Origin of the sequence: Uniformispora flossi (genome assembly GCF_049534875.1) — a bacterium.
Lineage (GTDB): Bacteria > Actinomycetota > Actinomycetes > Streptomycetales > Streptomycetaceae > Yinghuangia > Yinghuangia aomiensis.
Genome location: NZ_JBMULZ010000011.1, coordinates 222,126 through 264,258, shown reverse-complemented (window position 1 = coordinate 264,258; position 42,133 = coordinate 222,126). Strand labels below are relative to the sequence as shown.

The following is a 42,133-nucleotide window of genomic DNA, read 5'->3' as shown; positions in this document are numbered from 1 at the left end:
ACCAGGCCGCCGAGCACCACGAGCGATCCGCCCATGCCCAGCTTGCCGAAGCCCGGAGACGTCGGCTTACGCCAGTTCCCGTACGTACGAACGTCGGATTCGGACATGTGCGTCTCCTACGCCGTCGGAGGGGCCGGAGGACGTGCCCTGCCGGCACCACCCGGACCCGGCGGCATCGCGGCTCCGCCCCCGGTGTCGCCTGTACCGCCCGAACCACCGAGACCCATGCGGGCGTTCAGCAAGGACGGCAGCGTGCCGTTGCGCGACGCCCGCTCCGCCTCCGCGGGGGTGATCGGGTTGTCAATGCGGTTCAAGCCGCGCTCTTGGAGGTACTGGCCGACCTGCACGAGTTGGGCCTGACCCGCGCCGGAGGCCCTGGCGAGCACATCGTCCGAACGCTTCTGCGCGGCATTGTGCGCCGATTCGACAGCCTCGTAGTCGGCGCTGCTCATGCTCGTATCTCCTTGCGCGTGCAACCACTGGATCTTCTTCTCGCCCGCGTCGACGAGGACCGCGGCATCGCTGGTGCTGCCGTCCGGGCCCTGGTAGGCGTGGGTGCCGACCTCACCGCGGGGCAGCGGGTCCGGCAGGCCGACACGCGGATCGCTCTGCCCCAGGTTTCCGGCCGCGAGGTCCGCCGGGCTGCCGGCATCGCCGACCGCGCCGGCCGGGTGCGCGAGCACTCCCCCGCCGCCGGCCTGGTTGCCGGGACCGCCGCCCGCTCCGCCGCCTGCCCCGGCGCGCGCCCGGACCCCCGGGTTGGCGGGACCGGGCGGCTGCCCGGCTCGCGCGCGGACGCCGGGGTTGGCCGGGCCGGGCGGTTGGCCGGCCCGGGCCCGTCCCGCACCGGGACCTCCCGGGGCGCCGCCGGCTCCGCGCACCAAGGCCGCTCCTCCACCGCCTCCGCCGGCATCGCCTCCACCGGCCGCCGCTGCGGCCACGCCGCCGGTGCCGCCGGTGCCGCCCGCGGCACCTGCGGCATTTGCCGCCGCACCAGCGGCACCGCGCGCTCCCGTGGCCGCGAGGCCGCGCGCCACACCCCACGCGACGCCGCCGACCGCCAGGGCGCCGACCGCGAGACCGGCCCGGGCGGCGCCCGCGGTCTGCTGGGTCGACCCGGCGGCGTGCGACATGAACGGTGCCGCCGCCCGCATCGTCGCGGGCAGCACCATGGTGATCAGCGCCAGGACGATGAGCCCGCGCCACGTCGCCGCGGCCCCGGTCAGCGCCGTGTTGCTGGTGCCGATGAGGATCTCGCGATAGCCGATGACCAGCATCAGCCCCATCAGGTCCAGGATGAAGATCCACACCCCGAGGCGGATCATCTGGTCCTTGAGCGCCTGCTTGCCGCTCTCTCCCAGCGCGGCCGCGGCCGCCATGAGGGGCATGGTGCCGACGTAGTAGATGATGAGGAAGTACCGGATCACCATGTGCACGTAGAGCACCAGCGACACGCAGATGATGATGATCCCGCCGACGACGTCGAGGAGATGGAAGTCGTCGCCGCTGTTGATCCCGGCGAGCATCTCCCAGATCCCGGTGGTCAGCGCGGTGGTCGCAGTTTCACTGGGCCGGCCCATGCCGGTGCGGATGATGTAGTCGAAGAACGCCCGCGACGTCTTGATCATCATGTCCGCGAAGAGCAGAAGGAGTCCCGAGACGAGTGTGAACGTCACCAGGGACTTGAAGAGTTCCTTGGCCGGCTTGCCGTCGCGCGCGAACGCCAGCCGGATCACGGCGATCAGCACCGACAGGATCAGGAAGAAGTACACGACGATGTTGGTGTACTGCGTGATGTAGCCGACGGTGCCGTTCGCGCCGCCGTCGCTCTTCTGAAGCTGTGGATCGCCGAGCGTGGCCCACCAGGTGAAGACGCTGCGCGCCATGTCGAAGACCTGGTACTTCACCCAGCCGGGGAAGTCCTTGATCCAGCTCGGGCTCCCCATCTCCGCGGCCTTGCTCTGGCAGAAGCCGGTCGGCTCACCCCAGCCGTCGCAGCCGTTCTCCTTGTTGTCGCCGTACTCGTCGAACTTGTCGGCGTAGCACTGGTTGTCGTCCTCGGTCCGGAGGGCACCGGACGACTGCTGGCAGTTCTCGTCCGACGGCATGATGTCCTGCGGTGCCATCGGCACGGATCGCGCGCCCGCTGCCTGGGCCTGTCCGCCGACGGTCCCAGTAAGCGCCAGCAGTGCGACGGCCAGCGCCAGCACCACGAGGACACCCCGGGCGAGCCGGCCGTGCCGGACGGATCGGCCGGTCATCAGGAACCACCGGCCTGCCACGGCACGAAGCCGCTCAAACTCGACTCCTCCTGGACCATGGCGGCCGGCTTGCCACCGGTCTGGAGCTGCAACCGCCAGTCCCCCTCGACCCACTTGATCGTGTAGAGCGCGCTGGACATGTGCAGTCCGCCGTCGGTGGCGCGCATCATCTGGATGACAGCCGTGTCCTCCGTGTAGCTGACGAACTTGAAGCCGGCCAGTTGCATGACCGTGCCGCCGGTGCCGGTGTTGGCCCGCGGCGAAGCGGAGGCCGCGGCTTCGGCGGCGGTGCGGGCGGTGCGGGCCGCGTCGCGCTCGGGCCCGGGGGCCAGCGAACGGTCCATCACCAGCTGCCAGTCGTCCGAGAACGAATAGCGCGTCGTGACCTGCGCGGCGGCGAGCAAGGCGCCCACCGGTGTGTGGGCGAAGCAGCGCACGGCGTCGCCGTCGGCACGTGCCGGGCCCGCGGTCGCGGACATCGGCAGCAGCGACTGGTGGTACAGGGACCACGTCACCCCGTCCGGGGCCAGCGTCGGCACGGTCCGGTCCTTCGCGTCGAGCGCCGGGCACGGCGCCGCGGGAGCGGCCGACGGGAGCGGCGGCGCCGATGTCGGAGTCGCCGCGGGCAACGCGGCGGAGTCGGTGGCCTGATCGTCTCCGGCGGCGGCCGACGGCACGCCGTCGTCGGCGGTGCCGCCGTCGTCCGCGCCGGGGACTCCCCCGTTGACGACGGCGATCACACCGAACAGGACCATGGCGACGATGAACCCGACGGCGGCCACGAACCCGCGTGCCTGGAACGGACTTTCGTTCTGAGGGCGACGGTCTCGGGCCGTCCGCCGGAACACAGCCATGCGCTACTCCGCGGAGACCGGGGCTAATTGAAAGCGTCGATGATCGACGTCGCGCTGCCGATGATCACCGCGCCGCCGATGACCCAGCCGACCCGGCCGAGCGCCTGGAAGCCCTTGCCGCTGATCCAGGACCACGCCATCATCCCGCCGCAGCCGATGAGGCCCAGCATGACGACGGTCCAAGCTCCCAACTGAACCCAGCCGAGCATGTCTTGCAGCTTCTGCATGAAGCCGCCTTTGATGCTGACGTTGCCACTCGGATCCAGTGGTGTCGTCGTGTCGCTGCCGCCGCCCTTACCACCGGACGGCTTCGGCGTCGGCGCCATGGGCAGCGCGAGATAAATCCGGATGCCGAGATCCAGCATCGATGCGGCCATGACATCCTCCGAATATCTTCACTCATCGGCGGGTGGCCCGACGATGCCCCCGGGCCCGAATTCCGACGGGCCACTCTGTCGAAACTATTGCCTGGTGCAGGGTTTCCGGACAAGCCGGATCACGCGGAATGCAGCGCCCTCGGCGCGGACCCGCCGCGCCGTGTCAAGAACCGCCGCGACGACGGCGCTTCGCGGTGGCCGGCCGATTCGCCTGAGGCAGCGTCAACCGGTCCGGCGCCACTACTCCGAGTGGCAGCGCGGCCACGAAAGCGGATGCCTGGGAACCGTAGACACGGCGGAGCAAAACTCTCTCCCGGGGCCCGAGTTCGTGGACGACATAGCGGGTCGCGGGCAACGATTCGAGGCTGCCGACGGTCGCGGTGGCCAGGATTCCGTAGCGGGTGATCCGCGGTTCGTCGGACAGCCACGGGTTCGGGCCGGCGGCCGGACGCCGGGCGCGCCGCAGGCCGCGGCCGGCACCGTCGTCGTCCGGCTCGGGGGCCGGTTCGGGCGCGGGCGGGCCGTAAAGCAGCGTGGCGCGCTTTTCTATGATTTCCTCGTCGGGAATCAGCCAGCGGGCCAGGACCGACGGGAAGAAGTCGCCTCCGGAAACGCGGGACATCGCCCAGGTGACGGAATAGGCGCCGTCGTGCCGGTAATGGTCCCATTCGCTCGACGAGTCCACCGGGCCGGCCTGCTCCCAGCGTATTCCGGAGCCGCCTTCGCGGCGTGCCTGCGCAAGCAATCCGGCGATACTCGGGTCGTAGGCGACGCGGACCGCTTCGGCGAGTTCCTCGGCGTCGAGCGGCCGGGCCGGGCCGTTCTCGGTGAGCTGAAGGCCCGCGGACAGTCCGGGCAGCCGCCGACCGATCTCGGTGGCCATTTCCTCGGCGTTTCCGCGGCCTCGCCCGCGGCCGCCGGGCGCGGAGAACGTCAGGGCGATCCGGGCGCGCAGGCGCAGCGGGACCCTTCCGGATCCCTCGGGCTCCCGGTCGGCGAACAGCCAGTCGAACGCCCCGGTCTCCGCGGCCCAGCGCGGGATTGCTTCCACGGTCTCCCCGCCGTCGATCACGACGGCGTCCAATGTGACGGCCGCGGCGGCGAGTTCGACCTTGGCGGAGAGTGCCCCGATCGACTGGTCCCACATCTCCAGCCACGCGTCGAACTGCTCGGGACCCACGCCCCGGTGCTCGTCGGAGACGGATTCGAGGACGACGGTGTACTGGTTCGATGCCGCGAAGCCGAGCAGCGCGAACGGACGCAGGTAGGCGTCGTAGGACTCGTACAGCTTGGACGTGCCCGCCAGGCCGGGGAACTTGCAGGATCCGACGAGCGTCACTCCGGGCGGCCCGGCGGTGCCGGGGGCGACGCCGTTCACCCGGAGGTGGGCCGCGGCGGGGCGCTTCTTCTGGGTCACCGCCATGCCCGCACCTCCGGCCCGGGCGCGGCGGGCTGCTGGGAAGTCACCGGGTATCCCCTTCGACGTGTTCGGCAGCGGATTGCAGGTCGCGGGCGATCTTGGCGACGTGGCGCGGTGTCGTTTCCGGCGACGGCGGTTCGCCGAGGCGCCACGGCTCGTGCCACGGAACCGTCCACACGTGCGGCAGTCCGCCGGCCACGAGCTTCAGCCACTGCTGGAGTTGGCGGGGCAGCTTGCCGGGTGCGTCGGCCACCGCGACGAGTCCGAACAGCCGGACGTCGCCGACGGCTCCGGACGCCCATTGGCGTGCCGCACGTTGGGCCGACTGCAGCCCCGCGGCGTGCGTGCGGGCGACCAGGACGACGCCGGGCCGGATGCCTTCCGGGTAGCGTGGCCATCCACGGGGGCCCGCGTCGGCGCCGCCGAGCGCGGCGGCCAGCGTGGTCGCCCCCGAACCGCCGTGGCACGGCACCCACCACCACGGCGGTGCGCCGCGGGACACGTCGGGCTCCCACGTCGGCAGGCCGCCGGTCGGGATCGGAGCGACGAGCCCGCGCACCGGCACGGAGGCGGAACGCTGCACCGGACGGGCCTCCACAGGGATGTCCGCCGGAGCGGACGCTTCCTCCGCCGATACCACCCAGGGGTTCCCCGGAGTTGGCGGTTTCCTAGCCACGAGGCCCCACCCGCACACTCATGAGGACTCCCGGACGCTTTGACAGTCGTGCGATTGCGAGGTTACGGACGGCTTGTCCGGGGCGCCATCCGGAACGCGCGGCCCTGCACGCGTCACCGGGATATCCCGGTCAAACCTCGGAGTTGATCCTGATTTGGGAGGCCGGACCAGGCCGTCCCGACCGGCTTCCGACGCCGGTCCCGCGGACGCCGGCGGCGAGCGGGCGCCCCGCCCGATCCGGCCTCGCACCCCTTCGATGGGAAGAGCGCGCACATTGGTGGACGGGCCCATGACCACGACTTCGAAGCAGCCGGGCCGACGGCGGACCCGCGGGGTGCGGAACGGCGTCCGGCTGGCGTCCCTGCCCGTCGCCGCGCTGCTGTTGAGCGGCTGCCTGGGCGGTGGTTCCGGCGACGGCGGCGGGGCGGGCGCGGTGAACCCGACGGAAGCGCCGGAAGCCGCCGATGCCTCGAAACTGCACGTGCCCGTCGGCTTCGACACCGCCCGCGCCTGGCAGTCCGACCAGCGCGGCCGGGTCTACGCGGTGGCTCCGGTGGCCGGCGTCTTCGTCGACCTGTCGGCGCAGGAGAGTCCGCCCGAAGGAGCGTCTTCGGCCGCGGAATCGCCGTCCTCGGACGAGGCCGCCGATCCCTCGGCGGATGCTTCGGAGGACCCGGCCGCGCAGCTTCCGGCGGTCATCGCCCGCAAGGCGGGCGACGGCGCGGTGCTGTGGTCGTCCAAGCCGCTGAGTCCGCTGAGCCAGCAGCGCACGCCCGAACTCCACGTCGTCTCGACGGCGCGCGGCGAGTACGTGGTCGTCGTGCGCCGCGGCGTCGTCCCCGCGTCCGGTATCGCCCGGGCCCGCGACCTGGTGGTGGTCGACGCGTTCCCGGTGAACGCGGGCGGCCGGGATGTCCCGGCCACCGCCCACCTGGAGCGCGAGGTCGCCGGCGGGCTGGACAACGCACAGGCCGTGGTCGGCGACGGCGGGGTGCTGTTCCCGGGCTCCGAGGACGACAGCAAGCGGGTCCGCGAAGGGGCCCTGTGGAATCCGCTCACCGGCGCCGTGTCCCCCGTCCCGGTGTCCGCACCGGAAAACCGCCCCTGCGCCACCGACCGGAACGGCTGCGACGTGCAGGATGTCCCGGCGCTCCCGACTTCCGCGGGCATCCTGACGACCGAGCAACCCGCCAGCAACGACATGCGGTTCGGCCTCCAGGGGGGTTGGAAGTCGACCGCCGTGGCACCGGAGGGAGCGAGCCGCGGCCGAGTGGTCCAGGTCGTCGGCAGCACCGTCTTCATCGAGTGGTACCGCGACGACAACAGCGGCAGCATCTACGCGCTGCACGATCTGGCCACCGGCGCCCTCGTGGTGTCCGCCGCATGCGACCTCGGTGTGGAGTCGGAGAACAAGAACGAGGACCCGGAACTCACCGTGCTCATGTCCCCGCAGGGACGCTACGTCGCCGTCGGTTCGCTGCTCTTCGACCTGTCCGCCGGCACATCGCGCTGCTACAGCGGTGACAACGCCAACCGAGGCATCCTGTTCGACGCGCTCACCGACGGCGGTACGGCCTACGGCACCCTGCGCGACGACCAGGACGAGACGCCGGACCCGGTGGCCGTCAAGATCGCCACGAAGGCCATCGAACCGCTGCCCGAGGGCACGCAGTTGCCCGATCTCGTGACACACGACGGCGTGGCGCTGTTCACCGTGGTCGAGGACCAGGGCAAGGAGGAGGAGAAGGCCACCGCCTTCCTCGTCCCCCCCGCCGTCCCCGGCGCACCGCAGCAGTCCCCCGCCGCTCCGGCTTCCGCGGCTCGGTAGACCGCGGGGGCTCAGTAGTCGGCGGCCATTCCCAGGTCCTTGGTGTATCCGGTGGGCGCGGACGGCGGCTGATCCGATTCGACCCCCGCGTCGCCGCCGGCCACGTCGCTCGCATCGAGCCGGTAGGCCGGGTGGTCCCAGATCTCCGGGGGCGACGGGGCCATGGGCAGCGGCTCCAGCTCGCGTACGGCGTGGCCTTCCCGCGGGTCGCAGAGCGCGAACGGCCCGAACTCCGGGTCCATGAGGACGCGCATGTGCGGGTCGGCGTGGTGGAGCCAGAACGTGGACATGCCCAAAGCGGCGTCGACGCGCAGGTATTCGAACGCCCGCCACATCGCGCTGAGCCGCACCAGGGCCTCGGGGTGCCGCCACCACTCGGGGCACCAGATCGCGGTGGCGCGGTTGAGCCGGCGGCACAGGATCTGCCCGATGTAGTCGGTGACGAAGCTGTCCAGCGACGTGAAGACCAGCCCGCCGTCGTCCTCGTCCTGGCCGGGCTCGGGCTCGGGCTCGGACAGCTCGTCGGCCGGCAGCCCGGTCGGGGCCTCGGGTGGCACTTCGGGGAGTTCGGATACCTCCGGGCCGCCGTCCGGCCCGTTGTCGAAGATGCTCATGCCGTCTTCCGCAGTTCTTCCGGCATCTCCGACTGGGGGCTCAGCGGGCCCCCGGTTCCGCCGGGTTCGAAGTAGGCGAGGGAGGTGCGGATCTCGTCCGCGTACGGGCCTTCCCACCACGGCACGGGCTTCACGAGCGTCGGCCGGGTGCCGCTGTACTGCACCAGCGCCCGGCCGCGCGGCATCGACGCCAAGTCGGGGACGTCCAGGATCGGTTCGGAGCGCGAGCCGGTCGAGACGCTCTTGTCGAACAAGTCGTGCACCTTGCCGCTTGTCGACTTCGTCAACGGTTCGAAGATGCCGGCGGACGAGGACAGGTCGCCGAGGAACTTGGTGTCGGAGACGCCGCCGCCGTAGACGCGGACGTTCGCCGCGCCCCACAGCTTCGCCATGCCCGTGTCGCCCCACGCCGCCGCGCCCTGGGCCCACGACTGCAGGATCGTCATCATCACGATGCCACGCGAACCGAAGTGCGAGTACTTGTCCGGAAGGCCCTTCCAGGGGCAGACGTTCGCCGCCTCGTCCAGCACGAACAGGATCGGCATGTCCACACGCCCGCCGGGCGACGCGATCCCCTCGTTCTCCGCCGCCTCCGCCAACGCCGCCGTCAAGGCCAGCACCAGCGGCGCGGCCATCTTGTTCGTCTCCTCGGACAACAGGTAGATCGTGTCGGCGCCCTCCTTCACGAACGACAGGTAGTCGAAATGCGGACGGCTCGGATCCGAACCGCCCGTCACCCACTCGGCGATACCCGGCGCGATCAGGAACGACATGATCTGCGCCGCCGTCCCGTACACACCCGCCCGCTGCCGGTCCGGCGCGGTGATCACGTTCTCCACCGCATCCGCCGACATGTCGTGCCCGAACGCCCGCAGAATCCGCTCCGGAGTGTCGTCCGTCGGCCGCGTCAGCCACGTGTAGACCCGCGTGATCGGAAGACTGTCCAACGACGCCGCGAGCAGCATGTTGCTGATCAGGTCCTCCGCCGCCGGCTCGAAATACGCGTCGCTGCGCGCATGGTCCGGGCGGTTGATCGACGAGAACCGGCTCGTCATCTTCACCGCGCGCACGATGCTGTCGCCCACATACGACAGCGGGTTCCAGTACCAGCTCGGCGGCTCCCCGGCCTGCGCCTGCGGGTCGAACACCCACACCCGGCCGCGCCGCATCCGCGAGTACCGCGTCGCATCCACCACGTCGCGCTTGTTGGACGTCACCACCGTCGGCCCGGGGGCCGCCACGATGTTGGGGATGGCCCGGGTGGCGGTCTTGCCGGTACGCGGACCCCAGATGTCCACGTGCATGTCCTCCCACGTGCCCCACAGATCGGCACTGCCGCGCACCATCCGACCGATCTGCACACCCGGCGGATCCAGACCCGGCAGACCCAGCCGCCGCGCCGTGTTCGACGCACCCTTCGTCGTGATCGCCGCCAACTCCCGCTTCTGCGCCAGATACGGCGCAGCCCGGTCCACCAACACCTCACGACGGCGCTTGAGACCGACCGACACGCCGATGCCCACACCGGCCGCAGCCACCACCGCGCACATGACGAACACCGCGGCAGTCGCGGTCGCGCCGGGCCACTGGTACTTGTCCATAGCCAGGAGCACGACCAACACCGGGGGGAATCCCGGCGGGTTCTCCTGCCCCTCACCCGTCCCGATCCACGCCCCGGCCCACGCCACCACGCAACCGAGGAACAACACCCCGATCAACGCGCCCAGCGCCTGCATCTCCGCGTGCGGATTGGGCCCCCGCCGCTTGGTCGTCGCGCTCAACGGCGTCCTCCCCTCACTACCGCGCCCCACCCTGGGACAGCGTCCGCGCGGCCGTCAATGGAGCCGGCTCGGGTCGGCGCTCCGTGTCCTTTCCGGTTTCACTTCGCATCCCGGTCATCCCAAAGCCGCGCCCGGCGCGCGTGCGCGGGATAGCCCCGCGGCCGGGCGTCCCACCAAGCTGGAGGGCATCACCGGAACCAGGTGACCGGGCCTCTACGCCTCTGCCCGCCTGGCCCGCACTCCAAGGAGGACGCAGTCTGATGCCGCGTATTCTCCCCCGCCGCCTGCGCAGTTCGCTGCGGCTGGGCAGCGGCCGGACGACCACGGCCGTCGCGCTCGGCGCGGCCGGCGCGCTGGTGGCCGGCATGGTCGTGGCCGGCATGGGCGCGGCCGGCGCGGACCCGAACCTGTCCGACATCGGTGCCTGGCTGGCCAGCGACGGCAAGTCCAGCATTTCGCACGTCAACGGGCTGACCGGCCAGGTCGACGGGCGTGTGCAGCTCCCGAAGAACAGCAACTCGCAGCTCCAGGTGAGCGAGGACGGCAAGAGCGTCCTCGTCATGGACACCACGACCGGCAAGGTCAGCCGCATCGACCCGGCCCAGCTGACGGTGCCGCAGACCGCGGACTTCCAGGCCGGCTCCCAGGTGTTCAGCGGCGGCGGCAAGGCCTGGCTGGTGGACGCCGCCAAGGGCGAGGTCCAGGCGATCGACCCGGTGGCGCTTGCGCCGCTCGGCCCACCCGTCCCGGTCGGCGCCCGTCCGCTCGGCACCGCGCAGGCGGACCCGAGCGGGACGCTGTGGATCCCGGTACCCGCCACCGGCCAGCTCGTGCCGTTCACCACGCAGCCCGGCGCACCCATCAAGGTGGCCGAGCCGGGCGGGGCCCTGATGCTCACGCTCGCCTCGGGCCGCCCGGTGGTGACCGACGTGGTGGGCGGCCGGCTGCTCGTGGTGTCGGGCACCGGTATCGAGCGCACCGTCACGCTGCCGAGCGAACTCACCAAGGGCAAGGCGGACAAGCTCCAGGCGCCCGGCCGCAGTGAAGGCCCGCTGGTGCCGATCCTGGCGGCCGACACGGGTGTTCTGACGCTGATCGACATCGACTCCGGTTCGGTGTCCGCGGTGCCGCTCAAGCTCGGCGACCACGACTTCGGTCCGCCGCAGGTGCTCGGCGCCAAGGTCTACATCCCGGACCGGACCACGGGTTCGCTGGCGGTCTACAACACCGTCCGCAACGAGTTCGAGCCGCAGCTGAAGGTCACCGGCGTGCCGGGACCGCTGGAGGCGTACGTCCGCGACGGGCTCCTGTGGGTCAATGCCCCGAACAGCGCGACCGCCGCGGTGGTCAACGTGCAGGGCCAGATCCACCTCATCGGCAAGTTCGACACCAACGGCCCCAAGCCCGGTTCGACCGCTTCGGGTTCGGCCGCGCCGACGCCCGGCAAGAGCGTCCCGGAAGGCGGCGTCACCGCCACCGGGAGCCCGTCGGACGACGCGCCGACGGGCGGCGACCCGACCGCCGGGAAGGAATCGCCTTCGGGCGACGCGCCGTCGGGCAGCGCGAGCGGCTCTCCCGACGCCACGGCCCCGGGGGCGGACCCGCCGGTCGGCGGGGACCTCCCGGGCGACACCGGGAACACCGGCAACACGGGGAACACCGGCGGCACCGGAAACAACGGGAACGACAACACCCCGTCCGACCCCGGTCCGTCCCGGCCCTCCGACCGGCCCGTGCCGTCGCTGCCGGAGATCCCGCTGCCGACCCGGCAGCCGACCGATCCGGGACCCGGCACGCCGAACACGACGCCGCCCGCGGCGACGACGGCACCCACCCAGCCGAACCCCCCGACGACGCCGCCGGCGCAGACGACCCAGCCCACCCAGCAGCCGACTTCGGCCAAGCCGACCACGACGTCGCCGAAGCCCACGACCACGACGTCCAAGCCGAGCACGCCGCCGATGAAGGCTCCGGGCGCCCCGAAGGTGCAGTCGCAGGCCGGGAAGATCTTCGTCACTGTCAGGCCGGCCTCCGGCGCCACGCCGACCCGGTACCGGCTCGCCGGTCTGACTGCCGGCATGGGCGTCAGCCCGGCGTCGATCCCGGCGAAGGGTCCGTTCATCTTCACGGTGACCGGCGGATCGTGCGAGAAGGAGTACAAGTTCTTCATCATCGCCGACTACCCGGGCGGCACCATGAACTCGCCGAGTTCGACAGGCGTCCGGCCGTGTGTCGCGGCCGGCAAGCCGCTGAACCTGGCGGCGAGTGCGGTGTCCGGCGGCAAGGTCAAGGTGTCGTGGAAGCCGCCGGCGAACACCGCCGGCGAGAAGGTCACCTACACCGCGTCCTGGACGGCGAAGCGCTCGACGTCCGGCGCCGCGCTGGCCGGCGACGGCTCGGGTCTCCTGACCCCGGTCGACTTCGCCGGCGGGGAGGCTCCGCAGCTGGTCGCCGACCCGCCCGCGATGAACTTCCCGGAGGTCGCCGACGGCATGGACGTGCTGGCCGCGGCGGCGCCGACGAAGGGCAGTGCGACGACGACGTCGACGTCGATCACGTTCAGTGTGGGCGGCGGCGCCGGTTCGTACACCTTCAAGGTCGCGGCGAAGAACGCGGCCGGCACCACGAGTTCGTCGACCGCGACGCTCACCGTGTCGCTGTCCTGGGGCGGCAAGGTCACCGCTTCGCTGACCGTTCCGCCGGAGACGCCCGGGACCGCGCCCTATCCTCCGACCCCGTCCCCCGGCGAGCCCGGGGGCGGCGGCGGCCCGGTGGCGAACGCCGCCGCCATCGTGCCGCCACGCCGCAACGGCTCCGTCCCGACGATGTGACGGCCGGCGGCGCACCGCGGGGCGGTGGCTCCTGCCTGACACCGGCCCGCGGGGACGGCGCGGGCGGCGTGCGGCCGGGGGACCGGAGCACGCTGCCCGCGGCCTGACCCGCCGCGCGCTCCCGAGTGCGGCACGGCACGCCTCGCTCGCCGACCCTGCCGAATCCGCCGAATCTGCCGAATCCGCCGAGTCTTCTCCGCCGGCCTCGCCGGCCGGCCATCCCGGTGGGCTGCCGACGCGGCGGCCCGACGACCACCGTAGGAGCACCGTGAGCACGAACCCGCACCCCGCGCCCGTCGGCGGCCCGGTCCCCGGCCCCCCGGCCGACGCGGGCACCCCGGCCGGCCCGAGCGTCGCCTACCACGCGCCCGACGCGCTGCGGCTGTTCCGCGAGTGCTTCCACGCCCTCGCCGACAACGTCGAACGCGTCCTCACCGGCAAGCGCGAGGTCGTCGAGCTGGCGCTGACCGCGCTGTTCGCCGAAGGCCACCTGCTGGTGGAGGACGTCCCCGGCACCGGCAAGACGACCCTGGCCCGCGCGATCTCCGCGTCGCTCGACGCGACCTGCCAGCGCGTGCAGTTCACGCCCGACCTGCTGCCGTCGGACATCACCGGCGTGTCGATGTTCCGGCAGACCACCAACGCGTTCGAGTTCCTGCCCGGCCCGGTGTTCGCGAACATCGTGATCGGCGACGAAATCAACCGGGCGTCGCCCAAGACGCAGTCCGCGCTGCTGGAGGTCATGGAGGAGGGCCGGGTCACCGTCGACGGCGTCGCGCACCCGGTGCCGCGGCCGTTCATGGTGGTGGCGACGCAGAACCCGGTCGACATGTCCGGCACCTACCCGCTGCCGGAAGCCCAGCTCGACCGGTTCCTCATGCGCATCACCGTCGGCTACCCGGACACCCGCTCCGAAATCCGGGTGGCGGCCGGGGCGGTAGGAACACCGGTCGTCGAGACCCTCCCCGCGATCGCCGCGGCGCACCACATCGGCGAGTTCATCGAGGTCGCGCGCAACCGCGTGCAGGCCGCGGAACCGGTCGTCGACTACGCGGTCCGCATCGCGCAGGCCACCCGCACCTCCCCGCACGTCCGCCTCGGCGCGGGACCGCGCGGCAGCGTCTCCCTGATCCGCGCGGCGAAGGTCCGGGCGGCGTCCCAGGAACGCGGCCACGTGCTGCCCGAGGACATCAAGGCGCTCGCCGAGCCTGTGCTGACACACCGTCTGCTCCTGTCCCCGGACGCCGAGTTGTCCGGCTGGACCGCGGAAGCGGTGCTCGCCGACATCCTGTCCGTCGTGCCGACGCCCGTCGTCGGCGGCCTCGCGGGGGCCCGCAGGTGAAGCCCTTGCGGCGGCCGACCGATCCGGCGCGGCCCGCCCCGCCGCCGGCCGGGCCGCGGCTCACCCCGGCCGGGTACGCGGTGCTGGGCACCGGCGTGCTCGGCTGCGGATTCGGCTGGGGCCTGGGCTACACCGAGGCGGTCGTCCTCGGGCTCGCCGCGCTCGCCGCGGTGGCCGCCGCGCTGCTGTGGACGGTGAAGGTGCCGGATGTCGAGACCCGGCGCGAGGTGGTCCCGGGACGCGTCGCGCGGACCGATCCGGCCTACGGCGTCGTGGTGTTGGCCAACACCGGCTCGCGCACCCTGCGCGGCCTGCGTGCCGAGGACCGGGTCGCGGGACGGCCGATGCTCCCGGTGGACCTGCCGCCCGTGCCGCCCGGCTGCGAGGTCCGGGCCCGCTACCGGCTGCCCACCGACCGCCGCGGCACCGTCGACGTGGGCCCGATGCTGCTGGTCCGCGGAGACCCGCTGGGGCTGGCCCGCCGGGTGCGGGAATGCGGCGACGTGGAGAGTCTGCTGGTGCGCCCGCGCACGGTGACCCTGCCGGTGCTGCCCGCCGGACGCACGCACCACCTGGAGGGCCCGACCTCGGACACCGCCGAAGACGGCACCCTGACCTTCCACTCGCTGCGCGAGTACGTGCTCGGCGACGACCTGCGCCGGGTGCACTGGCGTTCGTCGGCGCGCACCGGAACGCTGATGGTGCGCCGGATGATCGACGTCAGCCTGCCCACCACGGTGGTCGTGCTGGACTCCGGCCGTGCCGGATACACCGACCGCGAGTCGTTCGAGACCGCGGTGGACGCGGTCGGCTCGGTCGTCGAGGCGGTGGCCCGCAGCCGCTTCCCCATGCGGGTGATCACCTCCGCCGGGCTGCTGCCGCTCGGCGACAACCACCAGGACGCCGACCACATCCTGGACCGCCTGGCCCTGGTGGACCCCGAGGAGAAGCGCGGCCTCGCCGACGCGCTCGACGCGCTGGAGCGGATCCGCGGCGGCGACACCCTCGTCGTCGTGACCGGCACCGTGCTGCCGCTGCCCGCCGACCGGCTCGCCCGGCTCCGCGGCCGGTTCGACCGGCTGATCGTCGTCCGCTCCGGCGACGGCCGCGACAGCGTGTCCGGGGTCCGCACGGTGCTGTTGGACCGGCTCGACGATCTGGTCCCGGCCTGGCGGCGGGAGGCCATGGCATGAGCGGAGGCAGTGCGGCGCGCGCACCGCGGCGCCGCTTCCGCAACGGACGCGGTGAGGTGCGCACATGAGTTTCGACGGAGCGGCGGACACCGTCGTCGTCCCGACCCAGGCGGGGGCAGCCAAGAGCCCGGTCGACTGGGACCGCGCCCCCAAGCCGCGGCAGCGCGGCGCGGCCGCGACGCTGTGGCGGCGGCGGCTGTGGTCGCTGCCCGCGGTGGCGGCGCTCGCCGCGGCGGGCGGGATCGCCTACCACCCGGTCTTCGGGCTGTCCGCGATCGTCCCGACCGTCGCCGTCTCGGCGATCGTCCCGGTGCTCGTGGCAGCCCTGTGGAACGCCGCGGGGCGCCCCGCCAACCGGCCGCGTCCGCTGCTCGGTTCGCTGGTGCTGACGCTGGCGGCCTGGGTGGTCGCGGTGTCCGCGTCGACGTACCGGAGCCGGGCGTACGCGCACATGCTGCCCACGCCCGGGCTGCTGCGCCGGATGAGCGCCGACCTGCTGGACGCGCCGCGCGGCGTGCTGACGACCGTCCTGCCCGCCCCGGACCATCCCGAACTGCTCGTCCTGGTGTCCGCGACGGTGTGGATGGCGGCCTTCGCGGGTGCCGAGACCGCGCTGCGCTCCGGCAGCACCGCGCTGCCCGCGCTGCCCGGTGTGCTGATGCTCGCCGTCCCGGTCGCGCTGTCGACGGATGCGCCGGGCCACGGCGTCACCGCGGCCGCCGCCGCCATCGGCGCGGCCGGCCTGCTGCTCGTCTGCCGTGCGCCGGGCCGCCGTTCGCCGTGGCGGACGCTGCTGGTCGGCGTCCCCTGGGTCGCCCTCCTCGCGGTCGCGGCGGGCTTTGCCGCCCCGCACGCGCCCGGCGTCGGCACGCCGCCGGATCTGCGGGACAACGTCGCGGCGCCGCCGCCGGTGCGTCTTTCCGGGGTCAACCCGCTCGACCGCATCTCGGCCTGGTTGCTTACCCCCGACCAGCCGCTGTTCACCGTTTCCGGCCCCGCCGACCCCGACCGCTACTGGCGGTTGACGGTGCTCGACCGGTACGACGGCACCACGTGGTACCCGGTCGGCGGGCTGCGGCCCACCGGCGGACGGGTGCCCGACGACGGGCAGAGCCCCGTCACCAAGCGCACCAAGCAGCGCGTCACGCTCGACCAGTTGGACGGCGTGTGGCTGCCGGCCGCCGACCGCCCGGCGAGCGTCACGGCGCAGGGCCTGGCGCTCGCGGTCGACCCGACCAGCGGTGCGGTCGCCACCGGGTCGGGGCTCCACCCGGGGCTGACCTACCAGGTGGAGTCGCAGGTCCCGACATTCGACCCGGACCGCCTGCAGTACCTGGCCACCGCGTCCGACCCGGCCTACGCCCAACTGCCGGACCTGGACCCCGCGTCCGAGCCGATCCCGATGGTCGAGGAGTTCCGCAAGATCGCGGAAAAGGCGACCCAGGGCAGTCAGTTCCCGTACCAGCAGGCGCTGAAGCTCGCGGACTGGCTGCGCGCCAACAACCGCTACGACATCACCGCCGTGCCCGGCCACTCATACCGCAACCTGCGCTTCTTCCTGGAGTCCAGCAAGGAGGGCACCTCGGAGCAGTTCGCCTCCGCGTTCGCCGTCCTGGGCCGGTCCCTGGGCCTGCCGACCCGCGTCGTGGTCGGCTTCTCCCGGGGCACCCAGCTGCCGGACGGATCGTGGCGCGTGGACAGCGGCAACGTGGTCGCCTGGCCGGAGGTGGAGTTCGAGCAGGTCGGCTGGGTGCCGTTCTACCCGACGCCCGGCGAGGCGGGCCGGTCCGGCAGCCCGAAGAACGACCAGAGCACGGTGGTCCCGCCGACCGCCGCACCGCCGTCCGCCCCGCCGCCGCCGTCGCGCTCCGACAAGGACCGCGACATCGCCCAGGAGCAGCGCCCCGAGGGCGTGGTGAGCCCGATTGCCGACGCGCCCGAGGACGGGTCCACTCCCCTGTGGTGGTGGGCCGCACCGATCGCCGCGCTGGCCGCGCTGGCGGTCTCCCATGTGGGCGTGGCCGCGGCGGCACCGGGCACGTTGCGCCGCCGGCGCCGCCGTGGTGCGCCCGGCGCCCGGGTGTTCGGCGCGTGGCGGCAGATCGGCGACCGGCTCGGCGACCTGGGCATGCCGCACGCGGAGGCCCGGACGGTACGCGAGGTCGCCGACTTCGGCGCCGAGCGTCTGCCCGCCGAGCTGGCCGAACGGGTCTTCGGCCTGAGCACGTTGGTCAACGAGGCGAGCTATGCCGACCGCGACGTGACGGGCAAGGAAGCCGACGACGCGTGGCGCATTTGCACCGACGTCGAGCACGCGGTGCGCCGCGCCGACGGCAGGGAGAAGCGCCGCACGCGGCTGGTGCGAGCGCTGTCCCCGCGCACGGTCGTGGCGACGCTGCGGCGGCGGTGAGCGGAACGGGCGGGCACGACGCCGGGAACGGCGCTGCGGTGGACGGCGGTACTGCGGGCGCGGTGCTGCGGGCGGAGAACGCGAGGGGACAGGCGATATGGAGACCCGCACGATGACCGAACCGTCCTACACCGGCCCGGCGTACCCCGAACCTCCCTCGGGCGCCCCGGGCTACGCGGAACCGGTGTTGAGTCCGCCGCTGTGGTTCGAGGCGTTGGACGAGGCGCGTGCGGAAGCTGCGGCCCTGGTCGGGTCGGCGCCCGCGGCCACGGCGGCCCCGAACCTGCTGAAGCCGCCGCCCGTGCCGCTCAACCGGATGCCCATGGCACCGCCGCCGGTCGGGCTTCCCGACCCGCCGGAGGCGCCCGCCCCTCGCCCGGTACCGGCGGCGCCCCGGAACCCGGCCGATCCGGATGCCGAGGAACTCTTCGGCTGGGACTTCGACCAGTCCGCCGCCGCCGAGCCGCTGTGGCCCGACGAGCAGCTGCCGCCGTGGCGCAAGCTGTGGTTCAAGGTCACGGTCGTGGTGACGGTGCTGCTCCTCGCCGGGGTCGCCGCGGTGTTCGTCCTGGCCGACGACCCGAAGGAGGCACCCCCGCCGCCCGCGCCGAGCCAGGCCGCGGCGGTGGCCGTCGACCCGCAGAACCTCGCGGCGCTCCAGCCGCGCGACGTCGCCGCCGCGGCGTACGAGGGACGGCTCCAGGTGACTTGGTCGGCTCCCGAGCGCACGGACGGCGTGGTCGGGTACTTCGCCGCGTCGCAGACCCCGGCGGGCGACCTCCTGGACCGTGTGCTGGTGGACAACGGCGAACTGGTGGCGGTCTTCTCGGGTCCGGCGGCGGCCGCCGACGCGTGCGTCGTGGTGACCACGGTGGTCCGCGGCGAGCCCGCGCTGATGCTGGCCAAGAGCGAACCGGTGTGCCCGGGGAAGCCGAAGAGCCCGGCGCCGTCGGGCGGGGCGAGCCCGGCTCCGGGTGCCTCGGCGCCTGCCGGTTCGGCTCCGGCGTCCGCTCCCCCGGCCTCGGACCCGGCCGGTGCGGCGCCGGGCGAGGGCTCCTCCGACGACCAGATGATGCCGGGCACCGTCCCGGGCGAGTAGGGCGCTCCGCGCTCCGCGGCCTGCCGGACGCGGGGAGCGCGGGGCGGGAGCCAGATCACGCGGCACCCCGGATGCCCGCCGCGGCCCGGCGTATAAACGAATGAGGAAGCCCGTTTCGGTTCCGGGCACTTCGCCGTCGGCGCGGGTGCCTCGCGGATGCCGCGGCACACCCCCCGTCCTCTCACTCGCGGAGCATGCGATGCCAGAGTCCCCTGTCGTTCCCGGCTGGCCGGTGTTGACCATCGAGGTCACCGGGGACGGCTTCACGGTCGCCGGGGAGCCCGTCGAGGTCGCGCCCGGCGAGTCGCCGCGCGAGGCCGCGATCGCCATGGTGGCGCGCACCGCGCAGTCCTTGGGGCGGCCGGTGCGTGCCGAGGCGATCGAGGCGGACGGCACGGTCTTCCCGCTCGTGGTCAGCCCGGACGGGGAGGTCGGCGAAGCGGCGCCGCCGATTCCGCCGGCCAAGTCGCGGCGCGTCCTGAAGCGGCGCAAGCCGGCCGAGCCGACGCACGATCCCCGACCGCTTGCCACCCCCGCACCCACACCGGCTCAGGCTCCGGTTCCGGCGGCCGCGCCGATGTCCGAGCCGTACACCGCGTCCGAGCCCTACCGCGCGCCCAAGGCCTACGACCCCGGACTCCCGGTCGCCGGAGTCGCGGCACACGATGTCGACAGCCTCGATGTCAGGGTCCCCGAAACCGGCATGCCCGAAGCCGAGACTCCTGAAGTCGAAATCCCGCCGGTCGCAGGCCCCGCGGTCGAAAGCCCGGCAGTCGAAAGCCCCACCGCGGCGGTGCCGTCCGTCCCGAGCCCGAGGGACGCGTCGACGCCGGCGCCGACCCGCGACCAGCAGGCGAGCCTGCGCACCATCCGCGCCGCGCTCGACGTCAACAATCCCGCCCTCGCCATGGAGTTGGCCGACGTGTTCGCTCGAGAAACCGCCACGCAAGGCGACCCGTCCGCGACCCTGGCCGCCCGCGAGGTGCACGCCTACGCCGCGCTCCGGGCCGGGTCCACCGAGCAGGCCGTGACCCTGTTCGCGCAGGCCGCCATGGCCCGCGTCGAGCAGGAGTCCGAGGTCGCCCGGGCCGACACTCCCGACCGGTGGGCGTGGCGGCTCGTGCAGAACGCGCACTACTGCTGGCTGCAGGTCCAGGACACCGAAGAGGCCTACGGGCTCAGCCCGTTCGTCCTCGGCGCCTACTCCGCCGTGGGTGCGCCGGACGCGGAGGCGGCGCTGGCGGCGCGCGCCCACCAGGAGCAGTTGCGCCGACGGCTGCTGGCGAGCTGACCCCGCGGCTCCGGCCGGACCGGTCAGGAGGCGGCGGAACCGTCCGCGAACGCCGCCCGCCACACCCGGCATTCGGCGACGAACGCGGGCAGGTGCCGTCCGGCGAACTCCTCGGCCGACCACGACTCGGCAGGGGTGTCCGCGCCGTCGGGAGCGACATACGTCCACGCATGGCCGCCGCCGTCCAGCGGCAGGCGGACCAGGTCGTACAGGTCTTCCTCGTAGGCGTCGAGGACGTCCCACTCGGCCGCGGTGACTCCGGTCAGCAGGATGCCCGCCACGTCGGCGGACGGGTCGCGGACCAGCACCGGGTACACCCGGTCCGGCAGCGCCGCCGCCCGCCAGCCGGGCACCCGCGCGGGGCCGCGGTCAGGTATCCGCCCCAGCAGCACGGTCAGCACCTCGGAGAACATCAGGCTCCCGTAGACGAACAGCCGGTCCGGGTCCGCCGATCGGCGGTCCGCCCGGGTGGAGCCGGCCGAGTCCCCCGGGTGTGAGGGGGTCCCGATAAGCGGCATGCAGCACCTCCGTGATCACCGCGGTGTCCGCGTCGGCGAGGCGGACGAACCAGTCGAAGCCGGCCGGATAGGCCCACAGGTAGGAGCGGAGCCGGGGATCGCTGCCCCGGTCGGCGAGGACGTCGGCGATGTGCCGGTCCGTCCAGAACGGCACCCGGGCCCGCGCGTGTGCCGCGCAGGCCCGCACCGAAGCGCCGGAGTTCACCGCGATGTGCAGCTCCGCACGGACCAGTTGGAGGTAGTGATCGAGCCTGACCCGGGTGCCGAGGACCGCGTCGTCGGGCACCACGAACAGCGGCAGCGCCTGCGCGAGCCCTTCCAGCAGGACCTGGGTGGGCCCGTGCACGGAGATCATCCGCACCCACGGCACGTCCTCGCGGCCGCAGCGGTCGGCGAAGGCGGCGCACTGCAGGCCGTGTCCGAGGACCTCGTGCAGCGCGAACTGGCGGGCGCCGACCTTGGTGAAGCGGGCGTTGCGCGGGTTGATGCGCAGGCGGACGTGCTGTCCGGCGCCGTCGAGCCAGTACGCCCAGTACTCGTCGACGTCGACGCACTCGACGGACAGCCGGTAGGGCGCTTCGGAGCCGACGGCTTTGCGCACCGCGGGCTCGTGGTCCGCGACGGCCGCGAGGATCGCCTTGACGGCTTCGTCGGCGGGGAGGGGCTCTTCGAGGCCGCGGAGGGCGTCTTCGGTGCCCGCGTCCCAGGCGATGCCGTGTGCGGCGAGGCGGGTGCGGACGGCGTCGCCGCGTTCCGCGACGTAGTCCTCGGGCCAGCCGGCCGCGCCGCAGCCTTGCGTGGCCCGGATGTAGGCGTCCAGGTCGGGGCGTTCGCCCAGGCGGGAGCCGAGGTAGGCGAGGTCGGCGCCCAGGCGGGCGGCGACGGCCGGGTGGGCGTCGGCGGCGATCGGGGCGGCGAGGGCGGTCAGCCGCTCGTACACCTCCATGCGGTCGGCGGCCGCGGGCACGGGCGGCGTGCCGGGTGCGGGCGGGACGCAGTCGAATTCGACGATGCCGGGGCCGCCACGTTCCACTTCCATGCGGTGCCACGCACGTATGACACCCTCCAGCGCGTCCCGCAGTTCGCGGGCACGCGCGGCACCGGATTCCCCCCTACCCGCCACCACGGGCAACCTCCCAATGCAGGGTGACGAACTGGTTGGGTTTCAGGTCCTCACGCCCCAACGTGATGTCCACCTCGTCACCGTCGACCGACCAGCGTACGTGTTCGTCGATCGACTGGGTGGCCCCGTCCGGATGCTCTTCCAGCGCGGCGACGTCCCGCAAGGCGGCGAGACCGCGTTGGTGGACGTCGATGGTGAGGCGGAGCGTGGCCCGGGTGATGGCCTGGCGCCAGTAGTGCGCGTCGACGAAACGGCCGCCGGTGCAGCGGTAGGCGATGGTCGCGCTGCCCATGGGGGGGACGGGCGGCGAGACGCGGCAGGCGAACTTGGCGAGGGTGCCGGCGTCGTGGATGCGTTCCACGGCTATCTGGTGGCGGGCGGTGGGCAGCGCGGCGATGTCCAGCGGGCCTTCGCCGTGCTCGAACCACAACTCCCGGGCGAACCTGGTGAGTGGACGGTCCGTCAGATTCAGGACGGTGTGCCGGTAGGTGAGGTTGACCCAGCCGTCCTTGTCGACGTCGATGGCGATGAACAGTTCGAGTTCGACGACGCTGTCGGCGAGTTTGGGGCGCAGTGCCGGGGGAACGGATTCGGGGTCGAAGGATTCGCCGTCCTCCCACGGGCGGGGGGCGAGGCCGAGGAGTTCGCCGGGGATGCGCAGGGCGTCGGCGACCCGTTCGACGACGTGCTGCTGGCGGACCCGGGCGCGGCCGCGGATGTAGTCGCCGACCCGGCTCGGGGTCATTTCGCACAGTCGCGCGAGTCGGCTCTGGGTGAGGCCGGCGTGGTCGCGGGCGAGCATGAAGATCGCCCCGATGTCGCGTTCGGCGCACGCCCGGCGCATGGCGGGCGTGTTGAGCAGGCTGTGCGGCAACGGGCTCTCGCGGTCGGCCGCGCTCATGTCCCCAACTCCCTGTGCGCCGTGCTCATCGGATTGGCCGACCACGAAGTTACCGGCAAGTTTACCGGGAACGGGTACCCGGCTCGGCCTTTTTTGGTCACCACCGGACTATCGATACTCGGTCCTCGTGCGGGATTCCGGCTGCTTCCGGGCCCCAACGGCCGGGGACCCTCGCACATTCCATCAGGAGGCCCTCGGCGCCCCCTCGGGATTTTGCGGATCTTCCCGGTAGGCACGGGCCCGGGACAGGAGCGACGGTGATACCCGGCAAGACCGGAAGCGACAACGGCGGATCCGGTGCGGCCCGGCCCGACCGGATCGCATCGCCGCCCCGGCCCGAGGGAGATGGCATGCGCGTGGCGCCTGAGCCGACTCGGACACCCGCCGCCGCCTCGTCCGAACTCCGGGCGGCCATAAGGCGCGACGTGCCCGGCGACGCCCGGGAATACGCCCGGTGGGCGTCTCGGAAGCTGGCCGAGGCGGTCCGCATCATCGACGACACCGAACGGCGCCAGCGCCGCGCGGTGTGGGACCTGCTGTGCGGCGGCCAAGCGGTCGCGGCACGCACGATGGCCGAGGCGATGGGCGCTCCGCTGCCCGCCGCGGCCCGGGTGGCGGTCGTCGCGTGCGGCGACGCCGACCCGGACGCGATCGCCGACCTGCTCGACCGCGGCGATCCGCCGGCGTGGGTGGTACGGAGTCCCGGTGACGCGGCGTCGCTCGTGGCCCTCCTGCCCGCCGTCGGCGCGTCCGTGTCCGGAATCCGCCCGGGTGCCCCCTCGCCCGGCGGAACCGACCCGGCGCTTCCGGGGGTGGTCCGGGAACTGACCCGGCGCCACCCGCGGACCCGGATCGGTGTCTCCCCGGTGGTGGACATGACGCGTGCCGCGGTGGGCTACGCCCAAGCACGGCACGCGCTTTCCGCCGCCGGACTGGCGCCGGAGGGCTACGCGCGGTTCTGTGCGTGGCTCGACCCCGAGTTGCTGATGGCCCGTCAGGCCGCGGCCTGGGCGGACGGGGTCCTCTCCCCGCTCGCCCGGCACGAGGCCCGGCGGCGCAGCGACCCGGACGGCGCCGACCTGCTCGACACCCTGGACGTCTGGCTTGCGACCCGGCGCGGCGCCGGGGAACGGCTGGGCATCCACCGCAACACCCTCAGCGGGCGGCTGCGGCTCGTCGAACGGCTGGCGGGCCGCGATCTGGCCCGCGTCGACGACCGCGCGGAACTGTCGCTCGCGCTGCGCGTCCACGCGCTGGTCCGGCACGGAGCCTCGGACGCCTTCGGCGCCGTGGACCCGGCCGGCCGGGATCGTCCGCTCGGCTCCGCGGGGGGACGCAACGACGCGTCCCGCACGGCGGTTCCGGGCGACGAGCCGCACCGGCTGCCGCTCGGTCTGCCCGCACTGCAGGAGTGGGCGCACGCCGGGCTGCGTCCGCTCGCGGGCGGCATCGGCGGGCCGGACGCGCGCACGCTGCGCGTCTGGCTGGACCACGACGCGCGCCTCGCGGCGGCCGCGTCGGCCCTGTCGTTGAGCGTGCCCGGCGCGCGCAAACGGCTCGTCCGCATCGGCGGCGTGCTCGGCCTGGACCTCCTCCACGCGGCGAACGCGGAGGCGGACCTGTGGCTGGCGTTCCGTGTCGCCGACCGGCGGCTCTCCACGGTCCTCGCCGACGAGGAGAACCGCCGGGCTTCCTGATTCCGCCGGCGGGCGCAATGCCACGGTCGAGGCTCGCCCGCCCGGCACGTTCCGGCACGGATGCGGCATGCCCGTGGCCGAGGGCTGCCGCCGTACCGGAACGCTCACGTCCTCATCCATGCGTGCCCCGCACGCAGTTGCTCCAGGCAGGAGTTCCCCCATGGCCGCCACGGCTTTCCCTCGCCCTGTCCTCGTTGCCCCGCAGTCCCCGTACATTCCTTCTCCCGCGGCCGCGGACCGTCCGCGGGGTGTGCCCGCGCCGCGCATGCAGCCCGGCCAAGCGCCACGGCCCCAGCCCGCCGCCGCGGTCCGCGGGCCCGGCGGGGTCCGTCCCGCGCCGGGCACGGCCCCGGTGCGCGCGGCGGCGGCACCGCGGGGGCGTGTGCTGTACCAGGGCACCGAGGCGCGGCTGATGCACCACGCGGTCGGCTCGCACGTCGTGCCGCACCGCCTGCGGGTGCCCGGCACCGGCGCGGTGCGGGCCCGGCTGCGGGTGCTGCACCGCGGCGAGATCGCGCTGTACCAGATCTCCTACGGCGCCCACGCCGAACTCCGGCTGGACGCGCAAGCCCCCGTCTACCTCGTGCACTTGCTGCACAACGGCGGCGGCCGGGTCACCGTCGACGGGCGGGACATGCCGCTGTCGCCGGTGGTGACCGGGCCCGGCCAGGACACCGTGCTGCGGTTCACGCCCGAGACCACCGCGCTGGTGCTGCGGATTCCGCGGCGCGTCGTGGACGCGGCGATCCGGCCGTACGCGGGCGCCCTCGACACCGACACCCCGCTGCGCTTCGAGCCGGTCCTCGACCCGGCGAACGACGAGGTGCGGCAGTGGCTTTCGCTCGCGCACAGCTTCGCGTCGATGGTCGACTCGGGCCTGCTGACCCGCTCCCCCGACACCGCCGCGCACTTCGAACAGATGCTGGTGCACGGCCTGTTGGCGTGCCAGTCGCACAGCCTGAGCGGCGGCGCGGCGCCGCGCGGCGGACCGGTCGGGGCGCCGGTGGCGCTGCGCCGGGCGCTGGCGTTCTGCGAGGAGCACGCGTCGGAGCCGATCTCGGTCGCGGACATCGCCGCCGCGTCGCACATGAGCGTGCGCACGCTCCAGGAGAAGTTCCGCACCCATCTGGGCGTCACGCCGCTCGCGCACCTGCGGCACGTGCGCCTGGCCGGGGCGCACGCCGACCTGCTCGCGGTGGCCGAGGGCCGCAGCGACGACACGGTGACCGGGATCGCGCTGCGCTGGGGCTTCAGCCACCTCGGCCGGTTCGGGTCGCTGTACCGCGCGGCCTACGGGCGGCTGCCGTCGCAGACCACCCGCATGGGCGACGTGGAGCTGTACGCCGCCGCCGGGCGCCGCCAGGCCGGCTGACCCCGGTCCGGCACCGCCGGAATCGCATCCGGACAACCGGGCCGGGAGGGCTTCGCGGCACTCCCGGCCCGGTGCTGTCCAGGTCACCATCGAAGACCCGTCTCTGTCGGCGCCGATCGGGCTTGCCCCGGCACGGCGTCCGCGCGGGGTGGGCCCCACGCTAGTGAGGCGCCCGGGGAGCGGGCTATCCGGCCGCGTGTTCTGACCAACACGTCCGCGCGGCACGGGAAAACGGTGCGGTCGGCGGACTCGCGCCCATTCGGGTGCCGTTCCCGGGCCATCGGCATGTCGGTCTTCCGCGGGCACCCGTGCGTCCGTCAGCGTGGAACCATGCGCACCGACCGACGGTTCCCGCGTTCCTTGTCCGCATTGGCCGCCACCGCCGCGCTGCTGCTCGCCCTCCCCGCCCCCGCCGGGGCCGCGCGGGACGGCGGGACGCCGGGAGCACCCGGCATCGGCGACCCGCTGTTCCCGAATGCGGGGAACGGCGGCTACACCCTGGAGCACATCTCCCTCGACCTGGCGTGGCAGGCCCCCAAGACCGCGTTCCCCGCGGTGGCGACCCTGCACGCGGTGGCCACGCAGCGGCTCTCCCGCTTCGACCTCGACTTCGCCGGGAACACCCTCGGCCGGGTCTTCGTCGACGGCAAGCCCGCCGCGGCCGTCCGGGACGGCGACGAACTCGTCGTCACACCGCGCAAGCCCATCGGCAAGCACGACGCGTTCGACATCCGCGTCGAATACACCGCCGACCCCACGCAGACGCGGCACCGCGACGACGCCATCGAGGACTACGGGTGGATCCCCACCCCGGACGGCACCGTGGTCTACCCGCAGCCGAACGGCACCCAGATGCTGTTCCCGACCGGCGACCATCCGAGCGTCCGCGTGCCGATGACGGTCTCGATCAGCGCGCCGCAGGACGTCCAGGCCGTCGCCAACGGCGATTTCCGGGGACGGCGGCCGGACGGGCCCGGGCGGCTGCGGTGGACGTACGACTCCGCCACCCCGGTCGCCGGACAGCTCGTGCAATTCGCGGTCGGCCACTACGAGTTCGTGACCAGCCAAGGACCCGGCGGGGTGAAGATCCGGGACGTGGTGCCGCCGGACCTGGTCGCCTCCACGGCCGCCTACCGGGCCCTCACGGCCGACCATCTGCGGTGGCTGAGCGCCAAGTTGGGCCCCTACCCGTTCGGTACCTACGGCCTGCTGGTCGCCCACACCGACCTCGGCGTCGCCCTGGAAACGCAAACGCTGTCGCTCATCCCGGAAGGCGACCTGGCCGGCGACCAGGTCACCGCCGAACGCAACATGGTGCACGAGCTGACCCACCAGTGGTTCGGCGACAGCGTCGCGCTGGCGTCCTGGTCGGACCTGTGGCTGAGCGAAGGCCACGCGCGGTTCTACGAGCGGCTGTACTCCGAAGAGCACGGCGGCGACGCGATGGAAGCCCGCATGTACGACGCCTACCGCGCCCACGACCTGTGGCGCCGCGACTACGGGCCGCCCGCCGCGCCCACCGAGCCGAACCTGTTCAAGCGGATGCGCTACGACGGCGCCGCGCTCGTCCTCTACGCCCTCCGCGCGGAGGTCGGCGACAGCACCTTCAACGCCATCGAACGCGCCTGGGTCAGCCGCTACCGCGGCCGCACGGCGAGCACCCGGGACTTCGTCGACCTCGCCTCGCAGGTCGCGCACCGCGACCTGCGCCCGTTCCTCGACGCCTGGCTCTACGCCCCGACGACCCCGCCGATGCCCGGGCACCCCGACTGGAAGGTCGACCCGCTACCGCCGGCGGGCAGCTGACCCCTTGGCCGCGCCCGCGGGCTTGAAGATCGACAGGAATGTCGCCACCGCGAGCGCGGCCAACTGCACGGCCGCACCGGCGAACTGGTACCACTGCACGGCCGCGAGCCCGGCCGCGTCGGCCCCCGGCGCGGTCATCTGCTCCAGATCGCGCAGCCAGCGCGACATCAGGCCCGCACCGATCGCGATGACCAGGAACAGCAGCACGATCTTCACTTTGATCCACAGGTAGCGCCAGAGCCCCCACGGCGTCCGCAGACAGAGCAGGACGCCCGACACCAGCGCGATCACCGCCAGCGGCATCCCGGTCGTGTACACGAGATACCGCATGACGGGGTACAGCGTGTGCCGCAGCTCCGCGTCCCCGGTGACGCGCGCCACGATCCCGAGCGCGATCAAACCCCACTCGACCCCGACGAGCCCGACGGACGCGACGACGTGCAGGGAGTTGACGCTCTTCCGCACCCGCCGCGAGAACCGGCGTGCGGGTGCCGGTTTGGCGGTGTCGGCGCCGGCCGCTGTGTCCGCGCCGACAGCCGCCCGCCGCTCGGCCCGACCGCCCGGCGCCGGGTCTTCCGACCGCGCCCCGGTCCCCCGCACCCGCCCGGCCGGCTCGCCCTGCCGCGCCGTTCGCTCCGCCGCCCGCACTGCCTCGCCCGCAGCCACGATGCCCTCCTGAGGACGCTGGTCTCTCGCCTTCCGACGCCCTCCAGCCTGCTCGGCAGGACCCCGCGAAACGTCCCGCCCACGAAGTGACCTGCGGTGCTCTCCCCGCAGGTCAGCGCCGGTCCGGGCGGCGAAGAATCTGCTGCGGGGGGAGACGCCCCGCTCGGGGATCTACTCCCGCGGGAGTAGGGGCAACGGGCGCGGAGGACGGGCGACGACGTGCAAAGCCCGGCGAGGCAAAGCGGCGGACACGGCGAGGCGGGGACGCGGAGGCGAGGCGGAGGCCAGGCGGCGCGGCGAGGCGAGGCGGCGAGGCGGAGGCGGAGGGGCGGCGAGGCAGGCATGCGGCCGGGTGGCGGGCACCGCGGGGTGCCCGTATCCGCCCGATCGGTCTCCCCACCACCACGGCGGCGGGGAGCGGCGGGGCGGCTCGGGCACGGTGGCCGGATGGCCGGCGGCGCCGTCGCGCGGCGCAAGCCGACAGGGCGACGGCCGGGAACCACGCCCGTCCGGGCCGGCTCCCCGCGCCCCCACGCAGCAAGACGGTAGCCCGCCACCCCCGGGTGCCGGCCCGGAGGCGCGGCCTTCGCAGCCGCGCTATCCGGCCGACGCGGCCCGCCACTTCGGGTCGCGGCCCGACAACGCCAGGGCCCGTTCGAACGTCGGCGCATCGGCCGGGATCTCGACCGGGTCGGCGAACCCGTCGTACTGCCGGTAGACCTCCGCGTGTTCTTCGACGACCGTGAGGACGAGCTTGGCGGTGTCCTCGGGCAGTTCGACGGTCTGCCCGGTCGCCGCGGCGACGTCCCAGCCGTGCACGGTGAGTTCCTTGACGATCAGGCCGACGATCGTGGCGGGCGGGAAGGTCATGCCGGGGCCGACCTCGACGTCGCCTTCCCACGCGGCCGGTTCCGCCCACGCCGCGACGGCGCGGTCGAGCTGCGCGGCGTACGTCTCGGCCCAGTCCGGGTCGGCGGCGAAGTCGCGGTTGAGCAGTTCCTCGGGCAGCGGTTCGCGGCGGGCCCGCTTCTCCAGGCCGAAGGCGCTGTAGAGGATCCAGTGGTTGAGCAGCGCGCCGAGGTTCATGTCGGCGCACGGGGTCGGCGCGTCCGGCGCGGCGGTGCCGGCGCCCCGGGCGATGCGGGCGGCTTCGGCGGCGGCGACGGCGAGGTGCGGGTGCAGTTCCATGTCCGGAACGCTACGGAGACCCCCGCGTGCCGGTCTTGAACAAACGCGACAGCGGCCCCGACCGGGCACGATCTAGGCTGTCCCCATGACCGAACACGGGACGAACCCGGCGAATCTCGGCCGCGGCGTCCTCTATCCCGGGCTGACCGCGACCAAGATCCGCTTGGCCCGGCCGGAGCCCGATCCGCGGCTCGCCCCGTTCGTCGAGAACCACTGGATCGTCGCGTGGGACCTGCGCGGCGGGAAGCCGTACGAGTCGCGCACGCTGCCGCATCCGAGCGTGCACCTGGTCTTCGAGGAGCCGCACCCGTCGGTGTACGGCATCATCCGCGGTCCGTTCGTCCGCGAGATCGCCGAGCTGGGGCACGTCTTCGGCGTGAAGTTCCACCCGGGCGGCTTCCGCCCGTTCCTCGGCGGCCCGGTCACGGACCTCACCGACCGCGTCGTGCCCGCGCAGGACGTCTTCGGCGCCGGGGTGTTCGACGTCCAGGAAGCCGTGCTCGCCACCCGCGACGACACGGAAATGACCCGGCACGTCGAGTCCTTCCTGCTCGGCATGCTCCCCGCCCGCGACCCGGTCGCCGAAGAGGTCGCCGCGATGGTGCGCACCATCACCGAGACCCCCGCGTTCGTCCGCGTCGACGACTTCGCCTCCCACGCCGGCGTCTCGGTGCGCCGCCTGCAGCGCCTGTTCGCGGAATACGTCGGCGCCTCCCCCAAGTGGGTCCTCCGCCGTGCCCGCCTCCACGAAGCCGCCGAACGCGCCGACCAGGGCGGCACCCTGGACTGGTCCGCGCTCGCCGTCGAACTCGGCTACGCCGACCAAGCCCACCTGACCCGCGACTTCACCGCCGCGATCGGCGCCCCGCCGGGGGCGTACTCCCGTACCTGAGCGGGGGCTTGCTACGCCCCCGAGCCGGCTACGGCCGCCGTCGGCCCGCTTCCCGGGCGGCGCTGCTCGGCCGCCCAGGCCGACACCGCGGCCGCCAATTCCCGGTCGCCGTGCGTGCCGCGGGCCCAGATGTCGAGTTCGGCGGCGAACTCGGCGTCCATGTGCGCGCGGGCTTCCAGGACCTGGGTGAGGGACCGTGCGCGGTGCGGGTCGGCGGGGTTGCGCTCCAGCGCGCTGAGCGCCGCTTCGCCGCTGGTGCCCGAGCGGCGGAACTCGCGCCGCACCAGCCGGGCGAGCGCGGTCCAGGCCCGCTGCCCGGCCTCGCCGCCCGCGCCTCCGGCGAGTCCCGCGAGTAGCACGGTCGAGATCGGTTCCACTGGTCTGCCCCCTGTCCGTCGCGGCCGGTCGACGGGGACCACGCTACGACGCAAGGGTGAACGGCGAACCACGTTCCGGGAGGCCGCCCCCGAACACCGTGCCGGGCGCGCCGTCCGTCCGGCTCACGTCGACGCCGACACCAGCAGACGGTCGAGGGCCGCTTCCACGACGCCGCGCGCGGGCTGCGCGCCGCCGCCCACGGCGGTCGTGCGTACCAGGGCGTGGTAGAAGAGCGCCGGCGCGCACGCCGTCCACGAATCTCGCCGTGCGGGGTCCAGGAGGAAGCCGAGGACGTCCGCCGGGTCCGCCGGCACGAAGGCGAACTCGGTGTGCTCCCAGGGGTCGTGCATGCCCCGCGTCCAGCGCTGCCGCAGCACTTCCTCGGTGCACCTCAGTCGGGCGCAGAACAGCGCCCCCCACTGGCGCCGCCGCTGGTCGACGACCACGGACAGCATGTCCAGTCCGGCGATATCGGCATCGAAGACGGTGAGTTCCTCGGCAAGCGCCCGACGCGCGGCGCCGAAGAGGTCGACGCTGCCGTCGTCGGCGATGTCGTGCGTCCGGGACAGTCCCTCGTTGGCCGACGAGTTCCACAGCCCGGGGTTGACCGCGACCTGGTCACTGCGGCGGGAGAAGACCATGCGGCCGTCCCCGGTGACGGCCGCCACGTTCACCCCGAACGACACCCCGGGGAGCAGGTCCGCACCGGGCCGGGCACCGGCCGCCCGGGCTGCGTCCGGCACACATTCGATGCCCTGCGCGGCCAGTGACGTGTAGTAGTCGCTCGGGGAGAACTCCAAGTCGAGGACGAGTTCCTCGTCCGCATCGCGGCCGGCGGTGAACGCGTCGAGGCGGAACGTCGGGCTGTTCCAATGACGCCGGCAGGCACCCGATTCGTGGACGTGCCGTACGCGTTCCCGGGCGTCGGCAAGGTCCGCGGGCAGGTTCGCCGGAAACGGCTTCCCCGGCACCACCCGGGCCCGGACGTTCCGCTCCGGTATCGCCGCGGCGCCGTCGCCGGCCCGGATCAGGCACGTGGTGGTCAGGGGGCCGAGACGAAAAGGCCGATGCACGCCGGGAGTCTCCGATGCCGGGTCGACGCCTGCCGGGCCGACGCCGGCCCGTGGTTCGCAGCAACGTACTTCGTCGTGCGGCTCCGCGGAGCACGCTCGCGCGGGGCGGACACGCGCGGCGCGCCGAACGGCTGCCTGTCAAGCCGGACCGGGTCGCATCGCCCACGCCGGCGCAGGGTCGGCACAGGGTCTTCGCGAGGGTCTTCGCGGGGGTCGCGCCAGGTCGCGTGCGGCCTTTCCCGGAGGCAGCGGCCGTCGGCGACCGGGCCGCCGTACCGTCCCCGGCCGTCGGCGGGTAGCGTGCCTGCCACCGCCGCGTTGTCCCGAAATATCCCGCGTACCCTCGCGCCCCCATGGAGGACCCTGTGACCCAGGACGCCACCCCGAACGCGTTCCACACCGGCAGCCACGACCTGCCCGTGTCCGACGCGCTCGGGGCGTTCATGAGCGACCGCTGGACGCCGAGCCCGCTGCCCGACCTCACCCTGGCCGACATCGCCCCCTGGGCGGCCAAGCGCCGCGCGCGGCTGTCGGCGCGGTTCCCGGGCGAGCGGCTGATCGTGCCGTCCGGCGTCCTCAAGGTGCGCAGCAACGACTGCGACTACCAGTTCCGCCCGCAGACCGAGTTCTCCTACCTGACCGGCGGCACCGAACCGGACAGCGTGCTGGTCCTCGAACCGGTCGGCGGCACCCACGAGGCGCGGCTTTATGTGCGGCCGCGTTCGACCCGCGACACCGGCGAGTTCTTCCGCGACCGCCGCTACGGCGAGTTCTGGGTGGGCCGCCGGAACACCCTCGACGAGACGGCGACGCAGCTCGGGATCGACTGCGTGCACCTGGACCGGTTCCCGGACCTGTTCCGGGGCGCGAATGTCGCGACGCGGGTGCTCGCCGGGGTGGACCCGGCCGTCGACGCGTGGGTGCCGGTCCGCGGGGCGACCGACCAGAACCGCGAGTTCGCCGGGTACCTGTCGGAAATGCGGCTGGTCAAGGACGAGTGGGAGGTCGCGCAGCTGCAGCTCGCGGTCGACCACACGGCCGCGGGCTTCTCGGACGTCGTCCGCGCCCTGCCGCAGGCGCTGCGGCACCCGCGCGGCGAGCGCTGGATCGAGGGCGTGTTCAACCTGCGCGCGCGGGCGGAGGGCAACGGGCTCGGCTACGAGACGATCGCCGCGTCGGGCGCGCACGCGTGCGTGCTGCACTGGATCCGCAACGACGGCGCGCTGGACGCGGACAAGCTCCTGCTGCTGGACGCGGGCGTGGAGACGGACACGCTCTACACGGCGGACATCACGCGGACGCTGCCGTTGTCGGGCCGCTTCTCGAGCGCCCAACGCGACGTCTACCAGCTGGTGTTGGACGCGCAGCAGGCCGGGATCGACGCGCTGCGGCCGGGGGCGAGCTTCCGGGACTTCCACCTGGCGGCGATGCGGGTCATCGCGACGGGGCTGCACGAGTGGGGCGTGCTCCCGGTGAGCGCGGAGGAGTCGCTGCGCCCCGAAAGCGGGCTGCACCGGCGCTACACGCTGTGCAGCAGCGGCCACATGCTCGGCATGGACGTCCACGACTGCGCGAAGGCGCGGGCCGGGACGTACTTGGACGGGAAGCTGGAGGTCGGCCACGTGCTGACCGTCGAACCCGGGCTGTACCTCCAGCCGGACGACGAGACGCTGCCGCCGGAGCTGCGGGGCATCGGTGTGCGCATCGAGGACGACCTGGTCATTACGGAGGACGGCGCCCGGCTGATGTCCTCGGCGCTGCCGCGCGAGGTCGACGCGATTGAGACGTGGATGGGCGAGCTGTTGGGCTGACCCTCCGCAAAGCGGTGAGGGTGCGCCGGACCGCGGTCCGGCGCACCCTCGGCATAAGCGAGACGATCTCGCATGTTTTGGCGCTCCTCAACGATGGTTCGTCTCACGTGCTTCGACTTGAATGAAGTCACGCAAGCGAGACACCCACCATGAAGGAGCCCCACATGACCGCCGCCGCCAACACCGCCGCCCCCGTCCTCATCCTCGGCGCCACCGGCAAGACCGGCCGCCGCGTCGCCGAGCGGCTGACCGCGCTGGGCGTCCCCACCCGCCTCGGCTCCCGTACCGCCCCCATCCCCTTCGACTGGAACGACCGGGCCACCTGGGCCCCGGTCCTCGAAGGCGTCCGGGCCGCGTACCTCACCTACTACCCGGACCTAGCCGTCCCGGGCGCCGCCGACATCGTCGGCGACTTCGCCGAGCAGGCCGCCAAGGCGGGCGTCGAACGCCTCGTGCTCCTCTCCGGCCGCGGCGAGCCCGAGGCCCAGCGGGCCGAAGAGCGCGTCCAGTCCGCCGGCACCGCGTGGACCGTCGTGCGCGCCGCCTGGTTCCACCAGAACTTCAGCGAGAACTTCCTCGTCGAGCCGGTGCTCCAGGGCGAGGTCGCGCTCCCTGTCACCGACGTCCGCGAACCCTTCGTCGACGCCGACGACATCGCCGACGTCGCGGTCGCCGCGCTCACCGAGGACGGCCACGCGGGCGAGGTCTACGAGGTCACCGGCCCGCGCCTGATGACCTTCGCCGAAGCCGTCGCCGAGGTCGCCGGCGCCATCGGCCGTAAGATCGACTTCGTGCCGGTGCCGATGGACGCCTACGCCGCCGTCCTGACCGAACTCGGCGAGCCCGAGGAGGTCGTCTGGCTCATCCGCTACCTCTTCACCGAGGTCCTCGACGGCCGCAACGCCCACCTCACCGACGGTGTGCAGCGCGCCCTCGGCCGCGAGCCGCGCGACTTCGCCGATTACGCCCGCGAGGTCGCCGCGACCGGCGTCTGGACCGTCTGAGAAATTCCCCGCAGCCCGCGGGAGTTTTCGGCCACACCACCCCGTTCGACTTCCGGAGGGCAGTCCCATGCACGGTTTCCTGTTCGCTCTCACCCTGGCCACCGCTCTCGGCGCAGCAGTGATGGGCGGCGTGTTCTACGGATTCTCCGTGCTGGTGATGAAAGGCCTCGCGAAAGTCCCCGCCCCGGAAGCAATACGGGTGATGCAGTCCATCAACAGATCCGCCCTCACCCCCGCTTTCATGAGCGTCTTCATGGGCACCACTCTCGCCTCCGCCGCCCTCCTCGTCTGGTCCCTCGTCTCGTGGGACGGCGCCTATTCCGGCTACGTCGTCGCCGGTTCCGCCCTCTACCTCGTGGGCTCGTTCACGCTCACCGCCGGCTACCACGTCCCCCGCAACGAAGCCCTCGACAAGGCCGACGCCGCCCAGGCCCAGGTCCTGTGGCAGAGCTACCTCCCCGACTGGACCCGCATGAACCACGTCCGCGGCCTCGCCTCGGCCGCCGCCGGCGGACTCCTCGTCGCCGCGCTTGCCGTCGCCTGACACCCCACGGAATCCCCGGAAGCGGAACCCCCGCCTCCGGGGATTCCCATATTCCCGGGAAACGCAGGCAACCCCGCCGGCCGACCCCGTACTCAAGGCTCACGAGGAGGTGCTCATTGAGAGCCGATGAGGCGGCGCAGTTCCGCGAATTCGTCCAGGCACGCTGGGCGAAGCTCGTGCGGACGGCGTACTTGTTGACCGGCGACCACGGCGACGCCGAGGACTTGGTGCAGACCGCGCTGACCAAGGCGTACGTCGCGTGGCACCGGGTGCAGGGCAGCGACAGCCCGGACGCGTACGTGCGCCGCATCCTGGTCAACACAAACGCGGCCCGGTTCCGGCGCAAACGGATCACCCAGCTCTTCGGGGTGACCGCTCCGGAGCCGCGGACCGCCGCGGACTCGACCACCCGGCAGGTGGAGCAGCGCGACGCGCTCATGCGCGCGCTCGCGCAACTCCCGGCCCGGCAGCGCACGGTCGTCGTGCTGCGGTACTGGGACGACCTGCCCGAAGCCGAAGTCGCCCGCTCGCTGGGCATTTCGGTGGGGACGGTCAAGAGCCAGGCATCGAAGGGACTGGCGAAGCTCCGCGCCGATCCCGCCCTCCACGGCGCCCGCTGGAGCGCCGACGACTCCGCGGAGGTGATCGCCGTATGACCGGCGACGAGGAAGGACAGTGGATGCGCGACAGATTCGACCAAGGTATGCGGGACGTGCCCGAGACGCTCGCCCCGCACGAGGCGATCGAGACCGGCGGCCGGGCCCGGCGGCGCCGCCGCGCGGCGGTCGGCGGCGCCATCGCCGCGGTACTGGTGGCGGCCGGCACCGCGACGGCGATCGGCCTGACGTCGGGCGGCGGCACGGACAACGTGGCGACCGGCTCGACCCCGTCGGCGTCGACGGCCACTCCCGGCCAAGCGAGCCCGACGACCGGCGCCCCGGACGCGGCGGCAGGCCTCGGCACGCTGTCCGTCGCCAAGGGTGAGGCCTCGGGGCACACCTGGGAACTGGTGCGTGTCCGCAGCTACGGCACGTACGAGGCCCCGGCCAAGACGACCGGGGCGCCCGCCCTGGAGTCCCGCACCGGCTACTGCGAAACCTACGAACTGAGCCTGGACGGCAAACTCACGAACCGGGGCGGCGGCCACGGCTGCGGCAACAAGCCGACCTGGCAGCGCGGCGACACGACGGGCGGCGAGGGCTTCACCGCCATCGGGCTCGGCGACACCCCGCTCAACCCGGCGGGCGTCGGCAAGCTCGGCACCGTGTCGTTCGGCATCACCCCGCAGAACGTCGCCAAGGTCGTCGCCACGTTCGACAAGGACAAGGCCACGGTCGACGTCGCGACCCAGAAGATCGAGAACCAGAGCTACTACGTCATGTTCGTTCCGGCCAACGCCGGGCACGGCGACATGGCCACGATCCGCTCGTACGACGCCAACGGCAAGCAGGTCGGCAACGACCAGCCGCACATGGGCGTCGGGAGCATCAAGTAGCCCGAAGCACCGTTCCCAAGCTCGCCGCACCACCCCCGAACGGAGCCCGGGCAACCGCAACTTGCCCGGGCTCCTCGGTCACGGTAACCCGGAACCGAATCCCGCGCCGCCGCGTCGGACCGGCATGTCGTCCTCCGCACGCAGCGCCCGCACCGCACGGCTCGTCCCGCTGGCGGCCGCACTCGCCTTCGCCGTCGCCTGCTCCGACAGCCCCGGCGACCGCCCATGCACGCTGGTCGCCGCCGTCCCCGGAATCGGCATCGATCTCGACGCCGCCACCGCGGCCCGCACCGAATCGGTCCAGACGCACGCCTGCTGGGGCGGCACCTGCCAGGACGTCACCGCAAAGCTCTTCCCGTCGACCGGTGTCGGCGCGACGTCCTGCACCGGAGAGGTGTGCGCCGCCCAAGCCACCCCGCTCCCCGGCAAGCACGGCAACGCGACCCTCCCCGGCATCGTCCCCGGCCCGGTCGACCTGACCCTCACCCTGCTCGACGCCTCCGGCACGGAGGTCGGCACCCGCCGCATCACCGTCACGGCGAAAGCCAGCTACCCCAACGGCCCGAACTGCGGAGCGGACGCCGCCCAAGCCGCCGTCCTCGTCACCGACTCGGGCATCATCGCGAAGTAGCCGAACACCCATACGACTTCATCCAACCAACAAGCCCCCGGCGCACGAATCAAGACGGAAGTCCACACGATTCGGCCGCCGTCCCCGGCATACGGTCCTGCCATGGCGCAAAGCATGACGATCCGCACCGCGACCGGCCCCGAGCGCACCCGGAAGGCAGGGGCCGCACTCCTCGCGATCCTCCTTGCCACCGCCGCCTGTTCGTCCTCCGACGGAGACAGTCCCGCGACCTCCGTCGACGCGGTCTCCGCCGCTGCCGGGCGCCTCGACCGGCCGGGCCCTTGCCCGTTCGCGTTCGACATGGCGGCGGCGCTGCGCAAGGCCGGAGCCACCGGGAAGGCCACGCCGGACGACCCCGCCGCGGTCGGCGAGAACCACGCGCCGCCGCCCGGCGGCCCGAGCGCCCCGGTCCCCGCCTCGCAGCTGTTCCCCGACATCCCGGCCACCGAGGCGTACAGCGCCATCGAGTGCGACTACCGGGTGGACGGCCTGCCGCTGCGCGTCACCGTCGTCGCCACCCGCACCGACAACGGCGCCTTCGCCCTCCTTCTCCCATCGCTCGCGCACACCCGAGGCGTCGACGACAACACCGACGCCTTCCGCACCTGGGCCGGCACCGTCCCCCAGACCGGCAAGGTCACCGCTCCCCCGGATGCCCGCGCCGCCGCCTTCGTGCGGATCCCGGTCCGCGACGGCGGTGACGTCGCCCTCATGGTGAAGGCCGCCGGCAACTTCGCCGCGACCCCCGGCGAACTCACATCCGCGCAGGTCAGCAGCATCGCCGGCACCCTCAAGTCCGGCCTGCACGCCTGATCTCGGCCGGCCCGCGCGCCCGGTCTCGCCCACCGGACCGCTCCCCGGATACGTGCTGTCTGCAGTTATCGTCGACGGGAAGATCCCCACGCCCGGGAGGTACCGTGGCCGCCGACCAGCCGATCCCCGTCGTCACCGACCTCGCCGGTGTGAGCGTGCGCAAATACACGACCGACCAGGTGATCCTCGACGGCATCGACTGGACGGTCCGCGCGGGCGAGCAGTGGGCCCTGCTCGGCGCCAACGGGGCGGGCAAGACCACGATCCTGCGCCTCGTCGGCGCCACGATGCACCCCACCGAAGGGACCGTCGAGGTGCTCGGCCACCGCCTCGGCCGCGTCGACATGCGCGAACTCCGGGCCCGGATCGGCTTCGTGTCCAGCGCCCAGAAGGTGCCCGTCGACCAGACCGCGCACACCGTCGTGCTGACCGGCGCGACCGGCACCGTGCAGCCGCTGTGGCGCAAGTACGACGACGACACCAAGGCCCGCGCCCACGAACTCCTCGCCGAACTCGACCTCAAGGACCTCGCCGACCGCCCCTACGGGGTGTGCTCGGGCGGCCAGCGCGCCCGCATCCTCATCGCCCGCGCGCTCATCGCCGACCCGGGGCTGCTGCTCCTCGACGAGCCGTTCAACGCGCTCGACCTGCCGTCCCGCGAGGACCTCATCGACGCGATGCACCGCCTCGCGGCGACCCGGCCGCGGCTGACCACCGTCACCGTCACCCACCACCTCGAGGAACTCGCCCCCAACATCGGCCACGCGCTGCTGCTGCGCGACGGCCGGGTGCTGGCGCGCGGCCCCGTCGACGAGGTGCTGACCGGCGCCCGCATGACGGAGTGCTTCGGCCGCCCCATCGAGGTCAGCCGGCACGACGGCCGCTGGCTGGCCCGCTCCGCGCGGCCCCGCACCCAGGCCTGACCCCGGCCCGGCCCGCCCCCGGCACGGCCCGCCCCCGGCGGAGCGCCCCCGCACGGTTTGTGAATTCCGCGCGAACGATCCCGCCCGCAGTCCGCACCCCCTTGACCTCAACCGAACTTCAACCTGCATGGTGGCCGGAGGCATCCACGCACCACTCGCCCCGACGGGACGGATCTTCCATGCGCGCCATCGTCTTCCGTGAGTACGGCTCCCCCGACGTCCTCGAACTCGCCGAGGCCCCGCTGCCCGCACCCGGCGCGGGCGAGGTCCGCGTCCGGATCCGGGCCGCGGGCGTGCAGCCGGTCGACACGTCCCTGCGGCGGGGGCTCGCGCCGCCGACCATGGCGCCGACGCTGCCCGCCACCCCGGGCAACGAGTTCTCCGGCGTGGTCGACGCGCTCGGCCCGGGCGTCACCGCGTGGGAGGTCGGGGACGAGGTCCTCGGCTGGACGATGCTCGGCGCCTACGCGGAAGCCGTCGCGGTCCCCGCCGACCAGCTCGTCCGCAAGCCCGCGGCGATGCCGTGGGAGGAGGCCGCGGTGCTGTCCGCGTCCGGCCAGACCGCGCACCGGGTGCTGCGCGAACTGGGGGTCGGCGCGGGCGACACGGTGCTGGTGCACGCGGCCGCGGGCGGCGTCGGCACGTTCGCGGTGCAACTGGCAACGGCGTGGGGCGCGACGGTGATCGGCACCGCGAGCCCCGCCAACCACGACTACGTCCGCGGCCTCGGCGCGATCCCGGTGGCCTACGGCGACGGTCTGGCCGACCGTGTCCGGGCGGCCGCTCCCCAGGGTGTGGACGCCGCGTTCGACGCCGCCGGCCGCGGCTCCCTCGACGTGTCCGTCGAGCTGGTCGCCGACCGGTCGCGGATCGCCACCATCGTCGACTTCGACGGCGCCGCGCGCCTCGGCGTGGTCGGCGCGCGCGGCGGCCCCGGCGCCCGCTCGCAGGAGCGCCTCGGCGAGCTCGTCGACCTGTACGACAAGGGCGCGCTGACCGTGCACATCGGCCACCGCATCCCCCTCGCCGACGCCGCCGAAGCGCACCGCATCGTCGAAACCGGCCACAGCCGCGGCAAGGTCGTCCTCGTCACCGACTGACACCCGCTCCGGCTAAGGCCGGCCCGACCCGGCCGGGTCGGTACCCCCGATCCATCGGCCGTGCGCGGCGCCCCTCATTCCCGTCTTCCCGCGGGCTCCGCGCACGGCCGATGCACCCTGCCGCGCGGCGTGACCGGGCTCACTCCCGCCGCCGCGCACCTGCCGGGTTCCGGGCTCCTCCCCGGTGCAAAGCGCCCACCTGCGCGTTTGCCCGCAAGGCGCTGCGGGGCCTCCTCCTCAAGGCGCATTTCGCCGCCGGGATGTCCGACCTGCGTCGGAAATGCAGGCAACCGTTTCGGCGACTCGTTCGTACGCTGTATGTGCAAGAGTGGCGAATCGGAAAGCGCAGGCCGCGCGGCGTAACGCATTGGTTGAGAGTCGGAGTGTAGGTCAGGCCGTGTTCCGAGTACTCGACGTCGTCGATCGTCTCGACGGACTTCAGAAAAGCGGGGGCGGAACTGCCGCCTACCCCCATCCCTACGACGCTGCCTACCCCACCGGAGAGAGTGCGGGGCGGCAATACATCTGGCCGATCCGCATAGTCCTCTTCGTGTGGCACATGCTGCTCAACGAGTTCAAGTCGATCGTCGTCGCGCCGTTCAAGGAAGTGTTCCTGAACCGCCGCTGGGGCGGCATGAATCTGGCGATCACGGCGTGCCTCGGCATCATCGTGCTGCACGCCGTGCACTTGACCAAGTGGGGCCACGACTTCGTCCGCATCATCGGCGGCGTGCAGGCGAGCCTGCCGCTGCCGATATCGCTGCTGCGCACGCCGATCTCGCTGTACGTCCCGGCGATCAACCTGCCCGTATGGGCGGGCCTGACGCAGTTGTTCATCGCGTTCGCGCTGGCCCAGCTCACGCTCGGGTGGAAGCGCACACTGCTGATCGCGTACCTCGCCACGCTGGCCGGCACGATGACCGCCCGTGTCATGGTCTGGCTCGGCCCGCACCACGTGCTCGGCCTGCCGCACTCGGCGGCCTATGTGCTGGACACCGGCCCGTCCGCGGCGGTCGTCGGCTTGTTCTCCTACATCTCGGTGGTCAAGCGCGCGCCCGTGCTGTTCTCGCTGACCAGCCTGTCGATGATCGTCGAGTCGGTCGCGGTGCCGAACCTGGCCGGCCGCGAACACCTCATCGCCATCGGCGCGGCGATGGTCCTCGGCTTCGTCCGGCTGTTCCGCGAGTCGAGGGGCATCCCCGAAGGGGCGCTCGCGCGCGGCGTCGGGCGGTACTGCTCGGCGGCGTTCGGTCGGCTGCGCACCGCGGGCGGCCACAGCCCCGCCTGACCGGAATTCCCGGCGGCCCCCCGCACCGACGCGATGCCCCGGACGGATGAGGATCCGCCCGGGGCATCCCGCTTCCGGGGCCGCGGGGATAGCGTGGGGGTCCGTGGACGACAGCCCTCCGGAGACCCCGGAACTTCCGCCGGTACCACCGCCGGGTTTCCCGCCGGAGATGACGGTGCTCTGCCAGGCATGCGACGGCGACGGCTGGCGTTATGCCGCGCACGGCGCACTGGTCGACGGCCGCCCCGCACCGGTCGGCAAGCAGGAGGCCTGCCTGGTCTGCGACGCGAGCGGCCGGATCCGCTGGACGACCGGGCCGGGGGCCTGCGTCAAACGGCACGAGCGCAAGCCGCTGCCCGGCTACTGACCCGGCGGTCCGCCTAGACGGCTTCCGGGGCGGTGCTCGCGGCCGGGTTCGCCGGGGCGTTCGCGGGTGCGGTCGCGCCTTGTTCCGGTACCGGCCCGAGGGCCGACGGACGCCCGGCCGCGAGCGCCGCCGCGCGGCGCTTCTTGCCGATGCCGATCGTCCAGTAGAGCAGTCCGCCGAGGACCACATACGGCACGATGTTGTTCATCGTCACGGCGGCCCCGCGCGACAGCACGAACGTCAGCGCGACCCGCACCGCGGCCTCGATCAGGTACACGACGCCCCACACCGTGGTGAGCATCCGCTGCGTACTGCGGAACCCCTCGTACTGCCACATGGAGTTCCAGTACGCCACACCCGCTTCGGTGCCGTCGGTGGCGAACTTGCGGCCGAAGTAGAACATCAGCGGCCGCCGCGCGGCGAGCGTCGCCAGGCAGATCAGCCCGAAGACCGCGGTGATCGCCGACTCCTTGAGGAGCAGCATGCGTTCGCTGTGGAACAGGGCCGCGGCGACCACGCTCAGGGCGAGGAACATCAAGGTGAGCATGCCGAAGTCGTCGATCCGG

37 protein-coding genes (1 of these 37 running past the window's edge) are annotated in these 42,133 nt (G+C 73.2%); 22 read left to right on the top strand and 15 right to left on the bottom strand.

Features of this window, described 5'->3' with window-relative positions; genetic code table 11:
- Nucleotides 1-116: 116 nt before the first annotated feature.
- The 5 genes from ACPA54_RS24290 to ACPA54_RS24270 all read right to left on the bottom strand — a co-directional run bounded on the left by ACPA54_RS24290 (nucleotide 117) and on the right by ACPA54_RS24270 (nucleotide 5,495).
- A complete protein-coding gene (locus ACPA54_RS24290) occupies nucleotides 117-2,261 on the bottom strand; it encodes a hypothetical protein (protein ID WP_423533053.1) in 2,145 nt (714 codons plus the stop codon).
- Nucleotides 2,261-3,043, bottom strand: a complete 783-nt coding sequence (locus ACPA54_RS24285) for a DUF8175 domain-containg protein (protein ID WP_423533051.1) — start codon at nucleotides 3,041-3,043, stop codon at nucleotides 2,261-2,263. Before ACPA54_RS24285 ends, ACPA54_RS24290 begins: the two co-directional genes overlap by 1 nt.
- A 95-nt stretch (nucleotides 3,044-3,138) precedes the next feature.
- Nucleotides 3,139-3,492, bottom strand: coding sequence for a hypothetical protein (locus ACPA54_RS24280; RefSeq protein ID WP_423533049.1), 354 nt, complete (start codon nucleotides 3,490-3,492; stop codon nucleotides 3,139-3,141).
- 163 nt (nucleotides 3,493-3,655) lie between these two features.
- Nucleotides 3,656-4,915, bottom strand: a complete 1,260-nt coding sequence (locus ACPA54_RS24275) for an SCO6880 family protein (protein ID WP_423533047.1) — start codon at nucleotides 4,913-4,915, stop codon at nucleotides 3,656-3,658.
- Between the two features lie 40 nt (nucleotides 4,916-4,955).
- On the bottom strand, nucleotides 4,956-5,495 hold the full coding sequence (locus tag ACPA54_RS24270) for a DUF6668 family protein (RefSeq protein ID WP_423533045.1): 540 nt from the start codon (nucleotides 5,493-5,495) through the stop codon (nucleotides 4,956-4,958).
- A gap of 382 nt (nucleotides 5,496-5,877) precedes the next feature.
- Here ACPA54_RS24270 and ACPA54_RS24265 point away from each other — a divergent pair, with 382 nt between their 5' ends.
- The gene (locus ACPA54_RS24265) at nucleotides 5,878-7,416 is read left to right on the top strand and encodes a hypothetical protein (RefSeq protein WP_423533043.1); all 1,539 of its coding nucleotides are present in this window, start codon (nucleotides 5,878-5,880) and stop codon (nucleotides 7,414-7,416) included.
- Nucleotides 7,417-7,427: 11 nt separating this feature from the next.
- Here ACPA54_RS24265 and ACPA54_RS24260 read toward each other — a convergent pair whose 3' ends face one another.
- Together ACPA54_RS24260 and ACPA54_RS24255 are read right to left on the bottom strand one after the other, a co-directional pair.
- Nucleotides 7,428-8,030 carry a DUF4913 domain-containing protein gene (locus ACPA54_RS24260; protein ID WP_423533042.1) on the bottom strand — a complete coding sequence of 201 codons (603 nt, stop codon included), beginning with the start codon at nucleotides 8,028-8,030 and terminating at the stop codon, nucleotides 7,428-7,430.
- Nucleotides 8,027-9,811, bottom strand: coding sequence for a TraM recognition domain-containing protein (locus ACPA54_RS24255; protein WP_423533040.1), 1,785 nt, complete (start codon nucleotides 9,809-9,811; stop codon nucleotides 8,027-8,029). The genes ACPA54_RS24260 and ACPA54_RS24255 overlap by 4 nt, the downstream gene beginning before the upstream one ends.
- Before the next feature lie 260 nt (nucleotides 9,812-10,071).
- Between ACPA54_RS24255 and ACPA54_RS24250 the strand changes: the two genes are divergently transcribed.
- From ACPA54_RS24250 to ACPA54_RS24225, 6 genes are all read left to right on the top strand, one after another.
- Nucleotides 10,072-12,642, top strand: coding sequence for a hypothetical protein (locus ACPA54_RS24250; protein ID WP_423533038.1), 2,571 nt, complete (start codon nucleotides 10,072-10,074; stop codon nucleotides 12,640-12,642).
- 268 nt (nucleotides 12,643-12,910) lie between these two features.
- Nucleotides 12,911-13,984 (top strand): AAA family ATPase, encoded by a 1,074-nt coding sequence (locus ACPA54_RS24245; RefSeq protein WP_423533036.1) that lies wholly within the window; start codon nucleotides 12,911-12,913, stop codon nucleotides 13,982-13,984.
- A gap of 5 nt (nucleotides 13,985-13,989) precedes the next feature.
- Nucleotides 13,990-15,177 (top strand): DUF58 domain-containing protein, encoded by a 1,188-nt coding sequence (locus ACPA54_RS24240; RefSeq protein WP_423533034.1) that lies wholly within the window; start codon nucleotides 13,990-13,992, stop codon nucleotides 15,175-15,177.
- A gap of 64 nt (nucleotides 15,178-15,241) precedes the next feature.
- On the top strand, nucleotides 15,242-17,587 hold the full coding sequence (locus ACPA54_RS24235; protein WP_423533032.1) for a transglutaminase TgpA family protein: 2,346 nt from the start codon (nucleotides 15,242-15,244) through the stop codon (nucleotides 17,585-17,587).
- A gap of 112 nt (nucleotides 17,588-17,699) precedes the next feature.
- The gene (locus ACPA54_RS24230) at nucleotides 17,700-18,686 is read left to right on the top strand and encodes a hypothetical protein (RefSeq protein ID WP_423533030.1); all 987 of its coding nucleotides are present in this window, start codon (nucleotides 17,700-17,702) and stop codon (nucleotides 18,684-18,686) included.
- A gap of 199 nt (nucleotides 18,687-18,885) precedes the next feature.
- Nucleotides 18,886-19,977 carry a hypothetical protein gene (locus tag ACPA54_RS24225; RefSeq protein ID WP_423533028.1) on the top strand — a complete coding sequence of 364 codons (1,092 nt, stop codon included), beginning with the start codon at nucleotides 18,886-18,888 and terminating at the stop codon, nucleotides 19,975-19,977.
- Nucleotides 19,978-20,000: 23 nt separating this feature from the next.
- On the opposite strand, the gene ACPA54_RS24220 is transcribed toward ACPA54_RS24225, so the two are convergent.
- From ACPA54_RS24220 to ACPA54_RS24210, 3 genes are all read right to left on the bottom strand, one after another.
- Entirely contained in the window at nucleotides 20,001-20,390 is a 390-nt protein-coding gene (locus ACPA54_RS24220) for a gamma-glutamylcyclotransferase family protein (protein WP_423533026.1), read from the bottom strand.
- Nucleotides 20,347-21,534 carry a hypothetical protein gene (locus ACPA54_RS24215; RefSeq protein WP_423533025.1) on the bottom strand — a complete coding sequence of 396 codons (1,188 nt, stop codon included), beginning with the start codon at nucleotides 21,532-21,534 and terminating at the stop codon, nucleotides 20,347-20,349. Before ACPA54_RS24215 ends, ACPA54_RS24220 begins: the two co-directional genes overlap by 44 nt.
- A 73-nt stretch (nucleotides 21,535-21,607) precedes the next feature.
- The gene (locus ACPA54_RS24210; RefSeq protein ID WP_423533023.1) at nucleotides 21,608-22,519 is read right to left on the bottom strand and encodes a helix-turn-helix domain-containing protein; all 912 of its coding nucleotides are present in this window, start codon (nucleotides 22,517-22,519) and stop codon (nucleotides 21,608-21,610) included.
- A gap of 350 nt (nucleotides 22,520-22,869) precedes the next feature.
- Here ACPA54_RS24210 and ACPA54_RS24205 point away from each other — a divergent pair, with 350 nt between their 5' ends.
- The 3 genes from ACPA54_RS24205 to ACPA54_RS24195 all read left to right on the top strand — a co-directional run bounded on the left by ACPA54_RS24205 (nucleotide 22,870) and on the right by ACPA54_RS24195 (nucleotide 27,394).
- Nucleotides 22,870-24,216 (top strand): PucR family transcriptional regulator, encoded by a 1,347-nt coding sequence (locus ACPA54_RS24205; RefSeq protein ID WP_423533021.1) that lies wholly within the window; start codon nucleotides 22,870-22,872, stop codon nucleotides 24,214-24,216.
- A gap of 382 nt (nucleotides 24,217-24,598) precedes the next feature.
- Complete coding sequence (locus tag ACPA54_RS24200) at nucleotides 24,599-25,588, top strand: AraC family transcriptional regulator (protein WP_423533019.1); 990 nt, start codon at nucleotides 24,599-24,601, stop codon at nucleotides 25,586-25,588.
- A gap of 330 nt (nucleotides 25,589-25,918) precedes the next feature.
- Nucleotides 25,919-27,394, top strand: a complete 1,476-nt coding sequence (locus ACPA54_RS24195) for a M1 family metallopeptidase (RefSeq protein WP_423533017.1) — start codon at nucleotides 25,919-25,921, stop codon at nucleotides 27,392-27,394.
- Here ACPA54_RS24195 and ACPA54_RS24190 read toward each other — a convergent pair.
- Together ACPA54_RS24190 and ACPA54_RS24185 are read right to left on the bottom strand one after the other, a co-directional pair.
- Complete coding sequence (locus ACPA54_RS24190; RefSeq protein WP_423533015.1) at nucleotides 27,374-28,060, bottom strand: hypothetical protein; 687 nt, start codon at nucleotides 28,058-28,060, stop codon at nucleotides 27,374-27,376. The two genes, ACPA54_RS24195 and ACPA54_RS24190, sit on opposite strands and share 21 nt — an antisense overlap.
- A gap of 597 nt (nucleotides 28,061-28,657) precedes the next feature.
- Nucleotides 28,658-29,248, bottom strand: a complete 591-nt coding sequence (locus ACPA54_RS24185; protein ID WP_423533013.1) for a TIGR03086 family metal-binding protein — start codon at nucleotides 29,246-29,248, stop codon at nucleotides 28,658-28,660.
- A gap of 85 nt (nucleotides 29,249-29,333) precedes the next feature.
- On the opposite strand from ACPA54_RS24185, the gene ACPA54_RS24180 reads away from it, so the two are divergent.
- Nucleotides 29,334-30,140 (top strand): DUF6597 domain-containing transcriptional factor, encoded by an 807-nt coding sequence (locus tag ACPA54_RS24180; protein WP_423533011.1) that lies wholly within the window; start codon nucleotides 29,334-29,336, stop codon nucleotides 30,138-30,140.
- 11 nt (nucleotides 30,141-30,151) lie between these two features.
- Here the strand turns inward: ACPA54_RS24180 and ACPA54_RS24175 are convergent, their stop codons facing one another.
- Nucleotides 30,152-30,517: a hypothetical protein gene (locus ACPA54_RS24175; protein ID WP_423533009.1), complete on the bottom strand. Its 366-nt coding sequence runs from the start codon at nucleotides 30,515-30,517 to the stop codon at nucleotides 30,152-30,154.
- 123 nt (nucleotides 30,518-30,640) lie between these two features.
- Nucleotides 30,641-31,591 (bottom strand): NUDIX hydrolase, encoded by a 951-nt coding sequence (locus ACPA54_RS24170; protein ID WP_423533007.1) that lies wholly within the window; start codon nucleotides 31,589-31,591, stop codon nucleotides 30,641-30,643.
- 353 nt (nucleotides 31,592-31,944) lie between these two features.
- On the opposite strand from ACPA54_RS24170, the gene ACPA54_RS24165 reads away from it, so the two are divergent.
- The 11 genes from ACPA54_RS24165 (at nucleotide 31,945) to ACPA54_RS24115 (ending at nucleotide 41,567) form a co-directional block, all read left to right on the top strand.
- Nucleotides 31,945-33,402, top strand: a complete 1,458-nt coding sequence (locus ACPA54_RS24165) for an aminopeptidase P family protein (RefSeq protein ID WP_423533005.1) — start codon at nucleotides 31,945-31,947, stop codon at nucleotides 33,400-33,402.
- A gap of 164 nt (nucleotides 33,403-33,566) precedes the next feature.
- Entirely contained in the window at nucleotides 33,567-34,406 is an 840-nt protein-coding gene (locus tag ACPA54_RS24160) for a Rossmann-fold NAD(P)-binding domain-containing protein (protein WP_423533003.1), read from the top strand.
- A gap of 67 nt (nucleotides 34,407-34,473) precedes the next feature.
- Nucleotides 34,474-34,950, top strand: coding sequence for an anthrone oxygenase family protein (locus tag ACPA54_RS24155; RefSeq protein WP_423533001.1), 477 nt, complete (start codon nucleotides 34,474-34,476; stop codon nucleotides 34,948-34,950).
- A 116-nt stretch (nucleotides 34,951-35,066) separates the two neighbouring features.
- Nucleotides 35,067-35,606 carry a SigE family RNA polymerase sigma factor gene (locus ACPA54_RS24150; protein ID WP_423532999.1) on the top strand — a complete coding sequence of 180 codons (540 nt, stop codon included), beginning with the start codon at nucleotides 35,067-35,069 and terminating at the stop codon, nucleotides 35,604-35,606.
- On the top strand, nucleotides 35,603-36,445 hold the full coding sequence (locus ACPA54_RS24145) for a hypothetical protein (protein ID WP_423532997.1): 843 nt from the start codon (nucleotides 35,603-35,605) through the stop codon (nucleotides 36,443-36,445). The genes ACPA54_RS24150 and ACPA54_RS24145 overlap by 4 nt, the downstream gene beginning before the upstream one ends.
- 124 nt (nucleotides 36,446-36,569) lie before the next feature.
- The gene (locus ACPA54_RS24140; RefSeq protein ID WP_423532995.1) at nucleotides 36,570-37,076 is read left to right on the top strand and encodes a hypothetical protein; all 507 of its coding nucleotides are present in this window, start codon (nucleotides 36,570-36,572) and stop codon (nucleotides 37,074-37,076) included.
- 102 nt (nucleotides 37,077-37,178) lie between these two features.
- On the top strand, nucleotides 37,179-37,889 hold the full coding sequence (locus tag ACPA54_RS24135) for a hypothetical protein (RefSeq protein ID WP_423532993.1): 711 nt from the start codon (nucleotides 37,179-37,181) through the stop codon (nucleotides 37,887-37,889).
- Nucleotides 37,890-37,993: 104 nt separating this feature from the next.
- Nucleotides 37,994-38,812: an ABC transporter ATP-binding protein gene (locus ACPA54_RS24130; RefSeq protein WP_423532991.1), complete on the top strand. Its 819-nt coding sequence runs from the start codon at nucleotides 37,994-37,996 to the stop codon at nucleotides 38,810-38,812.
- 179 nt (nucleotides 38,813-38,991) lie between these two features.
- Nucleotides 38,992-39,912: an NADP-dependent oxidoreductase gene (locus ACPA54_RS24125; protein ID WP_423532989.1), complete on the top strand. Its 921-nt coding sequence runs from the start codon at nucleotides 38,992-38,994 to the stop codon at nucleotides 39,910-39,912.
- Between the two features lie 397 nt (nucleotides 39,913-40,309).
- Nucleotides 40,310-41,200 (top strand): hypothetical protein, encoded by an 891-nt coding sequence (locus tag ACPA54_RS24120; protein WP_423532987.1) that lies wholly within the window; start codon nucleotides 40,310-40,312, stop codon nucleotides 41,198-41,200.
- Between the two features lie 103 nt (nucleotides 41,201-41,303).
- On the top strand, nucleotides 41,304-41,567 hold the full coding sequence (locus ACPA54_RS24115) for a hypothetical protein (protein WP_345676799.1): 264 nt from the start codon (nucleotides 41,304-41,306) through the stop codon (nucleotides 41,565-41,567).
- A 13-nt stretch (nucleotides 41,568-41,580) separates the two neighbouring features.
- Here the strand turns inward: ACPA54_RS24115 and ACPA54_RS24110 are convergent, their stop codons facing one another.
- Nucleotides 41,581-42,133, bottom strand: partial view of a VC0807 family protein gene (locus ACPA54_RS24110; protein ID WP_423532985.1) — the 3' portion only. 191 nt of this gene lie beyond the right edge of the window; the window shows 553 of its 744 coding nt (coding positions 192-744); the start codon falls outside the window, past its right edge; its stop codon occupies nucleotides 41,581-41,583.

Coding starts and splice junctions, on each gene's coding strand:
- ACPA54_RS24225 (WP_423533028.1), top strand. CDS start 18,886: ATGCCAGAGTCCCCTGTCGTTCCCGGCTGGCCGGTGTTGACCATCGAG.
- ACPA54_RS24280 (WP_423533049.1), bottom strand. CDS start 3,492: ATGGCCGCATCGATGCTGGATCTCGGCATCCGGATTTATCTCGCGCTG.
- ACPA54_RS24265 (WP_423533043.1), top strand. CDS start 5,878: ATGACCACGACTTCGAAGCAGCCGGGCCGACGGCGGACCCGCGGGGTG.
- ACPA54_RS24230 (WP_423533030.1), top strand. CDS start 17,700: ATGACCGAACCGTCCTACACCGGCCCGGCGTACCCCGAACCTCCCTCG.
- ACPA54_RS24275 (WP_423533047.1), bottom strand. CDS start 4,915: ATGGCGGTGACCCAGAAGAAGCGCCCCGCCGCGGCCCACCTCCGGGTG.
- ACPA54_RS24210 (WP_423533023.1), bottom strand. CDS start 22,519: ATGAGCGCGGCCGACCGCGAGAGCCCGTTGCCGCACAGCCTGCTCAAC.
- ACPA54_RS24235 (WP_423533032.1), top strand. CDS start 15,242: ATGAGTTTCGACGGAGCGGCGGACACCGTCGTCGTCCCGACCCAGGCG.
- ACPA54_RS24215 (WP_423533025.1), bottom strand. CDS start 21,534: ATGGAAGTGGAACGTGGCGGCCCCGGCATCGTCGAATTCGACTGCGTC.
- ACPA54_RS24155 (WP_423533001.1), top strand. CDS start 34,474: ATGCACGGTTTCCTGTTCGCTCTCACCCTGGCCACCGCTCTCGGCGCA.
- ACPA54_RS24125 (WP_423532989.1), top strand. CDS start 38,992: ATGCGCGCCATCGTCTTCCGTGAGTACGGCTCCCCCGACGTCCTCGAA.
- ACPA54_RS24185 (WP_423533013.1), bottom strand. CDS start 29,248: ATGGAACTGCACCCGCACCTCGCCGTCGCCGCCGCCGAAGCCGCCCGC.
- ACPA54_RS24205 (WP_423533021.1), top strand. CDS start 22,870: ATGCGCGTGGCGCCTGAGCCGACTCGGACACCCGCCGCCGCCTCGTCC.
- ACPA54_RS24180 (WP_423533011.1), top strand. CDS start 29,334: ATGACCGAACACGGGACGAACCCGGCGAATCTCGGCCGCGGCGTCCTC.
- ACPA54_RS24165 (WP_423533005.1), top strand. CDS start 31,945: ATGGAGGACCCTGTGACCCAGGACGCCACCCCGAACGCGTTCCACACC.
- ACPA54_RS24140 (WP_423532995.1), top strand. CDS start 36,570: ATGTCGTCCTCCGCACGCAGCGCCCGCACCGCACGGCTCGTCCCGCTG.
- ACPA54_RS24220 (WP_423533026.1), bottom strand. CDS start 20,390: ATGTTCTCCGAGGTGCTGACCGTGCTGCTGGGGCGGATACCTGACCGC.
- ACPA54_RS24145 (WP_423532997.1), top strand. CDS start 35,603: ATGACCGGCGACGAGGAAGGACAGTGGATGCGCGACAGATTCGACCAA.
- ACPA54_RS24290 (WP_423533053.1), bottom strand. CDS start 2,261: ATGACCGGCCGATCCGTCCGGCACGGCCGGCTCGCCCGGGGTGTCCTC.
- ACPA54_RS24260 (WP_423533042.1), bottom strand. CDS start 8,030: ATGAGCATCTTCGACAACGGGCCGGACGGCGGCCCGGAGGTATCCGAA.
- ACPA54_RS24135 (WP_423532993.1), top strand. CDS start 37,179: ATGGCGCAAAGCATGACGATCCGCACCGCGACCGGCCCCGAGCGCACC.
- ACPA54_RS24195 (WP_423533017.1), top strand. CDS start 25,919: ATGCGCACCGACCGACGGTTCCCGCGTTCCTTGTCCGCATTGGCCGCC.
- ACPA54_RS24160 (WP_423533003.1), top strand. CDS start 33,567: ATGACCGCCGCCGCCAACACCGCCGCCCCCGTCCTCATCCTCGGCGCC.
- ACPA54_RS24250 (WP_423533038.1), top strand. CDS start 10,072: ATGCCGCGTATTCTCCCCCGCCGCCTGCGCAGTTCGCTGCGGCTGGGC.